The sequence below is a fragment of the Roseomonas sp. E05 genome (genome assembly GCF_030063475.1).
Classification (GTDB): Bacteria; Pseudomonadota; Alphaproteobacteria; order Acetobacterales; family Acetobacteraceae; genus Pseudoroseomonas.
This window is the reverse complement of sequence record NZ_JASIRT010000036.1, coordinates 1-49,424: the sequence shown is the minus strand read 5'-3', so window position 1 is coordinate 49,424 and position 49,424 is coordinate 1. Positions and strand designations below refer to the sequence as shown.

Sequence of the window (49,424 nt, the reverse complement as noted above, 5' to 3'; positions counted from 1 at the left end):
AAAACCCAGCACAACATCAGGATCAAAACACACCCGCCAGGCTCAACCCTTCCAGGTCAATACCAAACCAGGACAGTCTCCCTTCCAGAAAACCCGATGCAATTTTCAATCAGCGTTGCAACCAGAGTTTTTCCGTCGCCGGAAATCCGCTCTAGTTGCCACCGCCTTCTATCAGCGGGGCGTCGTATTTAGCGATCGATGAACCGCCTGTCAACACCCCACCGACTTTTTTGCGGCGCCTTTCGCTTCGGTTCGTCCTTTCGTCCGTCCCTCAGCGTCGGGAGCCGGCTTTTAGTCCCGGCCCCCTTCCCTGTCAAATGGCTTTCACGAAAAAATCCGTAGCCGATCCGACTTAGCTTTCGGCACTCAGCTCCAGCCCGTCCCCGCCAAGCGAGACCTTCACCTTGCTGCCGTCCGCCACGCGGCCTTCGAGCAGCATCTCGGCGAGCTTGTCCTGCAGGTTCCGCTGGATCACCCGCTTCAGGGGACGCGCCCCATAGACCGGGTCGTAGCCGGCTTCCGCCAGCCAATCCCGCGCGAACTGGTCGAGCTCGAGCGTGATCTTCCGCTCCTCCAGCAGCTTGCGCAGCCGACCAAGCTGGATCTCGACAATCGCGCCCATGTCCTTCCGAGCCAGACGGCGGAACAGGACGATCTCGTCGAGCCGGTTCAGGAATTCGGGCCGGAACCGGCCGCGCACCACATTCATCACCTGCCCGCGGACGAGATCCACATCCTCTCCATCGGGCTGAGCCGCCAGGATGTCGGAGCCGAGATTGCTGGTCAGCACGATCAGGGTGTTGCGGAAATCGACCGTCCGCCCCTGTCCGTCCGTCAGCCGCCCGTCGTCCAGCACCTGAAGCAGGACATTGAACACGTCCTCATGCGCCTTCTCGACCTCATCGAACAGGATCACCTGGTAGGGCCGCCGGCGCACCGCCTCGGTGAGCGTGCCGCCCTCCTCATAGCCGACATAGCCCGGAGGCGCGCCGATCAGCCGGGATACCGCGTGCTTCTCCATGTACTCGGACATGTCGACCCGCAGCAGCGCCTTCTCGTCGTCGAACAGGAAGGCGGCCAGGGTCTTGGTCAGCTCGGTCTTGCCGACGCCGGTCGGGCCAAGGAACAGGAAGCTGCCCATCGGCCGGTTCGGGTCCTGCAGGCCGGCACGGGCACGCCGCACCGCCTTCGAAACCGCCTCCAGCGCCTCCTCCTGCCCGACCACCCGGCCGCGGAGCGAGTCCTCCATGTGCAGCAGCTTGGCGCGCTCACCCTCCAGCATCTTCTCGACAGGAATGCCCGTCCAGCGGCTCACCACCGCGGCGATGCCTTCCTCCGTCACCGCCTCGTTGACCAGCCGGCCCTCATCCCCTGCCGCGGCGATCTTCTTCTCCAGCGCGGGGATCACGCTGTAGGTCAGCTCGCCGGCGCGGGCGTAGTCGCCCTTGCGCTGCGCCAGCTCCACTTCGGTGCGGGCACGGTCCAGCTCCTCCTTGGCCTTCTGCGCCTCGGTGAGCTTGCTCTTCTCCTCCTGCCAGGCCGCGGTCAGGGCATCCGACCGCTCCTCCAGCTCGGAGAGCTCGCGCTCCAGGCGCTCCAGCCGGTCACGGCTGGCGGGGTCGCCCTCCTTCTTCAGCGCCTCGCGCTCGATCTTGAGCATCATCAGGCGCCGGTCGACCTCGTCCAGCTCCTCGGGCTTGCTGTCCACCTGCATGCGCAGGCGGGAGGCGGCCTCGTCCACAAGGTCGATCGCCTTGTCCGGCAGGAAGCGGTCGGTGATGTAGCGGTTGGAGAGGGTCGCCGCCGCAACCAGGGCGCTGTCCGCGATCCGCACGCCATGGTGCAGCTCGTACTTCTCCTTCAGCCCGCGCAGGATGGAGACGGTGTCCTCCACCGAGGGCTCGCCGACAAAGACCGGCTGGAAACGCCGCGCCAGCGCCGCATCCTTCTCCACATGCTTGCGGTATTCGTCGAGCGTGGTGGCGCCGATGCAGTGCAGCTCGCCGCGCGCCAGCGCCGGCTTCAGGAGGTTGGAGGCGTCCATCGCCCCATCCGCCTTGCCCGCGCCGACCAGCGTGTGCATCTCGTCGATGAACAGGATGACCTCGCCGGCCGCCTGCTCGATCTCGGACAGCACGCCCTTCAACCGCTCCTCGAACTCGCCGCGGTACTTCGCGCCGGCCACCATGGCGCCCAGGTCCAACGCCAGGACCTTCTTGTTCTTCAGCGCCTCCGGCACGTCGCCATTGACGATGCGCAGCGACAGCCCCTCGACGATGGCGGTCTTGCCGACGCCAGGCTCGCCGATCAGCACCGGGTTGTTCTTGGTGCGCCGGGCCAGGACCTGAATGGCGCGGCGGATCTCCTCGTCGCGGCCGATCACCGGGTCGAGCTTGCCCTCGCGCGCCGCGGCGGTCAGGTCGCGGGCGTACTTCTTCAGCGCATCGAAGCTCTGCTCGGCATTGGCACTGTCCACCTTCCGCCCCTTGCGGATGGTGGCGACGGCGGCCTCCAGCTTCTTGGCGGTCGCGCCGGCGGCGACCAGCGCCCGGCCGGACGGCGTGTCGCTGGCGGCCAGCGCGGTCAGCAGCCGGTCCTGCGCCACGTAGCTGTCGCCGGCCTTGGTGGCCTGCTGCTGGGCAGCGTCCAGGAGCCGCACGATGTCGGGCATGAACTGCGGCTGGCCGGCACCGCCACCCTGCACCCGCGGCAGCTTGGCCAACTCGGCCTCGACGGCCGTCAGGACCGGCTTCGGATCGGCGCCGGCGGCGCGGATCAGCCCCGCGGCCGCGCCCTGCTCGTCGTCGAGCAGCGCCTTCATCAGGTGCTCGGCGGTGACGCGCTGGTGGTACTCGCGGATGGCGATGGTCTGCGCTGCCTGCAGAAAGCCGCGGGCGCGTTCGGTGAACTTCTCGATGTCCATACTGGTCCCTCCGGTGAGGCAACCGGAGCCTGGCGCCCCTGGAAGGCGACGCCCGCTCCGCTCATGCGAGGGATGTGGTAAGGAGGCAAATGACCCTTCAAGGGGCAGCAGCAAAAAACGGGAGCTGAACCGATGCGCGTCGAGCACCTCTACCGCTACCCGGTGAAGGGCCTATCGGCGGAGGCGCTGGAGACGGCCGCACTGCGTGCCGGCGAGTGCTTTCCGGACGACCGGCGCTTCGCCCTGGTCCAGGGCGACGCCCCTTTTGACGAGTCGGCCCCCCGCTTCCTGCCCAAGCAGAACTTCGCCTGCCTGATGGCCAATGCGCGGCTCGCCCTGGTCGCCTCCGCATACGAGTCCCGCAGCGGCCGCCTCTCCCTGCGGGTGCCGGGCAGCGAGCCGCTGGTGGCGGATACCCGCACCGAGGCCGGACGCGCACGCATCGCCGAGGTGCTGACGGCCTATCTGGGCGAGGAGGCGCGCGGCACGCCCCGCTTCCTTGAGGCGCCAGGCCATGCCTTCACGGACCAGAAGAAGAAGGGCGTTTCGCTGATCAACCTCGCCAGCCTGGAGGCGCTGGAGAAGGCGATCGGCCGCCGGCTCGAACCCCTTCGCTTCCGCGCCAATGTCTATTTCACCGGCCTGCCGGCCTGGGCGGAGCTCAACTGGATCGGGCAGGAGGTGATGCTGGGCGGCGCGCGCCTCGCGGTGTTCAAGCGCACCGTGCGCTGCCCCGCCACCCAGGTGAATCTGCAGACCGGCGAGCGGGATGCCGACGTGCCGCGCCTGCTGCGCGAGCATTTCGGCCATGCCGATCTCGGTGTGCACGCCACCGTGGAGGAAGGCGGCCAGGTTGCCCTGGGGGATGCGCTCGAGGCGCTGGAGCCAGCCTGAGCCGGCTTGGCCGGGGCGGGCACCAAGGCCCGGCCCCGCCATGCGGGAAGTTACTGCACCGTCTCGCGCTGGTCGGACGAGTCGGCATTCTCGCCGTCGAAGGACGACTGCGCATGGCCGTTCAGCTCGCCGTTCTCGGCCTGCTGCTCGCCGCCCTCCGCGCCATCCGCGCCTTGCTGCGGGCGGCGCGTCTGCTGCTGTGCCTGGGCGGCCTGCGCCATGGCATTCAGGATTCGGAAGTAGTGCTCGGCGTGCTGGAAATAGCTTTCGGCCATCACCCGGTCGCCCGCGCTGGTCGCATCACGGCCAAGCTGCAGATACTTCTCGAAGAGCTGCTGGGCGGTACCCCGCAGCCGCATGTCCGGCCCGTTGGAGTCGAACACATGGTTGCGGTTCATGGGCTGATGGCCGCTCTGGCGGAATTGCCCGCCGCCGCCGCCCCCGCCGCCGCCATGGCGATGGCCGCCGCGGCCGCGCATGCGCTTCATGTTCATCGGTGTTGCGTTCGCCGTCTCACGCTCGCGCCGTCCGGCATTCAGGGGTCCGGCATGGACCCCGGCGCACCGGGGGGCTTGCTGATGTGTTGCGTTGCTGCGGCACCGGAGGTCACTGGTGATCTTTCACCAGGGAAACCTGCCCGGCGGATCCGACCGGGTGAACTCGTTTGCCCGGGGCCGCAAGGGCACCCTAACCGCGCAGGCCACCACCGCCAAACGGTTTTTTCACGGGTGGGCCAGGATCAGGGCTCTTTCAATGCCGTTCAGATCAGCCTGACAACCCTGGATTGCAAGGCCTGCCGCCACTGCCAGCCCTGAAACGGCATCCCGCTGCCCCTGCCCCAGCTCCAGCACAGCGCAGCCTTGCGATGTGAGCAGGTCAGGCAGCGCCGCCACGATGCGGCGATAGGCATCAAGCCCATCCTCGCCCCCGTCCAGCGCCCGGTGCGGCTCATGCCGCGCCACCTCCGGCATCAGCCCCGGGACGGCCTGGCGGAGGATGTAGGGCGGGTTGGAGAGCACCAGGCCGAAGCGGCCGGCCAGCGCGCCCGCCCAGTCGCCGGCCAGGAAAGCGGCGCGCCCGGCCAGCCCGTTGGCGGCGGCGTTGCGGGCCGCCAGCGCCGCCGCGGTCGGCGAGAGATCCACGCCCACGCCGAAGGCGCCCGGCCACTCGGAGAGCACGGCCAGCAGCAGGCATCCCGTGCCGGTGCCGAGGTCCAGCACGCGCTCCGCCGGGGTGGGAAGCGCAGCGAGCGCCGCCTCCACCACCGCCTCCGAGTCGGCGCGGGGGATCAGCGTGTCGGGGGAAACTTCCAGATCCAGGGTCCAGAAGCCTTGCCGGCCCAGGATGAAAGCCATCGGCTCATGCGCCAGACGGCGGCGCAGCATCGCCGCGAAGCGCTGCGCCGGCTCCGGCGGCACGGGCCGGCGCGGGGTGCCCAGCAAGGCCCCCTGCTCCACCCCCATCGCCTCGGCCAGCAGCAGCCGGGCCTCCAGGCGCGGGTTCTCGATGGCGGCGGCGCGCAGATGCTGCCCGGCGCGGCAGAGGAAGGCCCCCACCGTGCCCGCCGGATCGGGGCAGGCGCTCCCAAGGGCGCTTCCAGGGTCGCCCTCAGACACCCTCGGCCGCCAGCCGCGCCGCCTCGTCCTCGGCGATCAGCGCGTCGATGATGTCGTCGAACTCGCCCTGCATGACGCGATCGATCTTGTGCAGCGTCAGGCCGATGCGGTGGTCGGTCACCCGGCCCTGCGGGAAGTTGTAGGTGCGGATGCGCTCGGAGCGGTCGCCGGTGCCCACCTGCGCCTTGCGGTCGGCGGAGCGGCTGGCGCTGGCCTGGCTGCGCTGCGCCTCATAGAGCCGCGCCCGCAGCACCTTCATCGCCTTGGCGCGGTTCTTGTGCTGGCTGCGCTCCTCCTGCATCGCCACCACGGTGTTGGTGGGGATATGGGTGATGCGGACGGCGCTGTCCGTCTTGTTGACGTGCTGCCCGCCGGCACCCGAGGCCCGGTAGGTGTCGATGCGCAGGTCGCCCTCGTTGATCTGCACGTCCACATCCTCCGCCTGCGGCAGCACCGCCACCGTGACGGTGGAGGTGTGGATGCGCCCTTGCGTCTCGGTCGCCGGCACCCGCTGCACGCGGTGCACGCCACTCTCGAATTTCAGCCGGGCGAAGACTCCCTGGCCCTCGATCTCGGCCACGGCACCCCTGATGCCGCCCAGCTCCGACTCGTCGTAGTCGAGGACGCCGAAGCGCCAGCCACGCAGCCCGGCATAGCGTTGATAAGCGGCGAAGAGCTCGGCGGCGAAGAGCCCGGCCTCGTCCCCGCCCGCGGCGGGGCGGATCTCCAGGATGGCGCTGCCGGCATCGGCGGCGTCCTTCGGCAGCAGCATCAGCCGCACCTCGTGCTCCAGCCGCGGCACCGCGTCCCGCTGGGCATAGAACTCGGCCTCGGCCAGCTCGCGCATCTCCGGGTCGGCGAGCAAAGCCTCCGCCTCATCGCGGGCGCGCTGGGCGGCGCGGAGCGCCTGGACCTTCTCGACCAGCGGCTCCAGCTCGGAGAGTTCCTTGGAGAGGGCGCCGATCTGCGCCCCATCCGCCGTTTCCAGGAGCGCCCGCACCTCGTCGGCGCGATAGAGCAGGCGGTCCAGCTTCTCGGAAAGGCTCATTCCTCGTCCGGCTCGTCCTCGCCCTCTTCGGCGGCGAGCTCCATCTCCTCGACCATCTGCTCCAGCATGGCGTCCACCACCCCGGCGGCGGCCAGGGCCGGCAGCAGACCGGGCATCCCCACCCGCTCCTGCGTGCCGTCGGAGAGGTTGCGCACGACGACGACGCCCTCCGCGACCTCGCTCTCACCGATGATGACGGCGGCCTGGCTGCCGATGCGGTTGGCACGCTCCATCCGCTTCTTCAGGTTGCCCTTGTAGGCGATCTCGGCCGGCACCCCGGCGGCGCGCAGCATCTGCAGCAGCTCGACGGCCGGGCCTTCCTCCGCCTCGCTGACCGGCACCACCGCCACCGGGCGAACCGGCTCCGGCGCCTCTTCCAGCAGCTCGGCCAGCCGCTCGACGCCGGCCGCCCAGCCGACGCAGGGGGTGGCGGGGCCGCCCATTTCCTGCACCAGCCCGTCATAGCGGCCACCGGCCATCACCGTGCCCTGCGCGCCGAGCCGATCGGTGACGAACTCGAAGGCGGTATGGCTGTAGTAGTCCAGCCCCCGCACGATGCGCGGGTTGTCCCGGTAGGGCACGCCGAAGCGGTCCAGGTGGCGCTTCACCGCGGCGTGGAACTCGGCGGCCTCCGGTGTCAGGTGCTCGTGGATGGTCGGCGCATCCGCCACCAGCGCCTTGTCGCCGGCGTCCTTGCTGTCGAGGATGCGCAACGGATTCTTCTCCAGCCGCTTCTGGCTGTCCTCGGAGAGCCTGTCCCGGTGCGCGGTGAAATAGGCCACCAGCGCGGCGCGGTAGGCGTCGCGGCTCGGCGTGTCGCCCAGCGTGTTCAGCTCCAGCACCACGCCGTCGTCGATGCCGAGCTGCTGCAGGATCTGCCAGCCGCAGGCGATCACCTCGGCATCGGCCAGCGGCTCGGCGGCGCCCAGGATCTCGGCACCGATCTGGTGGAACTGCCGGTAGCGGCCCTTCTGCGGCCGCTCGTAGCGGAACATCGGCCCGGCATAGAAGACCTTCCGGGGCAGCGCCTGCTGCGCCAGCCCGTTGGAGACCAGCGCGCGCACGATGCCCGCCGTGTTCTCCGGCCGCAGGGTGACGGAATCCCCGCCGCGGTCCTCGAAGGTGTACATCTCCTTCGTCACCACGTCCGAGGTGTCGCCCAGGGTGCGGGCGAAGACGCTGGTGGCCTCGAAGATGGGCGTTGCCCATTCCTCCAGCCCGTAGAGGCCGGTGACGTGCCGCGCCGTCTCGATCACGTGGTGATGGCGGCGGAAGGCATCACCGATCAGATCCCGGGTGCCACGAACCGGCTGCATTCCGCTCAACGCCTTACTCCGCTGCCTGCTTGGCCTGGGAAGCGGCGATCTCCGCCGCCTTCCGCTCGACCTGTTCCACGATGTGATCGACCATCCCGGCGCTGTCCACGGTGTGGTCGGTCCGCCCGGCGTGATACACCATGTGGCGCCCGGCGCCGCCCCCCGTGACGCCGATATCCGTCATCAGCGCCTCGCCCGGCCCGTTCACCACGCAGCCGATGATGGAGAGGGTGAGCGGCGTCTCGATATGTGCCAGCCGCTCCTCCAGCACCGCCACCGTCTCGATGACGTTGAAGCCCTGCCGCGCGCAGGAGGGGCAGGAGATGATCTTCACCCCCCGGTGCCGGATGCCGAGGGACTTCAGGATGTCCCACCCCACATGCACCTCCTCCTCCGGCTCGGCGGAGAGTGAGACGCGCAGGGTGTCGCCGATGCCGGCCCAGAGCAGCGAGCCCAGGCCGATCGAGGACTTCACCGTACCGGTGCGCTTCCCGCCTGCCTCGGTGATGCCGATATGCAGCGGGTGGTCGCAGGCCTCGGCGAGCTGCTGGTAGGCGGCGACGGCGAGGAACACGTCGGACGCCTTCACGCTGATCTTGAACTCGTGGAAATCGAGCTCCTGCAGGTGCGCGGCATGCCAGAGGGCGGATTCCACCAGCGCCTCCGGGTTCGGCTCGCCGTACTTCTCCAGCAGGTGCCGCTCCAGGCTGCCGGCATTGACGCCGATGCGGATCGAGCAGCCATGGTCGCGGGCGGCCTTCACGACCTCCTTCACCCGCTCCTTGCTGCCGATATTGCCCGGGTTGATGCGCAGGCAGGCAGCACCCGCCTCCGCCGCCTCGATGGCGCGGCGGTAGTGGAAGTGGATGTCGGCCACAACAGGCACGTTCACCTCGCGCACGATCTCGTGCAGCGCGGCGGTGGCCTCCTCGGTCGGGCAGGAGACGCGGACGATGTCCACCCCCGCCAGTTCCGACCGGCGGATCTGGGCGATGGTTGCCGCCGCATCCTCGGTGGGCGTGTTGGTCATGGTCTGGACGGAGATCGGTGCGTCTCCGCCGACCAGCACCTTGCCAACCCGGATCTGCCGCGACTTCCGGCGCAGGATCTGCTGGTAGGGACGATAGGACATGGCGGTCAGGCCTCCCGCTTCGGCATGCCGTCGATATGGCAGCAGACGGGCTGCCGGCCAAGCCTATCGGGTGGGAAGCTGGCCCGGGCGGGCCTCACGCAACTGTGCCGGGTCGAGCAGGATGTCCCGCCGCACCCCCACCTGATTGGCCAGCGCCTGGCTGGGCACGCCGTCCACCTCGATGGTCAGGCCCTCGGCGCGGCCGGTGGTGAGCAGCAGTCCGGGCTCGTGTGGCACCTCGTAGGTTTCGCCCGGGCGCAGCACGCGGCTGAACAGCACCCGCCCGGAACGGGCTTCCCGCACCTGCACCCAGGATTCCTGCGTCGCCCGCAGCACGACCCCATTGGTCGCCGGAGCCGCTGGCGGGCCCACGGGGGAAGCGACCGACGGCGGCGCCGGCGCGGCGGGCGTGGTCGTCTGAGAGGTGCCCGGTTCCTCCGCGGGCGGGGAGGCAGGCTGGGCCGGGACGGCCGGACGCAGCGCCGCGCCGGCTCCAGCGGCTGGCGGCGGTGCGGAGGCCGGCGGTGCACCGGCGGATGGGGGCGCAGGCGTTCCGGCAGGGGGTGCGGCGGGCGCCGGCGGGTCCGGCAGCGGCGGCTGGCCGGCCTCCCGGGCGGCCTCTTCCATGCGGGGCGGCAGGGCGGGCACCGCATCCACCGTCCGCTCGGCCGAGCCGCTCCAGCGATACCAGGCGGCATAGGCACCAACCGCCAGCACCGCCCCCAGCATGATGATCGCACCCGCTGGCACGCCTCGCTCGGGTACCGGCTCGGGGAAGACAAGGTCCCTGCCCTGGCTCTGCCCGCCGGCGGCCTGCCGGAAGCGGCGGACCAGGTCGGGCGCGTCCAGCCCCATGGCCTGGGCATAGCTGCGCACGAAGCCGGTGCCATAGGCGAGGCCCGGCAGGTCATGCACCCGCCCGTCCTCCAGCGCGCTGAGATAGCGGCGGCTGATGCGGAGCTGCTCCGCCATCTCCTCCAGGCCGATGCCCAGCGCGAGCCGCGCCTCGCGGAGTTCGTCGCCGACCCGCACCGCCTCGGCGGGCTGGGGGTCGTTGCGAGCAGAGCGTTTCAGGTCGTACGCCACGCAGGGGATACCCATTGCGCCAGAGGCGCGGCAAAACGCGTTGTGAACGACGAAGCCAGGGCTTGCGACGCCAGGCGCACGCGCTCAGCTTCGGCCGCGGCGCGCTGCCAGCGCGGCGCGCGCCTGTTCGAGCAGTTCCGCGATGATCTCGGTGGCAGGCTGCTCCCGCGTGACCATGCCGACGCTTTGCCCGGCCATCACGCTGCCATTCTCGATATCGCCCTCGACCACCGCGCGCCGCAAGGCGCCAGCCCAGAAGTGTTCGATTTCGAGTTGCGCCGCATCCTTGGACAGTTCGCCCACCTGGAAGCGGCGGATCACCTCCAGCTGGTGCTCCATGAAGCGGCGGGTGCCCGCATTCTGCAGGGCGCGCACCGGAATCACCGGGAAGCTCGCATCCACCTGGACGCTGGGCATCGCGTCCCGCGCCGCGGCCCGGATGAAGGCGCGCTTGAAGGACGGATGGGCCACGCATTCCGTGGCGCAGACGAAGCGGGTGCCGAGCTGGACGCCTGCCGCCCCCATCTCCAGATAGGACAGCATCGCCTCGCCCCGCCCGATGCCGCCGGCGACGAAGACCGGCACCTCGTGCACCTGCGGCAGGATCTCCTGCGCCAGCACGTTCAGGCTGACCGGGCCGATATGCCCGCCCGCCTCCGAGCCCTCGATCACCAGCGCATCGGCGCCGGAGCGGACCAGCTTGCGCGCCAGGGCAAAGGCCGGCGCGAAGCAGATGACCTTCGCACCGCCCTCCTTGGCCCGGCGGATCGCCGGCCCGGGCGGGATGCCGCCGGCGAAGACGATATGCCCGACCCGGGCGGCGAGGCAGACATCCACCAGCTCCGCCAGTTGCGGATGCATGGTGATGAGGTTGACCCCGAAGGGCCTGGTGGTCAGCGCCTGGGTGGCGGCGATCTCCTCCGCCAGCCGCTCCGGAGACATGGCCCCGCAGGCGATGACGCCGAAGGCGCCGGCATTGGACAGCGCCGCGACCAGGTTGCGCTCACTGACCCAGCTCATGGCGCCGCCCAGGATCGCATGGCGCGTGCCGAGGAAAGCGGCACCGCGCGCCATCAGCGCGTCCAGCGTGTCGGCTCCAGGATGGGAGGTGAGCACATCCATGGGCATCAGCCCTCCGCGTCCAGCCCGTAGGCGCTGTGCAGGGCGCGGACCGCCAGCTCGGTGTATTCCGAGCCCACCAGCACGCTGGTCTTGATCTCGGAGGTGGAGATGACCTGGATGTTGATCCCCTTCTCCGCCAGTGCCTTGAACATGGTGGCGGCGACGCCGGCATGGCTGCGCATGCCGATGCCGACGATGGAGATCTTGGCGACCTCCGGGTCGGTCACCATGGCCTCGAAGCCGATCTCGGCCCGCACCTTCTCCAGCACGTCCCTGGCGCGCGGCAGGTCGGCCTTGCCCACGGTGAAGGTCATGTCCGTGGTGCCGTCGGCGCCCAGGTTCTGCACGATCATGTCCACGTTGACGTTCGCGGCCGAAAGCGGCCCGAACACCAGCGCCGCGATGCCCGGCTTGTCCGGCACCCGGCGCAGCGTCACCTTGGCCTCGTCGCGGGAATAGGCGACGCCCGTCACCAGCGGCTGTTCCACGATCTCATCCTCATCCACGACCAATGAACCAGGCAGGGACTCGCCGGGCTTGTCCTCGAAGGAGGAGAGCACCTGCACCCGGACCCGCTGCTTCATCGCCAGCTCGACCGAGCGGGTCTGCAGCACCTTGGCGCCGACCGAGGCCAGCTCCAGCATTTCCTCATAGGCCACCGCCGGCAGCTTGCGGGCGCGCGGCACGATGCGGGGATCGGTGGTGTAGATCCCGTCCACATCCGTATAGATGTCGCAGCGGTCGGCCTTCACCGCCGCCGCGATGGCCACCGCCGAGAGGTCCGAGCCGCCGCGGCCGAGGGTGGTCACGCGGTTGTCCGGGCCGATGCCCTGGAAACCGGCGATCACCGGCACCTGGCCCATCGCCATGCGCTCGATCAGCACGCCGCCCTCGATCTCCTCGACACGCGCCTTGCCATGCGCGTCGTCGGTGCGGATCGGGATCTGCCAGCCCTGCCAGGAGCGCGCATCGACGCCGATGGTCTGCAGCGCGATGGCCAGCAGGCCGATCGTCACCTGCTCGCCGGTGGCGACCACCGTATCGTATTCGCGCGCGTCATGCAGCGGCGATAGGTCCTGGCACCACTTCACCAGCTGATTGGTGGTGCCGGCCATGGCGGAGACGACGACGGCCACCTGGTTGCCCGCGTCAACCTCGCGTTTCACCCGGCCGGCGACGTTGCGGATACGGTCCAGATCGGCGACGGAAGTGCCGCCGAACTTCATCACGATGCGTGCCATGCGGGTCTTGGAGGTTGCTTCCGGAGGGTCTGGAGACCGGGCGCGGTTGCGGCCGGCCAGGGCGTGGGACAGATAACGAGGGTCGCGCCCCGCCGCAACCGGCATGGCGCACTCCTCTGCTGCCGGAGACCCTGCCGATGCCCGCCGCCACCGCCCTGCCGGACGAGATTGCCAAGTTCGACGCCCTGGCCGCGCGCTGGTGGGATCCGGACGGGCCGATGGCGCCGCTGCACCGGATGAACCCCCTGCGCTGCCGCTGGATCGCCACCCGGCTCGCCGCCGCGCATGGCCGCTCCGGCACGGATCTGGAGGGGCTTTCCATCCTGGACGTCGGCTGCGGCGCCGGGCTGGCCAGCGAGAGCCTGGCCCGGTTCGGCGCCCGCGTCACCGGCCTGGATGCCGCCGGCACCGCCCTGGCCGCCGCCCGCGCCCATGCCGAGGCCGGGGGCCTCTCGATCGATTACCGCGAGGGACGCCCGGAGGACCTCGCCGCCGGGGGAGCCCAGTTCGACGCCGTGGTGGCGCTGGAGGTGATCGAGCACGTCGCCGACCGCCCCGCCTTCCTGGGGGCGCTGGCGACGGTGCTGAAGCCGGGGGGAATGCTCTTCCTCTCCACCCTGAACCGCACTCCTCGCGCCTTCCTCTTTGCCAAGCTGGGCGCCGAGTACCTGCTGCGGCTGCTGCCCCGCGGCACGCATGACTGGCGGATGTTCGTCACCCCCGCCGAGCTGGGCACGGAGGCGCGCCGCGCCGGGCTGCGCGTCTGCGACATCGCCGGCATGGTGCCGGTGGCCGGGGGCAAGGACTGGCGGGAGAGCCGGGACGTGGCCGTCAACTACATCGTCGCCGCCCGCAAGGACTGAGCAAGGCCGGAGGAAGGATCTCCTCCGGACCTCCTTTCTCCTTCGAGCCTCCCGTCCCTGGCCCGGAGGAATTCCTCCCCGGGCCTGCTCCCGGCGCCCGAAGCCGCCTTTCGCCGGGGCGGGCTATCCATCCCCGCCACAGGGATGGATGCCATGACCGCCGAGGCCGGCCAAACGCCCCCGCTGGCGGTGCCCCGCGCCCTCGCGCCCCGGGCGAACCAGAGCGCGGGCGGCTGAGAAGAGAGCGCGGCCTAGCTATCGGCGCGCGGCACCCAGGGCAGGCGCGCCACTTCGATGCCTTCGTCGCGCAGCGCCTCGGCCTCGGTATCGCTGGTCTCGCCGTAGATGCCGCGGCGCTCGCTCTCGCCGCGGTGGATGCGGCGCGCCTCGTCGGCGAACTCGTGGCCGACATAGTCGCAGCTCTTTTCCACCTCGGACCGCATGCGCTGCAGCAGGGCCAGCACCTGCGCCGGCATCGGCCCGGCGGCGGCGGCCTGCGTCGCCTTCCCTGCCTCGGGCGCCGGTGCGGCGGGCGGCGGTGCCTCCACCTCCCGCCCCTTGCCGATCGCCGGGGCCATCAGGGCACGCGCGACCTTGGTGCCGCCGCAGACCGGGCACTCGATCAGCCCTGCGCCGGCCAGCTTCTCGAAGGCCGCGCTGTCCTTGTACCATCCATCGAAGCTGTGGTCCTGCTCACAGCGGAGCTGGTAGTGGATCATGCCTGTTCCGGGTGTGTGGGGCGCGACCGGGCGCCCGTTCTCGTCTCTGATCGGGTCGCGGCGGCGGCGCCAGGCGCCGGGCCGGGGTTTCAGCCGGCCTGCAGCATCGCATCCAGCTTGCCGGCACGGTCCAGCGCGAACAGATCGTCGCAGCCGCCGATGGCTTCATCGTTGATGAAGATCTGCGGCACCGTGGTGCGGCCGCCCGAGCGGCTGATGGCATCCTTCCGCTCCTGCGAGCCGTGCGGCGCATCATACTCGGTGAAGCCGACGCCCTTGCGCCCGAGCAGCAGCTTGGCGCGCGAGCAGTAGGGGCAGAACGCGGTGGTGTAGATTTCGACCTTGGCCATGACGCACAGATCGGCGCGGCATGATGACCGGTCAAGAGCGTTTCGCGGTTGCAGCGGGCTCAGCCCGCCTCGGCCATGCCCGGCCCCGGAGTGCGAGCCGCCGCCAGCACCTCCACCTGCGCCGCGCCGGCCGCCAGCAGGACCGCCGCGCAGGCCGAAACGGTGGCGCCCGAGGTCAGCACATCGTCCACCAGCAGCACCCGCCGCCCCGCCACCCGCGCCGCTCCCCCCGGCGCCAGGGTGAAGGCGCCTTCCAGCACCACCAGCCGCTCGGCGGCACCAAGCTTCGCCAGTTTGGGGGTGTGGCGGGCACGCCGCAGGAGGTGCGGCGCCCAGGGCTTGCCGGAGAGCCGCGCGAGTCGCGCCGCCAGCAGCGCCGCCTGGTTGTAGCGGCGCGCCAGCAGCCGCCCGCGATGCAAGGGCACGGGCAGCAGCAGGTCAGCCTCCGCCAGAAGTTCGCGGCCAGCCTGCGCCATGTGCCGCGCCAGCAACCCCGCGAGCTCCGTGCGGTCGCCGTATTTGAACGGCAGCACCAGACGCTTGGAGCCGTCGTCGTAGAGCCAGGCCGCGCGCGCCCGGCCATAGAGCGGCGGCCCTTCCACGCAGCGCGCGCAGTGCAGATGTCCGGAAGGGTCGCCCGGCAGCGGCGCTCCCTGCCCTGTGTGGAGGAAGGGCAGCCCGCAGCGATGGCAGAGCGGCGCCCCGATCGGCGTCACCGTCCGGAAGCAGTCCAGGCAGAGGGTGCCCTCCGTCAGCACCAGGGCCGCGCAGGCCGGGCAGCGCGGCGGCAGCAGTGCGTCAAGCGCCGCGCCGCCCAGCCGCCGCAGGCCAGTCCGCCAGCCGGAACGGAGAGGCGGGAGATCTGAAATCACCATTTCGTGATGATACGGTCGCACCGGGGAGCGCCGCAATGGCTGCTTGCACGCCGCGCCTGCCCGGCGCATCTGCAGCCGCATGGTCGATGCAATGCAGGTTTTCGATCGCGCCCTGGTACGGCGGCGGCGCGACCGGGCAGCGCCCGGAATCGGGCGCGTGGCGCCGGTGCTGGAGGCGGGCGCGGCCGTCCTGCTGGACCGGCTGGACGATATCAGGCGCGGCTTCCACCGGGCGCTGGACATCGGCGGCCGTGGCATGGTGGCGCCGGCGCTGCGCGCCCGCGGCGTGGAGACGGTGGTCTCCATGGACCTCTCCGCGCGCATGGCGCGGGGCGCGGGCGGCCTGCCGCTGGCCGGGGACGAGGAGTGGCTGCCCTTCGCCCCTGGCAGCTTCGACCTGGTGGTGGCCAGCCTCTCGCTGCACTGGGTGAACGACCTGCCGGGCGCGCTGGTGCAGATCCGCCAGGCCATGGCGCCGGACGGGCTTTTCCTCGCCACCCTGCCGGCACTCGGCACGCTGCAGCCGCTGCGCGAGGCGCTCGGGCAGGCCGAGGCCGCGCTGCGCGATGGTCTGAGCCCCCGCATTTCCCCCTTCCCCGAGCTGCGGGACGGCGCCGCCCTCCTCCAGCGCGCCGGCTTCGCCATGCCGGTCGCCGACCGGGACCGGCTGGACCTGCGCTACCGCTCACCAATGGCGCTAATCGCCGACCTCCGCGCCGCCGGGGAGAGCAACGCCGTGCTGGCGCGCGATCCGCGCGTGCCGCCGCGCGCCATGTTCCCGATGGCGCTGGGCGCCCTGCCGCTGGAGGGGGGCGTGCTGCCCATGCCCCTGGAACTGCTCACGCTGACCGGCTGGGCTCCCGGTCCGAACCAGCCGCAGCCCGCCCGCCGGGGCAGCGCGGAGGTGCGGCTCGCCGATGCGCTCGGGACGGTGGAGCGCAAGGCCGGCGACCGGGCCGGAGACTGATGCGCGCCGCACCCCTGCCCTGCGGCCGCGATGCTTGCAACCATCGGGTCGGGCGCGCATCTTCCTCGCACCATGGAAAACTCTGCTGCCGAGGCGCGGCGCATTACCCTGCACGCGCCTGAAGACTTCGAAGGGATGCGCCGGGCCGGGCAACTGGCCGCCGCCACTCTGGATATGATCACGCCGCATGTGCGGCCCGGCGTCACCACGGGTGAGCTGGACCGTCTCTGCGACGAGTTCATGCGCGCCAATGGCGCCGTCTCCGCCAGCCTGGGCTATCGGGGCTTCCCGAAGTCGGTCTGCATCTCGATCAATCACGTCGTCTGCCACGGCATCCCGGGCAACAAGGCGCTGCAGGATGGCGACATCCTGAACATCGACGTCACCGTCATCCTCGATGGCTGGTACGGCGACACCAGCCGCATGTATGTGGCCGGCACGCCCAGCACCAAGGCCCGCCTGCTGCTGGACGTGACGCATGAGAGCATGATGCGCGGCATCGCTGCCGTCCGCCCCGGCGCGCGCCTCGGCGATATCGGCCACGCCATCCAGAGCTATGTCGAGAAGCAGCGCTTCAGCGTGGTGCGCGATTTCTGCGGACACGGCATCGGCCGCACCTTCCACGCCCCGCCGAACGTGCTGCACTTCGGCCGCCCCGGCGAAGGCCCGGTGCTGAAGCCTGGCATGTTCTTCACCATCGAGCCGATGGTGAATGCCGGCCGCCCCGAGGTGAAGGTGCTGGACGATGGCTGGACCGCCGTCACGCGCGACCGCAGCCTCTCCGCGCAGTTCGAGCATATGGTGGGCGTGACCGAAACGGGTTGCGAAGTCTTCACCTTCTCCCCCGCCGGACTGCACAAGCCGCCCTACGCGGCCTAGGCCAAGGCGAGGTTGCGCAACGCTGGACAGGCTCCGGGCTTTCCCCCAACCTCCGCGCGAAAAGTGGAGGCTCGGATGCCCAAGGCGCGCGGCATGGTGGAGACGGAGGCGGATCTCAGGCCGCTGCTGATCGACCTTGCACCGCAGGTGGCGGAGGCATGCGCTGCCGGCCCTCCCGCCGGGGCGGAGGGGCACCGGGCCCGGATGCGGGCACGTCTGCTGGCCGCCGGCCCCGATGCCCTGCTGGACCATGAGCTGATCGAGATGCTGCTCTTCCTGGCGCTGCCGCGCCGGGACACCCGCGCCATCGCGCGCGGCTTGCTGGCCCGCTTCGGCAGCTTCGGCAATGCGCTCTCCGCCTCCGTCTCGGAATTGCGGCAGGTGGAAGGGCTTGGCGAGGCGGGAATTGCCGCGCTCAAGACCGTCCAGGCGGCGGCGCTGCGCCTGATGCGGCACGAAGTGCTGGACCGCCCGGTGCTGAGCAACTGGGAGCACCTGCTCGGCTACCTGAGCGCCGCCCTGGCGCGCGAGCGGGTCGAGCACTTCCGCGTTCTGTTCCTCGACAGCCGCAACCGCCTGATCGCCGATGAGGCGCAGGGCAAGGGCACCGTGAACCACACGCCGGTCTATCCGCGCGAAGTGATCCGCCGCGCCCTGGAACTGCATGCCACGGCGCTGATCCTGGTCCACAACCATCCCAGCGGCGATCCCACCCCCAGCGAGGGCGACCTGGCGATGACGGCCCAGATCCAGGCGGCCGCCACCGCGCTCGGCATCACGCTGCACGACCACCTGATCATCGGCAATGGCCGCCACCTTTCCTTCCGCCAGGAGAGGCTGCTGTAGCCGGCCGCCCGCTCCGGCCTCAGGCCGCGGTGGGGGGCACCGCCGCCTCCCGAAGCGCCTCGGCCTGCCGCGCGGCCAGCTCCTGCTCGTTGAAGCCCGCGATCAGCTCCTGGAACATGCGGTGCCAGTTCAGCTCGGCGCCCAGCCGCATGAAGGCGCTGCCCAGCCCGACCGCGCCGCGATCCACCAGCACGAATTCGCGCGGCGGCTTCACGCCGCCGGTGCGCTTCAGGCCGGCATGCACCTCCGCCGCCACCTTGCGGCCGAAATCCGGGTCGCCACCGGTCTGGATGGGGCGCACGCGGTCGTCCAGCAGCGGCTCGTGCAGGAACTTCGCCCAGAGGCCGAGCACCGCCATCTTCTCCTTCGAGAGGTCGGTGAAGCCCCAGACGCGGTAGGCCTCGGCCGCCTTCTCGTCATCCTCGTCGCGAATCGCCTCGTAGAGCATGACCACGCCGCGCAGGAACTGCGGCGGGAAGATGCGGATGGCGCCATAGTCCAGCAGATTGATGCCGGCCGGCTCGCTCTCCGTCGGCTGCCGCACCTGGTAGTTGCCGAGATGCGGGTCCCCATGGATCACGCCGTAGCGGTAGAACGGCGTGTACCAGGCGTGGAAGAGCGCGCGGGCATAGGCGTTGCGCTCCTCCAGCGGCGGGTTCTCGGCCAGGCGGTCCATGATCGGGCGGCCGTCCAGCCAGGTCATGGTGAGCAGGCGACGGGTGCAGAGGCCCTCGATCGGCTGCGGCGTCCGGACATCCGGCACATCGGCCAGCATGCGGTTGTAGAGCCGCATGTGCGAGGCCTCGCGGGCGTAGTCGAGCTCCTCGCGCAGGCGGTCGCACAGCTCGACATAGACGTCGTCGTGCTGGATGGCGTCATCCATGCGCGCGAAGATGCCCATGGCGATCTTGAGCTGGCGGAGATCGGCCTCCACCACGCTCGGCATGTCCGGGTATTGCAGCTTGCAGGCGACGAGGCGGCCATCCGGCAGGGTGGCGCGATGCACCTGCCCGAGGCTGGCGGCCGCCGCGGCCTCCTGGCTGAAGCTGGTGAAGCGGGACTGCCAGTTGGCGCCCAGTTCCGAGGCCATGCGCCGGCGCACGAAGGCCCAGCCCATCGGCGGCGCATTGGCCTGCAGCCCGGCCAGCTCCTGCGCGTATTCGGGCGGCAGGGCGTTCGGCACGGTGGAGAGGAACTGCGCCACCTTCATCAGCGGTCCCTTCAGCCCGCCGAGCAGCGCCTTCAGGTCATTGGCATGGGCCGCCTTGTCGGTGCGGAAGCCGAGATAGCGCTCGCCGGCCATCCGCGCGGCGATGCCGCCAACCGCGCCGGAGGTGCGGGCCATGCGGCGGATCTCACCGAGAAGGGTGCGGCCCTCCTCGTCCCGGGGCTCAGCCATCGGCACGCTCAAGCTCGTCGATGAAGCCGGAAATCACGTTCAGTCCCTTGTGCCAGAAGGCCGGATCGGAGGCGTCGAGCCCGAAGGGCGCGAGCAGCTCCTTGTGCCGCAGGGTGCCGCCGGCGCGCAGCATCTCCAGGTACTTGTCCTGGAAGCCGGGCACGCTGCCCTCCTGGAAGACGCCGTAGAGCGCGTTCACCAGGCAGTCCCCGAAGGCATAGGCATAGACGTAGAAGGGCGTGTGGATGAAGTGCGGGATGTAGGACCAGTAGATCTCGTAGTCCGGCGTGAACTCGAAGGCCGGGCCGAGGCTCTCGACCTGCACCTGCATCCAGAGCGCGCCGATCTCCTCGCGGGAGAGCTCGCCCTTGCGGCGGGCGTCGTGCAGCAGCGTCTCGAAGCGGTAGAAGGCGATCTGCCGCACCACCGTGTTCAGCATGTCCTCCACCTTGCCGGCCAGGAGCGCGCGGCGGCGCTTCGGGTCGGTCTCGGCGTCGAGCACGGCGCGGAAGGTCAGCATCTCGCCGAACACGCTGGCGGTCTCGGCCAGGGTCAGCGGCGTGCCGGACATCAGGTAGCCCTGCTCGGCCGCCAGCACCTGGTGCACGCCATGGCCCAGCTCATGGGCGAGCGTCATCACGTCGCGCGACTTGCCGTGGTAGTTCAGCAGCAGATAGGGGTGCGCCGAGGGCACCGTCGGGTGCGCGAAGGCGCCCGAGGCCTTGCCGGGGCGCAGCACGGCGTCGATCCAGGGCTTTTCGAAGAATTCCTTGCCGATGCGGCCCAGCTCCGGGCTGAAGGCGGTATAGGCCTTCAGCACCCGCTCCCGCGCCGCATCCCAGGGAATGTTGCTGTCATCCTCGTCCGGCAGCGGCGCGTTGCGGTCCCAGTGCTGCAGCCTGGGCAGGCCGAGCCACTTCGCCTTCATCGCATAGTAGCGGTGCGAGAGGCTCGGGAAGCTCTCGATGACGGCGGTGACCAGCGCGTCCACCACCTCGTCCTCGACCATGTTGGCGCGGTTGCGGCTGCTGCCGGGGCGCGGGTACTGGCGCCAGCCGTCGATGATCTCCTTGTCCTTCACCAGGGTGTTGGTGATCAGCGTGAAGAGCCGCGCCTTCTCGCCGAAGGCCGCCGAAACGCCCTTGGCGGCGGCGGCGCGCACCTCCCGATTCCGGTCAGAGAGCTTGTTCAGTGCGCCGGAGACGTTCAGCGTCTCCTCGCCCACCTTCACCTCCATCCCGGCGATGGTCTCGTCAAAAAGGCGGTTCCAGGCGGCGCGGCCGGTCACCTCCTTCTCGTGCAGCAGGCGCTCCACCTCGTCCGAGAGCTGGTGCGGGCGGAACACCCGCAGGTCGCGCAGGAAGGGGCGGTAGTGGCTGAGCGCGGAGGAGGCCGCGAACTTCTTCTCCAGCACCGCGTCCTCCAGCCGGTTCAGCTCCAGCGTGAAGAACAGCAGATGGGTGGAGATGGCCGTCGCCCGCTCCTGCATGTCCTGGTAGAAGCGCCCGTTGGCCGGGTCCTGGGCATCACCGGAGAAGACCAGCGAGGCATAGGACATCACCCGCCCCAGCACCTCCTCGATGCGCTCATAGGCCGCGATCGCCTCCGCCAGCCGATCGCCGGAATGTGCGGCGAGCTTGCCGGCATGGGCCTCGGCGAAGGCGCGGGCCTCGGCATCGGCCCGCGCCAGATCGGCCTCCAGCTTCGGGTCGGCCGGGGTGGCGTAGAGGTCTGAGAGATCCCAGGCCGGAAGGGCCGCGGCACCCTCGCCCCCCTGCGGGCGGCCGGCGGTGTCGCGGAGAGTGAGGCAGAGGTTGTTAAGCGTCACGACGGGCCTTGCGGTTGTGGGTTCGCTGCTCTCGATATAATCCCCTCACGGGGCAGGCCAAGCGCCCCCCGCCCGGTCTTCACGCCGCAGCCGCGGAAGCCGGCCGCAAAACGCGGTTACGCGACCGCTGTTCCCCCCTCCCTGTGAAGGACGCAGCCCCGCCCCATGCCAGCCGAGGACAAATGGAACAGCCTGCCCGCCCTGATGCTGGGCCTGGCCCGCTCCTGGCCCGACCGGCCGATGCTGCGCTACTGGCGCAACGGGGGGTGGCGCAGCCTTTCCTGGGCGGAATTCGCCCTCCAGGTGGCCGACATCGCCGCCGGGCTGCGGGCGCGCGGCGTCTGCCCGGGTGACAGGGTTCTGATCGCGGCGGAGAACCGGCCCGAATTCCTGATCGCCGACACCGCCGTGATGGCCATCGGCGCGGTCTCGGTGCCGTCCTACACGACCAGCACCGTGGCCGACCACGCGCATCTGCTCCGCGATTCGGGCGCCCGCTGCGCGATCACCTCCACCGCTCGGCTGGCCACGGCACTGGCGGAGGCGGCAGGCCTCGGCGGGCTCGACCTCCTGGTCTGCATGGAAGAAACTCCCGGCACGACGCCCTGGAGCGCCCTTGGCGCGGCGCGCGGCGACCTGCCGATGCTGGCCGCGGAGGTGGATCAGATCCCCTCCGGCCGGCTGGCCTGCCTGATCTATACCTCCGGCACCGGCGGCGCGCCCAAGGGGGTGATGCTGCCGCACCGGGCCATGCTGGCCAACCGGCGGGGCATCGCCAACTTCATCCGCCGTCTCGGCCTGCCGCGCGACGCCTGCTACCTTTCCTTCCTGCCGCTGTCGCATGCCTATGAGCACACGGTGGCCTATCTGCTGTCGTCCTTCGGCATCGAGATCGTCTTCAGCCGCGGCGCCGAGCGGCTGGCGGCAGAGCTGCAGGAGATCCGGCCGCAGGTGGTCACCGCCGTGCCGCGCCTGTTCGAGGTGCTGCGCGCGCGCATCCTGGCCACGGTGGAGAAGCAGTCCGCCCTGCAGCGGCGGCTCTTCGAGGCCGCGCTGCGCCTCGGCCTGCGGCGCCTGGACGGCCCGCCGCTCAACGCGCTGGAACGCGCACAGGACGCGGTGCTGGACCGTCTGGTGCGGCGGCGGATGCGGCAGCGCTTCGGCGGCCGGCTGGCGGCGCTGGTCTCCGGCGGGGCGCGGCTCGACCCTGACCTCTCCGGCTTCTTCCTGGCGCTCGGCCTTCCCGTGCTGCAGGGCTATGGCCAGACCGAGGCCGGCCCGGTGGTCAGCGTCAACCTGCCCTGGGACAATGACCGCCGCAGCGTCGGCAAGCCCCTGCCGGGCGTCGCCGTGCGGATCGCCGCCGATGGCGAGGTGCTGATCCGCGGCAGCCTCATCATGGACGGCTACTGGAACAACCCCGAGGCCACGGCGGCCGCGCTGCGCCCGGAGCCGCCGGACAGCGAGCCCTGGCTGCATACCGGCGATGTGGGGGAACTGGTGAATGGCGCGCTGCGCATCACCGACCGGAAGCGGGACTTCATCAAGACCCTCGGCGGCGAGATGGTCAGCCCGGCGCGCATCGAGAGCCTGCTGATGGCGGAGCCGGAGATCGCGCAGGCCGTTGTGGCCGGCGAAGGCCGCCCTGCCCTCAGCGCGCTGCTGGTGCCTGCCGAAGGGCAGAGCGCGGCGACGGTGGAGGCGGCGGTGCGGCGGGTGAATGGCCGGCTCGCCGGCGTGGAGCGGGTCCGGCATCTCGCCACCGTCGAGCCTTTCACCGTGGAGAACGGCCAGCTCACGCCCACCATGAAGGTGAAGCGCCGCGCCGTCCTGCAGGCGCATGAGGCGACCGTGAACGGGCTCTACGACGGCGCCGCGTAGCGGGCTGACGGGAGGTCAGCCCATGGTTTCGAGGATGAGAAGCCGGATCTCGGCCTGGGAAAGGCCGGGCTTCTCGGCCACCTGCGGATGGGCAGGCAGCGGGCGCGGCGCCGCGATGGGCTGCCGGAGAGCGGAAATCGAAGACATCTTAGTCGTATCCTTCAGGCTGGCGCGCAGTCTGGCACCATCCAGTTCACTTTGAGGTTAATGAGGTCGCACCGGTCGGGGCGTCCGCCATGCGGCACCACAACGCGCCCCGCAGCGGAAAGTTGCCGCGCTGGCGCTGGGCCGGGTTGTCTGGAGCGGAGCCTTGCCATGGCGCGCCGCCGGCAAAGGGCGGGCGCGGAAGCGGCGTAGGCCGGCTGACAGGAGGGGATATGTGGCCGCGGAAGGCCGGGTTCAAGCCCCGGCTTCGCGCTCGACGGCGGCTTCCTCCGCCACCGCCACCAGTTCGGTGCCCACCGGCTGCACCGGCATCACCAGGAATTCCTCCTTGGTTTCCGGCGCGGCGCGCTGGCTGATGCGGTAGATGCCCCAGGCGGCGATCAGCGCCTGCGCGCCGAGAATCTGCCAGCCCAGGCCGCGGTTGCCGAGCGAGGCCATGGCCACGCCGCCCAGCACCGGCCCCAGCGCGGAGCCGGCACCCCACAGGATCAGCAGCCCGCCCGAGGCAGCGGCGAACTGGCCGGGCGGCACATGGTCGTTCACATGCGCCAGCACCAGGCTGTAGGCGGGGATGACCAGCATGCCGAACACGCCCACCAGCGCATAAAGCACCGCCCGCGGTGGATGCTCCGGCACGCTCAGGGTCATCCAGAGCAGCGCGCCGGCGGCGACCATGGCGAGGCCGACGCTGAGCCGGCGGCGGTCGATGCGATCGGACAGCCAGCCCATCGGCCAGGTGGCGAGGAAGCCGCCCAGGGAGCCGCAGGCCATGAACACCGCCACGGAACCGGCCTCCAGCCCGGCGCGCTGCGCGAAAAGCGGCCCCAGGGAGTAGTATGAGCTGGTGCTGATGCCGACCAGGAAGGCCGCCACCACGCCGAAGGGCGACTGGCTGTAGAGCCGCCGCAGGTTCAGCGTCGCGTCGCCCTCCCCCTGCGCGGGGGCCTGGGCACGGGAGAGCACCACCGGCACCAGGGCGAAGGAAATGATTATCGAGACCAAGCAGAACAGTACGAAGCTCGTCGGGGCGGCGGTGGTCAGCAGCAATTGCCCGGCGACGCCGGAGAGCATCCCCGTCATGCCGTAGATGCTGAGGATCTGGCCGCGCACCGCGCTGGAGGCGGCGCCGTTCAGCCAGCTTTCCACCACGATGAACAGGCCGGCGAAGCAGAAGCCGGTGAGCGCCCGCCCGAGCGGCCAGAGCCAGGGGTTGATCAGCATCAGGTGCAGCAGCGGCACGGAGGAGGCGATCGCCGCCAGCGCCGCGAAGGCGCGGGCATGCCCGACGCCGCGCACCAGCCGCCCGGCATAAAGCGAACCGAAGATCAGGCCGACATAGAAGCCGGAGCCGACCAGGCCGATGGAGGCCGCGGAGAAGCCCTCGCGACCGCCGCGCAGCGTCAGCAAGGAGCCCTGCAGGGTGTTGCCCATCTGCAGCAGCGCGTAGCCGACCAGCAGGGCAATGACGGTGGCGAGGGTGGTGGCGAGCGAGGATCGCAAGGCGCGGCTCCGGTCGGAGGGGCCCCGCAGTCGGCCCACGCCGGTCGCCGCCGGCCGCGCGAGGAAAAGGCGGCGCGAGAGAAGCCGGGCGGCGCGCCCGGCCCGGAGCGGGGGCGCCACCGCCCCGCCCCGAGGCGGCTCACATGCCGAGCGCGCGCCGGTAGAGGTCGAGCAGCGTCTCCTGCTCCTCCACCTCGGCCGGCTCCTGCTTGCGGAGGCGAATGATCTGCCGGATCACCTTCACGTCGAAGCCGGCGGACTTGGCCTCGGCGAAGATGTCCTTGATGTCGTCGGCCAGGGCCTTGCGCTCCTCCTCCAGCCGCTCGACCCGCTCGATGATCGAGCGCAGCCGGTCGGCGGCGATGCCGCCGACTTCGGTGTCCTGGTCCTGGGTTTCCGCCGCGTCGGACATCGCGATACTCCAATCATCCATGTCTGCCGGCGGAAGCGCTCCGCCGGCACAGGGCGCGCGGTATAGCCCGGCCGGGAGTCGCGGCAAAGCCGATCCGCGGATCAGTGGCCCGGATTGCTGGCGGCGAACTTCGCCTTCTGCTCCGCGCTGGCCTCCTTCTGGTGCTTCGCCTGCCACTCCTTGTAGGGCATGCCGTAGATGGTCTCGCGCGCCTCCGGGTCCGGCAGGGCGATCCCCTTGGCCTCGGCGGCCTCGCGGTACCAGCGGCTAAGGCAGTTCCGGCAGAAGCCGGCGAGATTCATCATGTCGATGTTCTGCACGTCGCTCCGCTCGCGCAGGTGCTCCACCAGGCGGCGGAAGGCGGCGGCCTCCAGCTCGGTACGGGTGGCGGGGTCGATCTCGGTGGTCATGGGTCTGGCCCTCCTTCAGCCCGCCAAGGTGGGGTCGATACCACCTCCCTGCCAAGCACCCCTCAGCCACCCCCCCTGCCCGACCGCCCCGGCCAGCCCCATATCGGCCGGGACATCGCCCGCCCTTCCGGGCGGACCATCGCCTTCCCCCCTTTCCGGGAGATCCGCCGCACATGCGCCGCTACTCCGTTCTCGACCTCGCGCCCGTACCGCAGGGCGCCGAGCCTGCCACCGCCTTCCACAATTCCCGCGACCTGGCGCAACATGCCGAGGCCTGGGGCTATCACCGCTTCTGGCTGGCCGAGCACCACAACATGCCCGGCATCGCCAGCGCCGCCACGGCGGTGGTCATCGGCCATGTGGCGGCGGGCACCCGGACCATCCGGGTCGGCGCCGGCGGGATCATGCTTCCCAACCATGCCCCGCTGATGGTGGCCGAGCAGTTCGGCACCTTGAACGCCCTCTTCCCCGGCCGGATCGATCTCGGCCTCGGCCGCGCCCCCGGCACCGACATGCGCACCGCCCGCGCCCTGCGCCGCAACCTGCAGGGCGATGCCGACAGCTTTCCGCATGACGTGGTGGAGCTGCAGGGCTGGTTCGCGCCCGTGCAGCCGGGCCAGGCCGTGCAGGCCGTGCCCGGCGGCGGCATGGAGATCCCGATCTGGCTGCTGGGCTCCAGCCTCTACAGCGCCCAGCTGGCGGCGGCGCTGGGCCTGCCCTTCGCCTTCGCCTCGCATTTCGCGCCTGGCATGATGATGCAGGCGCTGGAGATCTACCGCGAGGGCTTCCGCCCCTCCGCCACGCTGGACAAGCCCTACGCCATGGCCGGGCTGAACGTCGTCGCCGCCGAAACGGACGCCGAGGCGCAGCGCCTGTTCACCTCGCTGCAGCAGCAGTTCCTCAACCTGCGGCGTGGCACGCCCGGCAAGCTGCCGCCGCCGGCCGAGGATGTCGCCGCCTTGCAGCAGGAGGCCCGGCTGGCCGGAGTGGACCACAGCCTGGCCTGCTCGGCGGTCGGCGGGCCGGAGACGGTGCGGCACCAGATCGCCCGCTTCGCCGAGCAGACCGGGGTGGACGAGGTGATGATCACGGCACAGATCTTCGACCACACGGCCCGGCTGCGCAGTTTCGAGCTGACCGCCGAGGTCTGCCGGACGCTGGTCGCCGGCCAGGTCGCGGCCTGATTTCGCCGCGCCCTTCTCCACGGGTGCGCAGACCGCGCACCCGGCCCCCTTCCAGCCTGGCGAGCCCCGCATGACGCAACCCGACGACATCCTCGGCTTCTGGTTCGCCGAGGGGCGGGCGGCCGCCCGCCCGGTCTGGTTCCAGCGGGACGCTCGCTTCGACGCCGAGATCCGTGCACGCTTCGGCGGCCTGCTGGAGCCGGCCCGGAACGGCGCCCTGGACGAATGGACCACCCGCCCCGAAGGCGCGCTGGCGCTGCTGCTGCTGCTCGACCAGTTCCCGCGCAACCTGTTTCGCGGCCACCGGGACGCCTTCGCCAGCGATCCGCAGGCGAGGGTCATGGCCCGGCAGGCGGTGCTGGGGCGGCGGCAGGACCTCGCGCTGCCGCCGGTTGCACGGGTCTTCCTTTACCTGCCCTTCGAGCATTCCGAGGCGATGGAGGACCAGAATCTCTCCGTCGCCCTGTTCGAGGGATTGCGGGATCATCCGGCGCAGCGGGCGCCCGGCGGCACCATCGACTATGCGTGGCGGCACTGGCGGGTGATCCGGCGCTTCGGCCGCTTCCCGCATCGGAATGCCGCGCTCGGCCGGACGGATACCCCGGAGGAGGCGCTCTACCTCGCACAGCCCGGCGCCGGTTTTTGAGTCGGGCGCCCGCTGAAGGACCCTGGTTGCGCCAGGATTGGGTCAGTCTCGATCACATGCGCGTGCAGCTTGAAGGGGAGAATGCCCCCAATTCACAGTGAGGATGCGGAAAATGACATTTTTTCTTCTTGTGGGTTGATTCGCCGCAACAAACCCGGCGGGTGACGGAGCCAGTTTCCGCGTCGCACAAACAGAAAGTTTTTTTTAGAAACAATCAATTACTGTGAAAATTTCTGCCGCTGCATGAACCTGGATTGCGGATTGTGGCCGATCTGCCACAGCGCCGCGCGAGCCTCGGGCGGCGCCGAAACCAGGGTGTAAAGACCCATGTTGTGCTCGTGCCCGACCAAAAATGGGTTGCTAAGGAACACGCAGATGTCGCTTCGTCGCTATCTTCTCGCCGCTACGATCCTCGCCGCGCCGGGTGCTGCCTATGCGCAGAACTCCCCGTGGTACTCCCCCATGAGCTGGATGCCGACGGCTGCCCCTGACGCCGTGAACGGCCTTTATCTCGGCGCCGGGGCAGGCTGGAACCACTCCGACGCGCGCGGCCTGACCTCCCAGGGCGGCGCCGCCGACTACTTCACCAGCCAGGGCCGCAACGCGCAGGGCAAGCTCGGCTTCGAAGAAGGTGGCGTGGGCGTCCTCTCGCTGGGCTATGGCTTCGGCAACGGCTTCCGGACCGAGATCGAGGGCAACTACCGCTATAACGACGTTGACCGCCTGGGCGGCTTCCAGGGGCCAGGGGCCGGCGTTGGCTTCGGCAACATCAACGGCGCGCTGCAGCAGTATGGCGTGATGGCCAACCTGTTCTATGACTTCCAGCTGCCGCAGTGGTTCCCGAACATGCCGGTCTACTTCGTGCCGTATGTCGGCGGCGGCGTGGGCTACATGTGGAGCAACCTGAACGCCAAGGGCCGCCACCTCGACACGGGTGACTACGTCTACATCGACGATGGCAACGGCCAGTTCGCCTGGCAGGGCATCGCCGGCGTGTCCTTCCCGATCACCGCCGTCCCCGGCCTCTCCATCACCGCCGAATACCGCTACACCGGCGTGCTGCAGAGCAAGTTCGAGGGCACGGTGACGAACGCTGCCGGCGCCGTGACGCCGGGCAAGTTCGAGGTGGACCAGGGCAACAACCACTCCGCCCTGATCGGTATCCGCTACGCCTTCAACCAGCCGCAGCCGCCGGCCCCGGCGCCGGTTGTCGCGCCCGCCCCGGCCGCCGCGCCGGCTCCGGCCCGCACCTACCTGGTGTTCTTCGACTTCGACCGCGCCGACCTGACGGACCGTGCCCGCCAGATCATCGCCGAGGCCGCCCAGAACGCCGGCCGCGTGCAGACCACCCGCATCGAGGTGGCCGGCCACGCCGACCGTGCCGGTACGCCGCAGTACAACCAGCGCCTGTCCCAGCGCCGCGCCGATGCGGTCGCCGCCGAGCTGGTCCGCCTGGGCGTGAGCCGCTCGGAGATCACCGTGCAGGCCTTCGGCGAGAGCCGCCCGCTGGTGCCGACGGCCGACGGCGTGCGTGAGCCGCAGAACCGCCGCGTCGAAATCGTGCTGCGCTGAGCGGCACGGCTCGCCGGCCGGATATGGGAGGGGGCGCCGCAAGGCGCCCCTTCTGCATTCAGCGCCGCCATCGGCGGGCATGGCCGGCGGCGTGGAGGGCGGCCGCCGCCGCGCTCGCTCTCCTGCTCGCCGCCTGCGACATGCAGCCGGGCGCCGTCACGTACCTGACGGAGGCGCCCGAGGCGCGCCCGGTCGAGATCGCGACCACCCTGGGCCCGGTGCGGGGCGTCGCGGCGCCCGGGGGGCAGGCCTTCCTCGGCATCCCCTTCGCCGCCCCGCCCACCGGCGCGCTGCGCTGGAGGCCGCCCCAGCCTCCCGCGCCCTGGCAGGCGCCGCGGGATGCAACGCGGCTGGGCAACACCTGTCTGCAGAACTTCGGGATCGACTATGTGCTGGGGGACCACTCGACCTGGTGGATCAAGGGCGAGGAGGACTGCCTCAACCTGAACGTCTATGCGCCCGCCGAAGCCCGGCCCGGCGCCCGGCTTCCGGTGATGGTGTGGCTCTATGGCGGCACCCTCGTGCTCGGCAGCAACCGCCAATATGATCCGAGCCGCCTGGCGCAGGCGCAGGGCGTCATCGTCGTCGTGCCGAACTACCGGCTCGGCACGCTCGGCTTCCTCTCGCATCCCGCATTGCGTGCCGAGGCGGGCGGCGCGGCCAATCTCGGCCTGCTGGACCAGCAGGCGGCGCTGCGCTGGGCGCGCGACAACATTGCGGGCTTCGGCGGCGACCCGGCGAACGTCACCCTGTTCGGGGAGTCGGCGGGGAGCTGGAGCGCCTGCTTCCAGCTCGCCGCGCCCGGCGCCGCCGGGCTGTTCCAGCGCGCCATCCTGCAAAGCGGCATCTGCACCCTGCCCACCTCCGCGGCGCCGGTGGCCGAGGCCGATGCGGCGGGGCTCGAACTGGCCGCCTCGCTGGGCTGCGGCGATCCGGAGACGGCGACAGCCTGCCTGCGCCGCCTCCCGGCCCGCAGGCTGGCGGGAACGCCGGCCCGCACCACCGGCCCGGTCGGGCCACGCAGCTGGAGCCCGGTGACCGGCGACGCTGTCCTGCCGCTCGCTCCGCAGGAGGCTTTCGCCACCGGCCGCTTCCACCGGGTTCCCGTGCTGAACGGCACCAATCGTGACGAGGGGCGCCTGTTCAGCCTGCTCCTCCGGCTGATCGGCGAACTCTATTCGGAGAAGAGCTACCGGGCGCAGGTCTCGCGCCTGCTGGGCGCGCAAGCCCCCGCCGTGCTGCCGGCCTATGGCGAGGACACACCTATTCCGCAGCGCTTCGCGGCGCTGGTGACGGATGGCCTCTTCACCTGCCCTGCGCTGCGGCTGAACCGGATGCTGGCCGCCCATGTTCCGGTTCATGCCTACGAGTTCGCCGACCGGGAGGCGGTCTCGCGCCTTCCTCCCCTGCCTTTCCTGCCGCCGCTCGGGGCCTACCATGCCGGGGAGGTGGCCTATGTCTTCCAGGCACCCTGGATCCTCGCCGACCCCGCCGGATTTACACCGTCGCAGCGGGTGCTGTCCGACCGGATGCAGCGCGCCTGGGGAGGCTTCGCGCATGGCGAGGCGCCGGGTGCGCCGGGCCTGCCGACCTGGCCACGCTTTGAGCCGGAGGGTGGCCAGGTGCTCTCCCTGGAGCCAGAGGGAAGCCGGCTGCGCGGCGATCTGGCCGCCGCGCGCCGCTGCCCGCTCTGGGGCGCGCTCGGCTACTGAGCCGCGCGCCGCATCCGCCGCGGCGGCGTGCCCGGCGGATCGCCGATCGGGGGGATTCCCGGCCCGCCGGGCGGCGGCTCGTCCGGGTCGGGCGGCTCGTCGATGGGCGGTTCGGGGATGTCCGGCCCCGGCGGCTCCTCCTCCGGCGGCATCGGCGGTGGCCCCGGCGGCTCGCCCGGAGGAATCGGGATCTGCGCCCGGAAGGGCGGACCCTGCGGAATGGAGGGGGTGCCGACAGGCAGCATCTGAACCTCTTTCGATCTGTTCTGTTCGGTAAAGCGAGCCTCCCTGCGGGGTTGCGCCCTCACCCGCAGAGGCGAGGCACCAACTCGAAAAGGCTTTTGTTGCAGCGCACAAAAACCTCGCCATATGGTGGGGCCAGGAAACACCAGAGCATGGCCCAGCGAGCGAGGGCTCCGATGCGACGACGTGAACTTCTCCGCAATGCCTCGGCAGGACTGCTGGCCGCGCCCGCTCTCCTGGCCAGCCGCCCCGGGCGGACGGCCGGGAATGAGCCGGTGGACGTGGAACTCGTGCTGGCCGTGGATGTCAGCCGCTCCGTCGATCCCGAGGAGCAGGAGCTGCAATTCCGCGGCTATGCCGCCGCCTTCCGGGACAGCCGGCTGGCCGAGGGCATCCAGAGTGGCCCGCTGGGCGCCATTGCCGTCAGCTTCTTCACCTGGTCCGACTGGAACATCCAGGACCTCCTGGTGCCCTGGACGCGCATCGACGGCCCGGCCAGCGCCGCCCGCTTCGCCGACCGGCTCGACGCCGCGCCGCGGGAGACGCATCTCTACACCTCCATCTCCGGCGCCATCGACTACGCCGCGCGGCTGTTCGGCCAGGGCTATGAGGGGACGCGCCGGGTGGTGGACGTCTCCGGCGACGGCGTGAACAATTCGGGCCGCCCGCTGGCGCAGGCGCGGGCCGAGGCGCTGGCACAGGGCATCGTGGTCAACGGTCTGGTGGTGGTCGACCGCGCGCCGACGCCCAGCCAGTTCGTGCCGCTGCAGCAGCCGCTCGACGAATACTACCGCAACGAGGTGATCGGCGGCCCCGGCGCCTTCCTGATGGTGGCCGAGGGGTTCCAGTCCTTCGAGGGCGCGGTGCGCCGCAAGATCATCCGCGAGATCGCCAGCAATCCGCCGCCCGGCCCCCTGATCGAACGCGCCTTTTCCTGAGTTGCGCGCCGCCGGCCCCGCGTTTTCCGCACCCCCTTCCTGCGGCAGCCCCCTCTGGCGCCCCGGCCGGACCGGGCGCAAGGTCGGAACCCTGCCACAATCGGAGGATGCGCCGCCGGATGCAGCAACAGGATAGGGACGGCCTGCCCCAGCCCCAGCGCCGGGGCGCGATACTGGCCATCGCCGTCGCCATCGCCCTGGCGGTGATCGACAGTTCCATCGCCAATGTCGCACTTCCGGCCATCGCCGCCGATCTGCGCGTCTCGGCATCCGACGTCATCCTGGTCGTCAATGCCTACCAGATCGCCGTCATCGTCTCGCTGCTGCCGCTGGCCTCCCTGGGCGAGAAGCTCGGTTATGAGCGGATCTACCGCGCCGGCCTGGTCCTCTTCGTGGTCGCCTCCTTCTTCTGCGCGATGGCCGACTCCCTCACCGGCCTCACCCTGGCCCGCGTCGCGCAGGGGCTCGGCGCCGCCGGGCTGATGAGCGTCAACACCGCGCTGGTCCGCTTCATCTATCCGCACCGGATGCTCGGCCGCGGCATGGGCATCAACGCCCTGGTGGTGGCCAGTTCCTCGGTGCTCGGACCAGGCGTTGCCGCCGCCGTGCTGAGCGTGGCGCACTGGCCCTGGATCTTCGCCATCAACATCCCGATCGGCCTCGCCGCGCTGGTGCTGGCGCTGCGCTACCTGCCCGCCACGCCGCGCGCGCGCCGCCGCTTCGACGTGGCGAGCGCCCTGTTCAGCGCCGCCACCTTCGGCCTGCTGATGACGGGCCTGGAGCAGTTCGCCCGCGGCGAATCGCTGCTGGTGGCGGGTCCGCTGGCGGCCGGCGGGGTGCTCGCCGGCTTCCTGCTGGTGCGGCGGCAGGCCGGGCGCACTGCCCCGCTGCTGCCGGTGGACCTGCTGCGCATCCCGATCTTCGCCCTCTCCATCGCCACCTCGGTCTGTTCCTTCTCGGCGCAGATGCTCACCTTCGTCGCGCTGCCCTTCTTCCTGCAGCACGATCTCGGCCGCACACAGGTGGAAACCGGGCTGCTGATGATGCCCTGGCCCCTGGTGCTGATCGTGGTCTCGCCGCTCGCCGGACGCGCCTCGGACCGGCTGCCGGCGGGCCTGCTCGGCGGTGTCGGCCTCGGCCTGATGGCCACCGGCCTTTGCCTTCTCTCGCTGCTGCCCGAGGCGCCGAGCGCCCTCGACATCGGCTGGCGGATGGCGCTCTGCGGCCTCGGCTTCGGCCTCTTTCAGACGCCGAACAACCGCACCATTCTCTCCTCCGCCCCGCGCGAGCGCAGCGGCGGCGCCAGCGGCATGCTCTCCACCGCCCGCCTGCTGGGCCAGACCACCGGCGCGGCGCTGGCAGCATTGTGCCTTCGCCTCATGGGCGCCGGCGGTGCGGACACGGCCCTGCTGGTGGCCGGCGCCATTGCCGCCTGCGCCGCCCTCATCAGCTTCACCCGACTGCGCGCCACCCCGCGCTGACAGCCTTCCCGAGTTCAGGACTTCGCATGAGCCCTTCCTTCCAACGCCCCTCGCCCGAGGTGCTGAGCGCCGAAATCCTCCGCCAGACGTCGGCCTGCCCGCCCGGCAGGTCGATCGCCCCGAGCGAGGTGGCGCAGGCCCTGGCGCCGGAGGAGCACTGGCGCAGCCTGCTCGGCACGGTGCGCGAGGCCGCCCTTGCCCTGCAGCGCGAGGGCCGGCTGGAGGTGCTGCGCAAGGGCAAGCCGGTGCCGCCGGAGGAGGTGCGTGGCGTGATCCGGCTGCGCGCCCCCGCCGCATGAGACACAGCGCTCCCTTCCGGGCACTGCTCGGCCGCGGCGCGCATGGGCTGCCGCTGCCGCAGCCCATGGCATTCGATGCCGCCTTCCGCCTGCCGCCCTCGCCCAACACGGCGCTGGCGGCGCCGCCGGGCAGTTCGCTGCCGGCGCACCGGTGGGTGGAGCCCTATCGCGCTTCCCCGACCGCGCTGATGGCGGCGCTGCGGCGCGTCGCCGCGGCCCGCCCGCGCTGCACCCTGCTGGCGGAATGGCCGGAGCGCGGCCAGGCGCAATGGGTGGAGCGCACGCGCTGGGCCAACTTCCCGGACATCCTCGTGGCCCAGGTCTCGCCCGACCCGGCCGGCGCAGCCCTCGTGCTGTACTCGCGCAGCCTGTTCGGCTGGTCCGACCTCGGCGTGAACGGCCGGCGCCTGGCGGGCTGGCTGGCGGCGCTGGAGGCCGAACTGCGCCTCGTCTGAGCGGCTGACGACACGGCAGGCCGCCCCAAGGCGTCCGCGCGACCCTGCTTCCCTTCCGGCAAGGACATCCTCCTTCCATGCGTCGCATTCCCGCTTTCCTGCGTGACGCCTGGGCGCTCGCCCGCCCCTACTGGGGCAGCGAAGAGCGTTGGCGCGCGCGTGGCCTGCTCGCCGTCGTCATCCTGCTGAACCTTGCCCTGGTGGGCATGGGCGTGCTGCTCACCTACTGGCAGCGCGCCTTCTACAACGCGCTGGAGGCCAAGGACTTCGGCGCCTTCACCGGCCTCATCCTCTGGGGACAGACCACCGAGGGCGGCTTCTTCATGCCGGGTTTCACCCTGGTGGCCGCCGTGTACATCCTGGTCGGCGTCTATGCGCTCTACCTGCAGCAGGCGCTGCAGATCCGCTGGCGCCGCTGGCTGACCGAGCGCTTCCTTTCCGGCTGGCTGGAGAAGCGCGCCTATTACCGCATCGCCCTCACCGACCAGGGCACCGACAACCCGGACCAACGCATCGCCGACGACATGCGGCTCTTCGTGGACGACACGCTGAGCCTGGGCCTGGGGCTGATGAACGCCGTGGTGACGCTGGTTTCCTTCGTGGTGGTGCTGTGGGGCCTCTCGGGGCCGATGGTGATCCTCGGCCTCTCCATCCCCGGCTACATGGTCTGGGCGGCGCTGATCTATTCGGTGCTGGGCACCTGGCTGGCGCATCTGATCGGCCGCAAGCTGATCGGGCTGAACTTCCTGCAGCAGCGGGTGGAGGCGGATTTCCGCTACGCCCTGGTGCGCTTCCGCGAGAACATGGAAGGCGTCGCGCTGCATGGCGGCGAGGCGCAGGAGCAGCGTAACCTGCTGCACCGCTTCGGCGCCGTGATCCAGAACTGGTGGGGCATCATGCGCGCCACCAAGCAGCTCACCTTCTTCACCTCGGGCTACGGGCAGGTGGCGGTGATCTTCCCGATCGTCGTCGCGGCGCCGGCCTTCTTCGCCGGGCGCATCCAGCTCGGCGGGCTGATCCAGACCTCCTCCGCCTTCGGCGAGGTGCAGGGCGCGCTCTCCTGGGTGGTCAGCAACTACGCCCGCCTGACCGAATGGGGCGCCACGGTGGAGCGTCTGGCCGGCTTCCAGCGCGCGCTGAAGGCGGCCCAGCTCGCCGCCGGCGACGGCCCGGACCGGGTGACGAGCGACGGGGCCGCGCTGCGGGCCGAGGCGCTGACCATCCGCCTGCCCGACGGCCGCGCGCTGACGCACGGCGCCGCACTCACCCTGGAGCCGGGCGAGGCGGTGGTGATCACCGGCGCCTCGGGCAGCGGCAAGTCCACCCTGTTCCGCGCGCTCTCCGGCATCTGGCCCTTCGGCAGCGGACGCATCGCCATCCCCGCCGGGGAGGCGCTGTTCCTGCCGCAGCGGCCCTACCTGCCGCTCGGCACGCTGCGCCAGGTGGTGGCGTATCCGCGCGATCCCTCGGCCTTCAGCGAGGAGAGCATCGCCGCGGCACTGGAGAAGGCGGGGCTGGGCGCCCTGCTGCCGCGGCTCGGCGAGGCGGAGCCCTGGGAGCGGCGCCTCTCCGGCGGCGAGCAGCAGCGCGTGGCGCTCGCCCGCGCCCTGCTGCTGAAGCCGCGCTGGCTGTTCCTGGACGAGGCCACCGCCAGCCTCGACCCCGAGGCGGAGGACCGCCTTTATACCTTGCTGCGGCAGGAATTGCCGGAGACCGCCATCCTTTCCATCGCCCACCGCCCCGCCGTGGTGAAGCACCACGACCGGACGCTGCGGATGCAGGGCGGCCAGCTTCTGGCCGTGGCCGCGCCGGAGGAGGCGGCTATGCGCTCCCGATGAAGATGCCGGCGAGCAGCACCAGCACGCCGCCCAGCACCACCTGCACGATCGCGGAGGTGAAGGGCGTCTCCATGTAGCGCCAGCGGATCCAGGCGATGGCGAAGAGTTCGAGGGCCACGACGATCCCCGCCACGGCAGTGGCCAGCCAGAAGTCGCGGATCAGGTAGGGCAGCGTGTGGCCGAGGCCGCCGAGCGCCGTCATCAGCCCGCAGGCGGCGCCGCGCACCCAGGGATGGCCGCGCCCGGTGATGGCGCCGTCGTCGGAAAGCGCCTCGGTCAGTCCCATGCTGATGCCGGCGCCGACCGAGGCGGCGAGGCCGACCAGCAGGGCGTCGCCGGAGCTCTGGGTGGCGAAGGCGGCGGCGAAGATGGGCGCCAGGGTCGAGACGGAGCCGTCGATCAGCCCGGCGAGCCCGGGCTGCACGATCTGCAGCAGCAGCAGGCGGCGCGATTCCGTATCCTCCGCGCTGCGGGCGGATTCGGTGAGGTAGGCGGCCTCCAGCTCGCCGGCGCGCTCCTCGTGGTGGCGCTCGGTGGCGGCGAGATCTCCGAGCAGGCGCCGCACCTCGGTGTCGTGGCTGCGGGCGGCGGCGGCGGTGTAGAAGTTGGCGGCCTGCCGCTCCATCAACTCCGCCTGGGCGCGCACCGTCTCGATGCGCAGGTCCTCCATCAGCCAGACCGGGCGGCGCCTGAGGAAGCCGCGCACGTCCTCGCGCGTGATGTAGGGCAGCTCGGAGCCGAACTTGCTCTCGTAGAGCGTCAGCAGCCGATCGCGGTGCTCCTGCTCCTCGCTGGCCATGGCGTCGAACACCGCGGCGGAGGCAGGATAGCTGCCGCGCAGCCGCAGGGCGAAATGGCCGTAGATGCGCGAATCCTCCTCCTCGCTGGCGATGGCCAGAGCCAGGATCTCGGCTTCGGTCAGGTCCTCGAGGCGCTTCATGTCTGCGGTTCTCCTGCCCGCCTTGTCGCCTCGATGGGCCTCCAGGGCAAGGGGGGTCCACAGGAATGTCGTTGTTTATCAGCGCCTTGGAGAGAATGCGCCGCGTTTGCAACAGACTCCTCGCACGGATCAGCCCGCGGCGAAGTAGCCGGGATGCGCGGCGCGGATCTCGTCCAGCCGCCCGAAGGTGTCGGAGAGATGCCGGCGCAGCACCATCTCCGCTGCCACGGAGTCGCCGGCCAGGATGGTCTCGGCCAGCGCACCGTGCTCCTGCAGCACCGTGCGCGCCTTGCCAGGCACAGGCAGGTGCAGCCGGCGCAGCCGGGCCAGATGGCCGCTGCGGCGCTGCACCATCTCCCAGAGCCCGCCAATGCCGGCTGCGTCGTAGAGCATGGCGTGAAAGGCATCGTCCGCCGCCGAGAAGCCCGCATGGTCGCCGCGCTCCAGCAGCTCCTGCTGCGCGGCCAGATGCGCGCGGAGGCGCTCGGCCAACCCGGCCGGCGGCGCCTCCGCCAGCTGCTGCACCATCTCGCGCTCGATCGCGCGGCGCAGGAACAGCGCCTCACGCGCCGAGGCCAGGTTGATGCGCACGACATGGGTGGAGGCGCTCGGCACCACCTCCACCAGCCCCTCGGCCTGCAGGCGCATGAGTGCCTCCCGGACCGGCGTCTGGCTGAGGCCCAGGCGGGCGGCCAGCGCGGTGCGGGAGAGCGGCGTTCCCGGGGGCAAGGCAAGGCTCAGGATGGCCTCGCGCAGGCTGCCATAGGCGAACTCCCCCGCGGAAGGACGGCGCTCGAAGGGTTGCAGCGGCGCAGCGGCGGTGGAGAGCTTGGACATGATGCGGGGAGCCTAGCGCAAAGGTCCGAAATCCGAAATATCGGTACCTTGTCAGACAAGCCGATCTTCTTTATGCCGTTGGCAACGGCCCATGGAACACCGGCCGAGGAGGAAACATGCCCCTGTCCCGCCCGGCAGGTCTCCACCTGGCCCAATGCCGCCGAGGCTCTGGAGACCGCGCATGACACCTGCCCTGCCCCGCATTGTCGTCTGCCGCCGGCTGACCCCGGCCGCGACGGAGCGTGCGCGCCGCGAGTTCGATGCGCTGCTGGCCAAGGCGGATATGAACGCGGAAGAGGCCATCGCCGCCGCCATTGCGCATCGCGCCGATGCCCTGCTGATCGGCGGCACGGTGAAGCTGGACGCCGCCGCCATCGCCCGCCTGCCCGACCATGTGCGGCTGATCGCGAATTCCAGCGTCGGCTACGACCACATGGACGCCGCGGCGGCGAAGGCGCGCGGCATCCTGGTGACCAACACGCCGGACGTGCTGACCGACTGCACCGCCGACCTCGCCTTCATGCTGCTGCTGGCTGCCTGCCGCCGCGCGCATGAATACGACGCGCTGATGCGCGAGGGCTGGCGCAAGCCGCTCGGCCTGCCGGACATGCTGGGCATCCAGCCCAGCAACAAGGTGCTGGGCATCGTCGGCATGGGCCGCATCGGCCGCGCCATGGCGCAGCGGGCGCGCGGCTTCGGCATGCGCATCCTCTACAACAACCGCAACCGCCTGCCGCCGGAACTGGAGCAGGACGCCGAGTTCTGCCCCGACCTCGACGCCATGCTGCCGCGCTGCCAGATCCTCTCGCTGCACCTGCCGGGCGGCGCGGAGACCGGCACGCTGATGACGGCGGCGCGCTTCGCCCTGCTGCCCAAGGGCGCCGTCTTCGTCAACACCGCGCGCGGCTCGGTGGTGGACGAGGAGGCGCTGCTCGGCGCGCTGAAGTCCGGCCACCTCTTCGCCGCCGGGCTCGACGTGTTCCGCAAGGAGCCGGACTACGACACGCGCTTCGCGGCGCTGCCGAACGTCTTCCTCACCCCGCATGTCGCCAGCGCCACGCGGGAAACGCGCGACGCCATGGGGATGCGTGCCCTCGACAACATCGCCGCGGTCCTGTCCGGCCGCGCCCCGATCGATCCGGTCTGAGACGGAGTTCCGGCCCCATGTCCAAGTCTCCCCTGCCCCACGTCAAGAAGGTCGAGGATCTCCGCAGCCGCCGCTGGTTCGGCCCGGCCGACCTGCGCAGCTTCGGCCACCGCTCGCGCGCCATGCAGATGGGCTATTCGCCCGAGGAATGGACGGGCAAGCCGGTCATCGCGATCATCAACACCTGGTCCGACCTGCAGCCCTGCCACGCGCATTTCAAGCAGCGCGTGGATGACGTGAAGCGCGGCATCCTGATGGCGGGCGGCTTCCCGGTGGAGTTGCCGGCGATCTCGGTCTCCGAGAGCTTCGTCAAGCCGACGACCATGATGTACCGCAACATGCTCGCCATGGAGACGGAGGAGCTGCTGCGCTCCCATCCCGTGGACGGCGCGGTGCTGATGGGCGGCTGCGACAAGACCACGCCCGGCCTGCTGCTCGGCGCCACCAGCATGAACATCCCGGCCATCTACCTGCCCGCCGGCCCCATGCTGCGCGGCAACTGGCAGGGCAAGATCCTCGGCTCCGGCTCGGATTCCTGGAAGTACTGGGACGAGCTGCGCGCCGGCAAGATCACCGACCAGGACTGGCTGGGCGTGGAGGGTGGCATCGCCCGTTCCTACGGCACCTGCATGACCATGGGCACGGCCAGCACCATGACGGCGATCGCCGAGGCGGTCGGGCTGGTGCTGCCGGGCGGCTCCTCAGTGCCGGCCGCCGATGCGGGGCATATCCGTCTCGCCTCGGAATCCGGGCGGCGCATCGTGGACATGGTCTGGGAAGACCTGACGCCGCAGCGGATCCAGACGCGCGAGGCCTTCGAGAACGCCATCGCCGTCGCCATGGCGATGGGCTGCTCGACCAACGCCATCATCCACCTGATCGCCATGGCGCGGCGCGCCAACTGCGACATCGGGCTGGAGGATTTCGAGCGCTTCAGCCGCAAGGTGCCGGTGATCGGCAACGTGCGCCCCTCCGGCAACGCCTACCTGATGGAGGACTTCTTCTACGCCGGCGGCATCAAGGCGCTGATGAACCAGATCCGCGAGCACCTGCACCTGGACTGCCTCACCGTCACCGGCCGCACGCTGGGCGAGAACATCGAGGGCGCCAAGGTCTTCAACGACGACGTCATCCGCACCACCAGCAACCCGATCTATGGCGAGGGCTCGCTGGCGGTGCTGAAGGGCAACCTGGCGCCGGATGGCTGCGTCATCAAGCCGGCCGCCATGGACCAGCGCTTCCTCAGGCATTCCGGCCCCGCCGTGGTGTTCGACGACTACGACGCCATGAAGAAGGCGGTGGACGACGAGAACTACCCCTTCACGCCCGACACGGTGATGGTGCTGCGCAATGCCGGCCCGCAGGGCGGCCCGGGCATGCCGGAATGGGGCATGCTGCCGATGCCGAAGAAGCTGCTGAAGGAAGGCCACCGCGACATGCTGCGCATCTCCGACGCGCGCATGAGCGGCACCTCCTACGGCGCCTGCGTGCTGCATGTCGCGCCCGAATCCTATATCGGCGGCCCGCTGGCGCTGCTGCGCACCGGCGACATCGTCGAGCTCGACGTCGATGCGCGCACGATCAACATGCGCGTCTCCGAGGAGGAGCTGGCGCAGCGCCGCGCCGAGTGGAAGGAGCCGCCGGCGCGCTACGGCCGCGGCTACGGCCACATGTTCCTCAAGCACATCCAGCAGGCCAACGAGGGCTGCGACTTCGACTTCCTGAAGACCGAATTCGGCCCCCCGGTGGGCGAGCCGGTCATTCATTGATCGCGCAGGAGCACGGAATCCGATGAGCAAGCTGAAGCCCGAGACGCGGGACAAGCTGAAGAAGGTCAGCACGGCCACGCTGGCCACCGCGCTCTACAAGCGTGGTTTCCGCAGCCAGTTCATCCAGGACGTGAAGCCGCTCTCGCCGCGCGAGGAAAGCATGGTGGGCGAGGCCTTCACGCTGCGCTACATGCCGGCGCGCGAGGACCTGAACCAGCTCACCGTCTTCCGCAACCCCGACCACCCGCAGCGCAAGGCGGTGGAGGAGTGCCCGCCCGGCGCGGTGATGGTGATGGACAGCCGCAAGGATGCCCGCGCGGCCTCGGCCGGCGGCATCCTGGTGACGCGGCTGATGAAGCGCGGGGTCGCGGGCGTCGTCACCGATGGCGGCTTCCGGGATTCGGCCGAGATCGCCACGCTCGACATGCCGGCCTACCACTCCCGCCCCTCGGCGCCGACCAACCTGACGCTGCACCAGGCGATCGACATCAACGTGCCGATCGGCTGCGGCGACGCGCCGGTTTTCCCCGGCGACGTGGTGGTGGGCGACAATGACGGCGTCATCATCATTCCCGCGCATCTGGCGGACGAGATCGCCGACGAGGCGACGGAGATGACGGCCTACGAGGACTTCGTCACCGAGAAGGTGCGCGAGGGTCGCACCATCCGTGGCCTCTACCCCGCCACGGACGAGCGGAACCTCGAAGAGTTCGCCGCCTGGCGCAAGCAGAACGGGCGCTGACCGGAACGCCGCTCCGGCGTCTCCACACCGCTCGCACCGATTAGCGGCGCGGAGGGCATCCGCATGTCGGGTGCCCTCCGGGCAGGTCTACCCGGCCAGGCAGGTGCCCGGCCGGAACGATGAATCGCGGCCGCGCTGCAATGACGGCGTGCCCGGAGGAGCGGATCAACCATGAAGATCATTCCCAAGCTGGCGGCCGCCTGCGCCTTCGCGCTGGCCTCCGTCCCGGCCTTGGCCCAGCAGGCCGGCTATCCGACGCAGCCGATCCGGCTGATCGTGCCCTTCAGCGCCGGCACCTCGGACACCATCGCGCGGCTCGTCGGCACCGAGATGAGCAAGGCGCTCGGCCAGCCGATCGTGGTGGAGAACCGGCCCGGCGCCGGCGGCAATGTCGGCAGCGAGACCTGCGCCCGCGCGACCCCGGATGGCTATACCATCTGCCTCGGCACCATCAGCAGCCATGCCATCAATCCGGCGATCTATCCGAAGATCCCCTACAACAACCTGAAGGACTTTGCGCCGATCACGCAGCTTGCCGCGCAGCCCAACGCGCTGGCGGTGACGGAGGACTTCCCGGCGAAGAACGTATCGGAGCTGGTCGCGCTGCTGCGTGCCAAGCCCGGCGAGTACAACTTCGGCTCCTCCGGCGTCGGCACCTCGGTGCATCTCGCCGGCGCACTGTTCTCGCAGCTCACCGGCACGCAGATGGAGCATGTGCCCTATCGCGGCAGCGGCCAGCTGATGACGGCGCTGCTGACCGGCGAGCTGCCGATCGCCTTCGACAACTTCTCCTCCGCATGGCCCTTCGCACGGGACAACAAGCTGCGCATCCTCGGCGTGACCTCGCTGCAGCGCGTTCCGACCGCGCCGGACATCCCGACCGTGGCAGAGACGGTGCCGGGCTTCGAGAGCCTCTCCTGGCACGGGCTCTTTGCCCCCGCCGGCGTGCCGCAGCCGATCATCGAGTTGCTGCACAAGGAGGCCGTCGCGGCGCTGAACCAGCCGAACGTGCAGGCACGGTTCAAGGATCTCGGCATCACGCCGGTCGGCAGCACGCCGCAGGAATTCGGCGCCTTCGTCGCCAGCGAGACGCAGCGCTGGGGCAAGGTGGCGCAGCAGGCGAAAATCAGCCTGGATTGACAGAAGGTTGGGGGGAATGAATTCCCCCCAAAACCCCCCTTCTTTTTTCCTCGAGTTCCCGCGCTGGCGGCATGCGTCGCGCTTAAACTGACAAAAAGAAGATGGGGGGCTTGGGGGGAATTCTTTCCCCCCGACTTTTTCCCTCAGTCGAAGCTGAGGAAGCCCGGCATCTCGCTGATCGGCCGCGCGGCGCGCAGCTTGGCGAGGTCCGGCACCGGGCGGGCGAGCGTCGCATCGCCTTCCACCACCGCCTCGATGGCCGCCGCCACCGCCAGCACCTTCGCATCGCCGCCGCGCGGGCCGACGATCTGCAGGCCGAAGGGCATGCCGGCATGGTCCACGCCCAGCGGCAGACTGATCGCCGGGTGGCCCGGCAGCGTCACCGCATAGGCCAGCGCCAGCCAGTGGAAGTAGTTCTTGGTGGGCTTGCCGTCGATCTCGGCCGGGTAGAGTTCGCTCCAGGGGCGCGGCGAGAGGGTGATGGCGGGGGCGATGATGACGTCCACGCCGCCGGCGAAGAAGCTCTGCCAGGCGCGGTAGATCTTCGTCTGGATCACCGAGGCGCGTGCCACGTCCTTGGCGCTGTAGCCCAGCCCTTCCTCGACATTGGCGCGCACATTCGGCCCGACATCCTGCGGGCGGAGGCGCACCTTCTCCTCATGCGCCGCCAGGAAGTTCAGCGCGCGCAGGATGGCGAAGGCCTCGTCGGCATCCGTGCAGTCCGGGTGCGTGTCCTCGACGCTGCCGAAGAGCGGCGCCAGCGCCTTCACCCGCTCGGCGAAGACGGCGCGGATATGATTCTCGGTCGGCGCGAAGCCGAAATCCGGCGTCGCGGCGACGCGCAGGGCGGAGAGGTCCACCGCCTCATTCAGCGGCATGCCGCGCCGCACGTCCTTGCCCGGCAGGGTATAGGCCAGCGGGTCCACGCCATGGTCCGCCGCCATGGCGGAGAAGAGCAGCGCCAGGTCGGCCATGTTGCGCGCCATCGGGCCGAGCACCGGCAGGCCGGACCAGCCGAGCAGCCGCCGCTCCTGCGGCACCACGCCCGGGCTGGGGCGGAAGCCGACGATGCCGTTGAAGGCCGCCGGATTGCGCAGCGAGCCGCCGGTGTCGGAACCGCTGGCCAGCGGCACCATGCTGGTCGCCAGCGCCACGCCGGAGCCGCCGGAGGAGCCGGCGGCCGACTTGCTCGGGTCGAAGGGGTTGCCCGTGGCGCCATAGACGGCATTGCGCGTGTTGGCGCCGGCGCCGAATTCCGGCGTGTTGGTCTTGCCCAGCACGATGCCGCCCGCCGCGCGCAGGTCTGCCACCATGGTGGAGTCCTTGGCGGGCACGTTGTCCTTGAAGATCGGGCTGCCGAAGGTGGTGACCAGCCCGGCGGTGTCGTCCAGGTCCTTGATGCCGAGCGGCAGGCCGTGCAGCGGGCCGAGCTTGTCGCCGCGCATCACCGCGCCCTCGGCGGCCTTCGCCGCGCCACGCGCCCGATCCTCATCCAGCGCCACCATGGCGTTGACGGCATGGTTCACCTCGCCGATGCGCTTCAGGCAGGAATCCAGCAGTTCGACGGGGGAAAGCTTCTTCTGGCCGATCAAACGGCGGGCGGCGACGGCGGAGAGGTCGCAGGCTTCGGTCACGCGTCCAGTTCCTTCTGGTAGAGCGCCAGCATGGCGGAGTCGAAACAGGCGAAGGTGACGTCGAGGTCGCCCTTCGCGGCAAGATCCTCGCGCACCGTGGCCACTGCGATCCGCGTGGCCTCCCCGCGCGGGTAGCCGTAGATGCCGGTGGAGATGGCGGGAAAGGCGATGGAATGGCCGCCCGCCTCGCGCAGCCGCGCCAGGGAGGCGCGGTAGCAGCCGGCGAGCTGCCCCGCCTCCCCTTGCCCGCCGCCATGCCAGACCGGCCCGACGGCATGGATGACGTGGCGCGCCTTCAGGCGGAAGCCGGGGGTGATCCGCGCCTCGCCGGTCGGGCAGCCACCGATCCGCGCGCAGGCGACGGCCAGTTCGGGTCCCGCCGCCGCATGGATCGCGCCACACACGCCGCCGCCCGGCGCCAGCGCCGCATTGGCGGCGTTGACGATGGCATCCACGTCCAGCCGGGTGATGTCGGCCTGGATGGCGCGGATCATGGCCTCAGTACCCCAGCGCGCAGCCATCCTTGCGCGGATCGGAGCCGCCGATCAGCACGCCGCGCTCATGGTCGATCAGGATGGCCTGGCCGCCGCCATGCGGCTTGTCGATCATCTGGCAGTCATGGCCCATGCGGTTCAGGCGGTCGATCACATCGGTCGGGACGCCGCGCTCGATCTGCACCTTGCCGCCATAGGGGAAGAGGCGCGGGAAATCGAGCGCCGCCTGGACGTCCATGCCGAACTCGAAGTGGTTGGTCAGGAACAGCGTCTGGCCCATCGGCTGGAAGTGCCCGCCCATCACGCCATAGGGCATGATGGCGCGGCCGTCCTTCATCACCATGCCCGGGATGATGGTGTGCATCGGCCGCTTGTTCGGCGCGATGCAGTTGGGGTGGCCCTCCTGCAGGCGGAAGCCGAAGCCGCGGTTGTGCAGCATCACGCCGCTCTTCTCCGCCAGGATGCCGGAGCCGAAGCCCTCGAAGAGCGAGTTGATGAAGGAGCAGGCATTGCCGTCCGCATCCACCACGCAGAGATAGACGGTGTCCTTGTGCTTCGGCAGGATCTCGGCCAGGCCGGCGGGCGGCAGCTCGCGCATCGCCACCTCGTCGCTGATCAGCGCGCGCAGTTTCTTCGCGTAATCCGGGCTGGTCAGCTTCGCCACCGGCACATCCACCTGGGACGGGTCGGCCAGGAAGGCGTCGCGGTCGCGATAGGCGAGGCGCGCCGCCTCGACATGGCGGTGCAGGCGCTCGGGCGAGAGCGGCCCCTGCTCCGGCGTCTCGCATTCCCCGAGCACGCCGAGCATCTGCAGCACCAGCAGGCCCGAGCCGTTCGGCGGGCACTGGAAGACGTCGAGCCCGCGCCACTTCGTCTGAATCGGGGTGACGAACTCGGCGCCATCCAGCCCGGCGGCGAAATCCGCCTCCGTATGCGTGCCGCCGGCGGCGCGCAGGGTCGCCACCATGTCGGCCGCGATCTCGCCTTCGTAGAAGGCCTTCGCGCCGCGCTCGCCGATGGCGCGCAGCGTGCGGCCCAGCGCCGGCTGCTTGAACACGTCGCCGATGCCGTAGGGCTTGCCGCCCTTCAGGAAGTGCCGTGCCGTGGCCTCGTGCTTGCTGAGCTTGCCGGTACCGGCTTCCCAGTCATGCGCCACGCGGGCATGCACGGGGTGGCCTTCCTCGGCGATCTTCGCCGCCGGTGCCAGGATCTGCGCCAGGGAGAGCTTGCCGTGCGCCTTGTTCAGCTTCTCCCAGGCGGAGACGGCGCCGGGCACGGTCACCGAATGGGCCGAGGTGTTGACCATCGCGGTCAGCCCGTCGGCGCGCAGCTTCTCCGGCGTGGCGCCGGCGGGGGCGCGGCCGGAGCCGTTCATCGCGATCACCTGGCCGGTGCCGGCGGGGGCGTAGAGGCAGAAGTTGTCGCCGCCGATGCCGGTGGACTGCGGCTCCACCACGGCCAGCACGGCGCAGGCGGCGATGGCCGCATCCATGGCGTTGCCGCCCTGGCGCAGGATGTCGAGCGCCGTCAGCGTCGCGATCGGCATCGAGGTCGCGGCCATCGCATGGGTGGAGAGAACCGCACTGCGGCCGGGAATATGAAAGTCGCGCATCAAAGTCTTTCCGGGTGAAGAGGTCACAGCGTGCAGAAGCCGCCGTCGATCAGCAAGGAGGAGCCGCTGATCATGGCGGAGGCGGGCGAGGCGAAGAAGACGATGGCGCCCATCACATCCTCCACTTTCATGATCCGGCCGAGCGGCGTGCGGCGCAGATGCGCGGCGCGGAACTTCTCGTTGGCGAGCAGCCCTTCGGTCAGCGGGGTCTCGACGAAGCCGGGGCAGAGGCTGTTGACCCGGATACCGTGCGCCCCCAGCTCGGCCGACATGGCCTTGGTCAGCCCTTCGATGGCGTGCTTGGTGGCGGTGTAGACGCTGCGGTTCAGCCCGCCGACATGCCCGTTCACCGAGGACAGATTGATGATGCTGCCGCCCTTTCCGGCCGCCACCATGCCGGCCGCCACGGCCTGCGCCACGGCGAAGGCGCCGCGCAGGTTGAGGTCGATCAGCCGGTCGAAGCTGTCGTCGCGGACCTCCAGAAAGGGCTCGCGGATATTGGTTCCGGCGTTGTTGACCAGGATGTCGAAGGGTCCCTCGCCTTCCGCCAGGTGGCGCACGGCGGCGCGGTCGGTCACGTCCAGCGCCCGGGCGCACGCCCGGGCGCCGGGGCCGAGGGCAGCGATGGTCGCCTCCATCTCCGGCAGGGCGCGGGCCGCCAGCACCACCTCCGCCCCCGCCTCGGCCAGCGCCACCGCCGCGGCCCGGCCGATGCCGCGTGAAGCACCCGTCACCAGGGCGCGCAGCCCGTCGCAGCGCAGCGGGGGCGTATGGGGCAGGCCGTCGGCCATGGGCGGTATCCTCCATCCGGTCAATTGCCGCCGACGCTGGCACGGTCCGGCCCCGGCATCAATCCGCCCACTTCCGCCCGCCGCGCGGCTGCGCTATCCGAAGCCGATGGAAACCACCGCCACGATCGACGATTTCCACCGGCTCGACATCCGCGTCGGGACGATCCTGGATGCCAGCCCGCTCGAAGGCGCCCGCAAGCCGGCGCTCAAGCTGGAGATCGACCTCGGGCCGGAGATCGGCGTCAAGCGCTCCTCCGCCCAGGTCACGGTGCACTACCCGCCGGACAAGCTGATCGGCCGGCAGGTGCTCTGCGTGGTGAACTTTCCGCCCCGCCGCATCGCCGGTGTCCAAAGCGAGGTCCTGACCCTGGGCCTGCCGGATGCCAATGGCGACGTGGTCCTGATCCGCCCCGATTTCGCCGTCCCGAATGGCGGCAGGATGTTCTGAGAATGGCGCCGCGCTACTACACCGTCAGCTGGGACCAGCTTCATCGTGACAGCAAGGCGCTCGCCTGGCGGCTGGTCGAGCGGGGCCCCTGGAAGGGCATCGTCGCCATCACGCGCGGCGGGCTGATCCCCGCCGCCATCGTGGCGCGCGAGCTGGATTGCCGGCTGATCGAAAGCGTCTCCGTCATCACCTATGACGAGGAGAAGCTGGGCACCCCGGTGGTGGCCAAGCCCCCGGTCGCCGCCGATGATGGCGAGGGCTGGCTGGTGCTGGACGACCTGGTGGACACCGGCACGACGGCCAAGGTGGTGCGCGGCATCCTGCCCAAGGCGCATTTCGCCACCGTCTATGCCAAGCCCGCCGGCAAGCCGCTGGTGGACAGCTTCATCACCGAGGTGAGCCAGGACACCTGGATCCTGTTCCCCTGGGACACCGAGCCACAGTTCGTCGCGCCCATCGCGCGCTCGGGCATGGTGAAGTAAGACCTCGCGACACGTCACGCGACTTCCGGAGGCTTCAGGCGGGCTCAAGGCCCGCCAGCCTCCCACCTCCCGTCAGGCCTGGGCGCGCCGCGGCGCGAACACCGCGCCCCTGGCGGCGCGGAAGGCCACTTCGCCCCCATAGCAGGCGAAGCCCAGGCCGATGAACAGCTCCTTGTACTCCGTGGGGTCCCACAGGCGGACCAGCCGGTCGCCGAAGGCGATCAGGAGCACCTGCGACAGCACGAGCAGCAGGGCCGCTACGGCGAAGAGAGCCATCTCCCCCCGTCCCGGCGCCGTCATGGCGGCACGGATGACGATGACGAGGCTCAGGATCAGCACCATCTGGATCGGCAGAAGGTGCCACATGTCGTAGTTGAAGGAGGCGATCGGCGCGCTGACCGCCAGCACGGCCCGGCCGGGGATGAGCGGCGCGACGGCGCGCAGCACCGCAGGCACCGGCGCCACTTCCTTCAGGAAGGGCAGCAGCATCAGGAACACGAAGCTCCCGCCATAGTACAGAAGCTCGAAGCCGTTGGTGAACAGGTTGTGGAAGTTCAGCTCCTTCTGCATGTTCTCTTCGATCAGCACCGTCGGCGTCTGGATCTCGAACACGCGCTGCATCCAGGAGACTTCCTCCATGCCGACCACGAAGAGGCAGACGGCCAGCAGCAGCGCACCCGCTGAGCAGAGCGGGGCGGAGAAACCGCGCACGCCGCCGCGGCTCCTGAGGAAGCGCATCGAGCTCCAGAGCAGCAGGCCGCTGCCGAGCAGAAGCGCAACTGCCGAACTCCATTCCACGCTCTGATCTTCACGGGCCAGCGCGCTGAACAACTCGGGACTGGCAAGGAAAACCACGAGGAAGCCGACCGCCAGCGCAAGCGAGGCCCAGGCCGGCCGCTGCTGCGCCGCGCTCAAGGCCGGAACCGCACGCGCCGGAGCGTTCCGCAGGAAGGGAAGAATGAAAAGCGCCGCAAGCAACAGCGCCAGCATGGAGCGTCCCAACGAAGAGGCATCGATCACCGGCGCCCGGTCCGCGAAGCCCCAGGAGCCCGATATCTGCTTCTCGAAGACGGCCAGGACCAGCAGCACTGCCACCGTGAGCAGTGCCGCGATTCCAGCGCGGAGATAAGGCTGCTCAGGTCTTCCCTGCACACTGCGGTGTCTGTTGATGATTTCCGCGGAGTGTGCCTGGCGCATAAGAATCCTGTCTGAAATTGAGCGAGAGCCTCTCTCCCAGTAATCCGTATCGTTAATGGATATCCGTCACAAAACTGTCATAGTCTTCTTGTGGGAAGAGCATAGGGCACATCGCTGCCCTCCCCTTCCGCTCGTCGGAACGCATGCATGTGCGGGCTCGCACTGCTGTCCGAGAAGGGCAGCAGCGCTCGGAGCCTGGAGCATTTTCCGTGAGCCAGAGCGAACGGAAAACGCTCTAGGCGGTGGTGACGATTTCCTGATCTGAGGGATTCCGCTGCTGAGCGGGGCGTGATTCAAGGCTGGCTTTTGGAGGCTGGCCTGGATGAGCGCGGACCCGGATGCGTTGCGCGA

Annotated in this window: 48 protein-coding genes; 22 read left to right on the top strand and 26 right to left on the bottom strand. The window is 70.4% G+C overall.

Annotation, left to right across the window (positions count from 1 at the left end):
* Positions 1–202: hypothetical protein (locus tag QMO56_RS23070; RefSeq protein ID WP_283529606.1), on the top strand; the 202-nt coding region annotated here is incomplete at its 5' end.
* A gap of 150 nt (positions 203–352) precedes the next feature.
* Here the strand turns inward: QMO56_RS23070 and clpB are convergent.
* Positions 353–2,923 (bottom strand): ATP-dependent chaperone ClpB, encoded by a 2,571-nt coding sequence (clpB, locus tag QMO56_RS23065; RefSeq protein WP_283529605.1) that lies wholly within the window; start codon positions 2,921–2,923, stop codon positions 353–355.
* A gap of 132 nt (positions 2,924–3,055) precedes the next feature.
* Between clpB and QMO56_RS23060 the strand changes: the two genes are divergently transcribed.
* A complete protein-coding gene (locus QMO56_RS23060) occupies positions 3,056–3,817 on the top strand; it encodes an MOSC domain-containing protein (RefSeq protein ID WP_283529604.1) in 762 nt (253 codons plus the stop codon).
* 50 nt (positions 3,818–3,867) lie between these two features.
* Here the strand turns inward: QMO56_RS23060 and QMO56_RS23055 are convergent, their stop codons facing one another.
* The 8 genes from QMO56_RS23055 to QMO56_RS23020 all read right to left on the bottom strand — a co-directional run bounded on the left by QMO56_RS23055 (position 3,868) and on the right by QMO56_RS23020 (position 12,378).
* Positions 3,868–4,311, bottom strand: a complete 444-nt coding sequence (locus QMO56_RS23055; RefSeq protein ID WP_283529603.1) for a DUF4167 domain-containing protein — start codon at positions 4,309–4,311, stop codon at positions 3,868–3,870.
* 228 nt (positions 4,312–4,539) lie between these two features.
* Positions 4,540–5,373, bottom strand: a complete 834-nt coding sequence (prmC, locus tag QMO56_RS23050; RefSeq protein WP_283529607.1) for a peptide chain release factor N(5)-glutamine methyltransferase — start codon at positions 5,371–5,373, stop codon at positions 4,540–4,542.
* Between the two features lie 52 nt (positions 5,374–5,425).
* Positions 5,426–6,481, bottom strand: a complete 1,056-nt coding sequence (gene prfA, locus QMO56_RS23045) for a peptide chain release factor 1 (protein ID WP_283529602.1) — start codon at positions 6,479–6,481, stop codon at positions 5,426–5,428.
* Positions 6,478–7,806 carry a histidine--tRNA ligase gene (gene hisS, locus QMO56_RS23040; RefSeq protein WP_283529601.1) on the bottom strand — a complete coding sequence of 443 codons (1,329 nt, stop codon included), beginning with the start codon at positions 7,804–7,806 and terminating at the stop codon, positions 6,478–6,480. The genes prfA and hisS overlap by 4 nt, the downstream gene beginning before the upstream one ends.
* Before the next feature lie 4 nt (positions 7,807–7,810).
* Entirely contained in the window at positions 7,811–8,929 is a 1,119-nt protein-coding gene (ispG, locus tag QMO56_RS23035; RefSeq protein WP_283529599.1) for a flavodoxin-dependent (E)-4-hydroxy-3-methylbut-2-enyl-diphosphate synthase, read from the bottom strand.
* A 63-nt stretch (positions 8,930–8,992) separates the two neighbouring features.
* Positions 8,993–10,015, bottom strand: coding sequence for a RodZ domain-containing protein (locus tag QMO56_RS23030; protein ID WP_283529598.1), 1,023 nt, complete (start codon positions 10,013–10,015; stop codon positions 8,993–8,995).
* An 84-nt stretch (positions 10,016–10,099) separates the two neighbouring features.
* Entirely contained in the window at positions 10,100–11,143 is a 1,044-nt protein-coding gene (locus QMO56_RS23025) for a nitronate monooxygenase family protein (RefSeq protein WP_283529597.1), read from the bottom strand.
* The gene (locus tag QMO56_RS23020; protein ID WP_283529596.1) at positions 11,143–12,378 is read right to left on the bottom strand and encodes an aspartate kinase; all 1,236 of its coding nucleotides are present in this window, start codon (positions 12,376–12,378) and stop codon (positions 11,143–11,145) included. The genes QMO56_RS23025 and QMO56_RS23020 overlap by 1 nt, the downstream gene beginning before the upstream one ends.
* A gap of 137 nt (positions 12,379–12,515) precedes the next feature.
* Here QMO56_RS23020 and ubiG point away from each other — a divergent pair, with 137 nt between their 5' ends.
* A complete protein-coding gene (gene ubiG, locus QMO56_RS23015) occupies positions 12,516–13,241 on the top strand; it encodes a bifunctional 2-polyprenyl-6-hydroxyphenol methylase/3-demethylubiquinol 3-O-methyltransferase UbiG (RefSeq protein WP_283529595.1) in 726 nt (241 codons plus the stop codon).
* 251 nt (positions 13,242–13,492) lie between these two features.
* Here ubiG and QMO56_RS23010 read toward each other — a convergent pair whose 3' ends face one another.
* From QMO56_RS23010 to QMO56_RS23000, 3 genes are all read right to left on the bottom strand, one after another.
* Positions 13,493–13,960 (bottom strand): DUF1178 family protein, encoded by a 468-nt coding sequence (locus QMO56_RS23010; protein ID WP_283529594.1) that lies wholly within the window; start codon positions 13,958–13,960, stop codon positions 13,493–13,495.
* Between the two features lie 89 nt (positions 13,961–14,049).
* A complete protein-coding gene (grxC, locus tag QMO56_RS23005) occupies positions 14,050–14,310 on the bottom strand; it encodes a glutaredoxin 3 (protein ID WP_283529592.1) in 261 nt (86 codons plus the stop codon).
* A gap of 59 nt (positions 14,311–14,369) precedes the next feature.
* Positions 14,370–15,185 carry a ComF family protein gene (locus QMO56_RS23000; RefSeq protein WP_283529591.1) on the bottom strand — a complete coding sequence of 272 codons (816 nt, stop codon included), beginning with the start codon at positions 15,183–15,185 and terminating at the stop codon, positions 14,370–14,372.
* Between the two features lie 79 nt (positions 15,186–15,264).
* On the opposite strand from QMO56_RS23000, the gene QMO56_RS22995 reads away from it, so the two are divergent.
* The 3 genes from QMO56_RS22995 to radC all read left to right on the top strand — a co-directional run bounded on the left by QMO56_RS22995 (position 15,265) and on the right by radC (position 17,877).
* Positions 15,265–16,152 carry a methyltransferase domain-containing protein gene (locus QMO56_RS22995; protein ID WP_408906546.1) on the top strand — a complete coding sequence of 296 codons (888 nt, stop codon included), beginning with the start codon at positions 15,265–15,267 and terminating at the stop codon, positions 16,150–16,152.
* A gap of 72 nt (positions 16,153–16,224) precedes the next feature.
* Positions 16,225–17,031, top strand: a complete 807-nt coding sequence (gene map / locus QMO56_RS22990) for a type I methionyl aminopeptidase (protein ID WP_283529589.1) — start codon at positions 16,225–16,227, stop codon at positions 17,029–17,031.
* Positions 17,032–17,106: 75 nt separating this feature from the next.
* Positions 17,107–17,877, top strand: a complete 771-nt coding sequence (radC, locus tag QMO56_RS22985) for a RadC family protein (protein ID WP_283529588.1) — start codon at positions 17,107–17,109, stop codon at positions 17,875–17,877.
* A 19-nt stretch (positions 17,878–17,896) separates the two neighbouring features.
* On the opposite strand, the gene QMO56_RS22980 is transcribed toward radC, so the two are convergent.
* Both QMO56_RS22980 and QMO56_RS22975 read right to left on the bottom strand, forming a co-directional pair.
* On the bottom strand, positions 17,897–19,276 hold the full coding sequence (locus tag QMO56_RS22980) for an AarF/ABC1/UbiB kinase family protein (RefSeq protein ID WP_283529587.1): 1,380 nt from the start codon (positions 19,274–19,276) through the stop codon (positions 17,897–17,899).
* Entirely contained in the window at positions 19,269–21,104 is a 1,836-nt protein-coding gene (locus QMO56_RS22975; protein ID WP_283529586.1) for a M3 family oligoendopeptidase, read from the bottom strand. Before QMO56_RS22975 ends, QMO56_RS22980 begins: the two co-directional genes overlap by 8 nt.
* Before the next feature lie 165 nt (positions 21,105–21,269).
* Here QMO56_RS22975 and QMO56_RS22970 point away from each other — a divergent pair, with 165 nt between their 5' ends.
* Complete coding sequence (locus QMO56_RS22970; RefSeq protein ID WP_283529585.1) at positions 21,270–22,985, top strand: long-chain fatty acid--CoA ligase; 1,716 nt, start codon at positions 21,270–21,272, stop codon at positions 22,983–22,985.
* Positions 22,986–23,000: 15 nt separating this feature from the next.
* Here QMO56_RS22970 and QMO56_RS22965 read toward each other — a convergent pair whose 3' ends face one another.
* The 4 genes from QMO56_RS22965 to QMO56_RS22950 form a co-directional block, all read right to left on the bottom strand.
* Positions 23,001–23,132: a hypothetical protein gene (locus QMO56_RS22965; protein WP_283529584.1), complete on the bottom strand. Its 132-nt coding sequence runs from the start codon at positions 23,130–23,132 to the stop codon at positions 23,001–23,003.
* A 252-nt stretch (positions 23,133–23,384) separates the two neighbouring features.
* A complete protein-coding gene (locus QMO56_RS22960) occupies positions 23,385–24,650 on the bottom strand; it encodes an MFS transporter (RefSeq protein WP_283529583.1) in 1,266 nt (421 codons plus the stop codon).
* Positions 24,651–24,789: 139 nt separating this feature from the next.
* Positions 24,790–25,062, bottom strand: coding sequence for a DUF2312 domain-containing protein (locus QMO56_RS22955; protein ID WP_160934880.1), 273 nt, complete (start codon positions 25,060–25,062; stop codon positions 24,790–24,792).
* 101 nt (positions 25,063–25,163) lie between these two features.
* Positions 25,164–25,472, bottom strand: coding sequence for a DUF1244 domain-containing protein (locus QMO56_RS22950; RefSeq protein WP_283529582.1), 309 nt, complete (start codon positions 25,470–25,472; stop codon positions 25,164–25,166).
* 173 nt (positions 25,473–25,645) lie between these two features.
* Between QMO56_RS22950 and QMO56_RS22945 the strand changes: the two genes are divergently transcribed.
* The 4 genes from QMO56_RS22945 to QMO56_RS22930 all read left to right on the top strand — a co-directional run bounded on the left by QMO56_RS22945 (position 25,646) and on the right by QMO56_RS22930 (position 30,586).
* A complete protein-coding gene (locus QMO56_RS22945; protein ID WP_283529581.1) occupies positions 25,646–26,656 on the top strand; it encodes an LLM class flavin-dependent oxidoreductase in 1,011 nt (336 codons plus the stop codon).
* Positions 26,657–26,726: 70 nt separating this feature from the next.
* Positions 26,727–27,302, top strand: a complete 576-nt coding sequence (locus tag QMO56_RS22940; RefSeq protein ID WP_283529580.1) for a DUF924 family protein — start codon at positions 26,727–26,729, stop codon at positions 27,300–27,302.
* Positions 27,303–27,677: 375 nt separating this feature from the next.
* Entirely contained in the window at positions 27,678–28,874 is a 1,197-nt protein-coding gene (locus QMO56_RS22935) for an OmpA family protein (RefSeq protein ID WP_283529579.1), read from the top strand.
* A 140-nt stretch (positions 28,875–29,014) separates the two neighbouring features.
* On the top strand, positions 29,015–30,586 hold the full coding sequence (locus QMO56_RS22930; RefSeq protein ID WP_283529578.1) for a carboxylesterase/lipase family protein: 1,572 nt from the start codon (positions 29,015–29,017) through the stop codon (positions 30,584–30,586).
* Here QMO56_RS22930 and QMO56_RS22925 read toward each other — a convergent pair.
* The gene (locus QMO56_RS22925) at positions 30,580–30,831 is read right to left on the bottom strand and encodes a hypothetical protein (RefSeq protein ID WP_283529577.1); all 252 of its coding nucleotides are present in this window, start codon (positions 30,829–30,831) and stop codon (positions 30,580–30,582) included. The two genes, QMO56_RS22930 and QMO56_RS22925, sit on opposite strands and share 7 nt — an antisense overlap.
* A 174-nt stretch (positions 30,832–31,005) precedes the next feature.
* Between QMO56_RS22925 and QMO56_RS22920 the strand changes: the two genes are divergently transcribed.
* The 5 genes from QMO56_RS22920 to QMO56_RS22900 all read left to right on the top strand — a co-directional run bounded on the left by QMO56_RS22920 (position 31,006) and on the right by QMO56_RS22900 (position 35,840).
* A complete protein-coding gene (locus QMO56_RS22920; protein WP_283529575.1) occupies positions 31,006–31,767 on the top strand; it encodes a DUF1194 domain-containing protein in 762 nt (253 codons plus the stop codon).
* 119 nt (positions 31,768–31,886) lie between these two features.
* Positions 31,887–33,248 carry an MFS transporter gene (locus tag QMO56_RS22915; protein WP_283529574.1) on the top strand — a complete coding sequence of 454 codons (1,362 nt, stop codon included), beginning with the start codon at positions 31,887–31,889 and terminating at the stop codon, positions 33,246–33,248.
* A gap of 26 nt (positions 33,249–33,274) precedes the next feature.
* A complete protein-coding gene (locus QMO56_RS22910; protein ID WP_283529573.1) occupies positions 33,275–33,547 on the top strand; it encodes a DUF3253 domain-containing protein in 273 nt (90 codons plus the stop codon).
* The gene (locus tag QMO56_RS22905; RefSeq protein ID WP_283529572.1) at positions 33,544–34,002 is read left to right on the top strand and encodes a DUF1499 domain-containing protein; all 459 of its coding nucleotides are present in this window, start codon (positions 33,544–33,546) and stop codon (positions 34,000–34,002) included. Before QMO56_RS22910 ends, QMO56_RS22905 begins: the two co-directional genes overlap by 4 nt.
* A gap of 77 nt (positions 34,003–34,079) precedes the next feature.
* Positions 34,080–35,840, top strand: coding sequence for an ABC transporter ATP-binding protein/permease (locus QMO56_RS22900; protein ID WP_283529571.1), 1,761 nt, complete (start codon positions 34,080–34,082; stop codon positions 35,838–35,840).
* Here QMO56_RS22900 and mbfA read toward each other — a convergent pair.
* On the bottom strand, positions 35,824–36,780 hold the full coding sequence (gene mbfA, locus QMO56_RS22895) for an iron exporter MbfA (protein WP_283529570.1): 957 nt from the start codon (positions 36,778–36,780) through the stop codon (positions 35,824–35,826). The two genes, QMO56_RS22900 and mbfA, sit on opposite strands and share 17 nt — an antisense overlap.
* A 129-nt stretch (positions 36,781–36,909) precedes the next feature.
* Positions 36,910–37,617 carry a GntR family transcriptional regulator gene (locus QMO56_RS22890; protein ID WP_283529569.1) on the bottom strand — a complete coding sequence of 236 codons (708 nt, stop codon included), beginning with the start codon at positions 37,615–37,617 and terminating at the stop codon, positions 36,910–36,912.
* Between the two features lie 181 nt (positions 37,618–37,798).
* On the opposite strand from QMO56_RS22890, the gene QMO56_RS22885 reads away from it, so the two are divergent.
* The 4 genes from QMO56_RS22885 (at position 37,799) to QMO56_RS22870 (ending at position 42,415) form a co-directional block, all read left to right on the top strand.
* Complete coding sequence (locus tag QMO56_RS22885) at positions 37,799–38,764, top strand: D-glycerate dehydrogenase (protein ID WP_283529568.1); 966 nt, start codon at positions 37,799–37,801, stop codon at positions 38,762–38,764.
* A gap of 17 nt (positions 38,765–38,781) precedes the next feature.
* Positions 38,782–40,533 carry an L-arabinonate dehydratase gene (gene araD, locus QMO56_RS22880; RefSeq protein ID WP_283529567.1) on the top strand — a complete coding sequence of 584 codons (1,752 nt, stop codon included), beginning with the start codon at positions 38,782–38,784 and terminating at the stop codon, positions 40,531–40,533.
* A 22-nt stretch (positions 40,534–40,555) separates the two neighbouring features.
* Complete coding sequence (locus QMO56_RS22875) at positions 40,556–41,275, top strand: ribonuclease activity regulator RraA (RefSeq protein ID WP_283529566.1); 720 nt, start codon at positions 40,556–40,558, stop codon at positions 41,273–41,275.
* A 171-nt stretch (positions 41,276–41,446) separates the two neighbouring features.
* Complete coding sequence (locus QMO56_RS22870) at positions 41,447–42,415, top strand: tripartite tricarboxylate transporter substrate binding protein (RefSeq protein WP_283529565.1); 969 nt, start codon at positions 41,447–41,449, stop codon at positions 42,413–42,415.
* Positions 42,416–42,558: 143 nt separating this feature from the next.
* On the opposite strand, the gene QMO56_RS22865 is transcribed toward QMO56_RS22870, so the two are convergent.
* From QMO56_RS22865 to QMO56_RS22850, 4 genes are read right to left on the bottom strand one after another with little or no spacing between them, the layout of a single operon-like run.
* The gene (locus tag QMO56_RS22865; RefSeq protein WP_283529564.1) at positions 42,559–44,049 is read right to left on the bottom strand and encodes an amidase; all 1,491 of its coding nucleotides are present in this window, start codon (positions 44,047–44,049) and stop codon (positions 42,559–42,561) included.
* Entirely contained in the window at positions 44,046–44,543 is a 498-nt protein-coding gene (locus QMO56_RS22860) for an O-acetyl-ADP-ribose deacetylase (RefSeq protein WP_283529563.1), read from the bottom strand. The genes QMO56_RS22865 and QMO56_RS22860 overlap by 4 nt, the downstream gene beginning before the upstream one ends.
* Positions 44,544–44,547: 4 nt before the next feature.
* Positions 44,548–46,155 (bottom strand): gamma-glutamyltransferase, encoded by a 1,608-nt coding sequence (gene ggt / locus QMO56_RS22855; protein WP_283529562.1) that lies wholly within the window; start codon positions 46,153–46,155, stop codon positions 44,548–44,550.
* A 23-nt stretch (positions 46,156–46,178) separates the two neighbouring features.
* The gene (locus QMO56_RS22850) at positions 46,179–46,946 is read right to left on the bottom strand and encodes an SDR family NAD(P)-dependent oxidoreductase (RefSeq protein WP_283529561.1); all 768 of its coding nucleotides are present in this window, start codon (positions 46,944–46,946) and stop codon (positions 46,179–46,181) included.
* 106 nt (positions 46,947–47,052) lie between these two features.
* Between QMO56_RS22850 and QMO56_RS22845 the strand changes: the two genes are divergently transcribed.
* Together QMO56_RS22845 and gpt are read left to right on the top strand one after the other, a co-directional pair.
* A complete protein-coding gene (locus QMO56_RS22845) occupies positions 47,053–47,394 on the top strand; it encodes a tRNA-binding protein (RefSeq protein WP_283529560.1) in 342 nt (113 codons plus the stop codon).
* Between the two features lie 2 nt (positions 47,395–47,396).
* Entirely contained in the window at positions 47,397–47,876 is a 480-nt protein-coding gene (gene gpt, locus QMO56_RS22840) for a xanthine phosphoribosyltransferase (RefSeq protein WP_283529559.1), read from the top strand.
* Positions 47,877–47,948: 72 nt separating this feature from the next.
* Here gpt and QMO56_RS22835 read toward each other — a convergent pair whose 3' ends face one another.
* On the bottom strand, positions 47,949–48,971 hold the full coding sequence (locus QMO56_RS22835; protein WP_283529558.1) for a hypothetical protein: 1,023 nt from the start codon (positions 48,969–48,971) through the stop codon (positions 47,949–47,951).
* Between the last annotated feature and the right edge of the window lie 453 nt (positions 48,972–49,424).

Excerpts from the sequence above, each read along its gene's own strand:
- QMO56_RS22920 (WP_283529575.1), top strand. The coding sequence starts at position 31,006 with ATGCGACGACGTGAACTTCTCCGCAATGCCTCGGCAGGACTGCTGGCC.
- QMO56_RS23020 (WP_283529596.1), bottom strand. The coding sequence starts at position 12,378 with ATGGCACGCATCGTGATGAAGTTCGGCGGCACTTCCGTCGCCGATCTG.
- map (WP_283529589.1), top strand. The coding sequence starts at position 16,225 with ATGGAAAACTCTGCTGCCGAGGCGCGGCGCATTACCCTGCACGCGCCT.
- QMO56_RS22980 (WP_283529587.1), bottom strand. The coding sequence starts at position 19,276 with ATGGCTGAGCCCCGGGACGAGGAGGGCCGCACCCTTCTCGGTGAGATC.
- QMO56_RS22965 (WP_283529584.1), bottom strand. The coding sequence starts at position 23,132 with ATGTCTTCGATTTCCGCTCTCCGGCAGCCCATCGCGGCGCCGCGCCCG.
- QMO56_RS23000 (WP_283529591.1), bottom strand. The coding sequence starts at position 15,185 with ATGGTGATTTCAGATCTCCCGCCTCTCCGTTCCGGCTGGCGGACTGGC.
- QMO56_RS22875 (WP_283529566.1), top strand. The coding sequence starts at position 40,556 with ATGAGCAAGCTGAAGCCCGAGACGCGGGACAAGCTGAAGAAGGTCAGC.
- QMO56_RS22940 (WP_283529580.1), top strand. The coding sequence starts at position 26,727 with ATGACGCAACCCGACGACATCCTCGGCTTCTGGTTCGCCGAGGGGCGG.
- gpt (WP_283529559.1), top strand. The coding sequence starts at position 47,397 with ATGGCGCCGCGCTACTACACCGTCAGCTGGGACCAGCTTCATCGTGAC.
- QMO56_RS22955 (WP_160934880.1), bottom strand. The coding sequence starts at position 25,062 with ATGTCCGACGCGGCGGAAACCCAGGACCAGGACACCGAAGTCGGCGGC.
- grxC (WP_283529592.1), bottom strand. The coding sequence starts at position 14,310 with ATGGCCAAGGTCGAAATCTACACCACCGCGTTCTGCCCCTACTGCTCG.
- radC (WP_283529588.1), top strand. The coding sequence starts at position 17,107 with ATGCCCAAGGCGCGCGGCATGGTGGAGACGGAGGCGGATCTCAGGCCG.
- ggt (WP_283529562.1), bottom strand. The coding sequence starts at position 46,155 with ATGCGCGACTTTCATATTCCCGGCCGCAGTGCGGTTCTCTCCACCCAT.
- ispG (WP_283529599.1), bottom strand. The coding sequence starts at position 8,929 with ATGTCCTATCGTCCCTACCAGCAGATCCTGCGCCGGAAGTCGCGGCAG.
- araD (WP_283529567.1), top strand. The coding sequence starts at position 38,782 with ATGTCCAAGTCTCCCCTGCCCCACGTCAAGAAGGTCGAGGATCTCCGC.
- QMO56_RS22930 (WP_283529578.1), top strand. The coding sequence starts at position 29,015 with ATGCAGCCGGGCGCCGTCACGTACCTGACGGAGGCGCCCGAGGCGCGC.
- prfA (WP_283529602.1), bottom strand. The coding sequence starts at position 6,481 with ATGAGCCTTTCCGAGAAGCTGGACCGCCTGCTCTATCGCGCCGACGAG.
- QMO56_RS22970 (WP_283529585.1), top strand. The coding sequence starts at position 21,270 with ATGCCAGCCGAGGACAAATGGAACAGCCTGCCCGCCCTGATGCTGGGC.
- QMO56_RS23055 (WP_283529603.1), bottom strand. The coding sequence starts at position 4,311 with ATGAACATGAAGCGCATGCGCGGCCGCGGCGGCCATCGCCATGGCGGC.
- QMO56_RS22915 (WP_283529574.1), top strand. The coding sequence starts at position 31,887 with ATGCAGCAACAGGATAGGGACGGCCTGCCCCAGCCCCAGCGCCGGGGC.
- QMO56_RS22910 (WP_283529573.1), top strand. The coding sequence starts at position 33,275 with ATGAGCCCTTCCTTCCAACGCCCCTCGCCCGAGGTGCTGAGCGCCGAA.
- QMO56_RS23025 (WP_283529597.1), bottom strand. The coding sequence starts at position 11,143 with ATGCCCATGGATGTGCTCACCTCCCATCCTGGAGCCGACACGCTGGAC.
- QMO56_RS22935 (WP_283529579.1), top strand. The coding sequence starts at position 27,678 with ATGTCGCTTCGTCGCTATCTTCTCGCCGCTACGATCCTCGCCGCGCCG.
- QMO56_RS22900 (WP_283529571.1), top strand. The coding sequence starts at position 34,080 with ATGCGTCGCATTCCCGCTTTCCTGCGTGACGCCTGGGCGCTCGCCCGC.
- QMO56_RS23060 (WP_283529604.1), top strand. The coding sequence starts at position 3,056 with ATGCGCGTCGAGCACCTCTACCGCTACCCGGTGAAGGGCCTATCGGCG.
- QMO56_RS22845 (WP_283529560.1), top strand. The coding sequence starts at position 47,053 with ATGGAAACCACCGCCACGATCGACGATTTCCACCGGCTCGACATCCGC.
- QMO56_RS22925 (WP_283529577.1), bottom strand. The coding sequence starts at position 30,831 with ATGCTGCCTGTCGGCACCCCCTCCATTCCGCAGGGTCCGCCCTTCCGG.
- QMO56_RS22860 (WP_283529563.1), bottom strand. The coding sequence starts at position 44,543 with ATGATCCGCGCCATCCAGGCCGACATCACCCGGCTGGACGTGGATGCC.
- QMO56_RS22905 (WP_283529572.1), top strand. The coding sequence starts at position 33,544 with ATGAGACACAGCGCTCCCTTCCGGGCACTGCTCGGCCGCGGCGCGCAT.
- QMO56_RS22850 (WP_283529561.1), bottom strand. The coding sequence starts at position 46,946 with ATGGCCGACGGCCTGCCCCATACGCCCCCGCTGCGCTGCGACGGGCTG.
- QMO56_RS22870 (WP_283529565.1), top strand. The coding sequence starts at position 41,447 with ATGAAGATCATTCCCAAGCTGGCGGCCGCCTGCGCCTTCGCGCTGGCC.
- QMO56_RS22885 (WP_283529568.1), top strand. The coding sequence starts at position 37,799 with ATGACACCTGCCCTGCCCCGCATTGTCGTCTGCCGCCGGCTGACCCCG.
- QMO56_RS22995 (WP_408906546.1), top strand. The coding sequence starts at position 15,265 with ATGGTCGATGCAATGCAGGTTTTCGATCGCGCCCTGGTACGGCGGCGG.
- QMO56_RS23010 (WP_283529594.1), bottom strand. The coding sequence starts at position 13,960 with ATGATCCACTACCAGCTCCGCTGTGAGCAGGACCACAGCTTCGATGGA.
- ubiG (WP_283529595.1), top strand. The coding sequence starts at position 12,516 with ATGCCCGCCGCCACCGCCCTGCCGGACGAGATTGCCAAGTTCGACGCC.
- QMO56_RS22950 (WP_283529582.1), bottom strand. The coding sequence starts at position 25,472 with ATGACCACCGAGATCGACCCCGCCACCCGTACCGAGCTGGAGGCCGCC.
- QMO56_RS22890 (WP_283529569.1), bottom strand. The coding sequence starts at position 37,617 with ATGTCCAAGCTCTCCACCGCCGCTGCGCCGCTGCAACCCTTCGAGCGC.
- QMO56_RS22945 (WP_283529581.1), top strand. The coding sequence starts at position 25,646 with ATGCGCCGCTACTCCGTTCTCGACCTCGCGCCCGTACCGCAGGGCGCC.
- mbfA (WP_283529570.1), bottom strand. The coding sequence starts at position 36,780 with ATGAAGCGCCTCGAGGACCTGACCGAAGCCGAGATCCTGGCTCTGGCC.
- clpB (WP_283529605.1), bottom strand. The coding sequence starts at position 2,923 with ATGGACATCGAGAAGTTCACCGAACGCGCCCGCGGCTTTCTGCAGGCA.